This is a genomic window from Tolypothrix sp. FACHB-123 (assembly GCF_014697075.1).
GTDB lineage: Bacteria > Cyanobacteriota > Cyanobacteriia > Cyanobacteriales > Nostocaceae > Aulosira.
Map to the genome: position 1 here is coordinate 1 of NZ_JACJRE010000053.1, position 50359 is coordinate 50359.

At 38.9% G+C, this 50359-nt stretch carries 45 protein-coding genes and 1 pseudogene; 27 read left to right on the forward strand and 19 right to left on the reverse strand.

The window, feature by feature from the left end; all coding sequences use genetic code 11:
• Window positions 1–398 precede the first annotated feature (398 nt).
• Window positions 399–632, reverse strand: a pseudogene (locus H6G41_RS26340) (Rieske 2Fe-2S domain-containing protein); the annotation flags it as partial.
• Between the two features lie 216 nt (window positions 633–848).
• Between H6G41_RS26340 and H6G41_RS26345 the strand changes: the two are divergent.
• Together H6G41_RS26345 and H6G41_RS26350 are read left to right on the forward strand one after the other, a co-directional pair.
• Window positions 849–2399, forward strand: coding sequence for a cytochrome P450 (locus H6G41_RS26345; RefSeq protein ID WP_190750166.1), 1551 nt, complete (start codon window positions 849–851; stop codon window positions 2397–2399).
• Window positions 2400–2515: 116 nt separating this feature from the next.
• The gene (locus H6G41_RS26350) at window positions 2516–3118 is read left to right on the forward strand and encodes a class I SAM-dependent methyltransferase (protein ID WP_190750168.1); all 603 of its coding nucleotides are present in this window, start codon (window positions 2516–2518) and stop codon (window positions 3116–3118) included.
• 76 nt (window positions 3119–3194) lie between these two features.
• On the opposite strand, the gene H6G41_RS35400 is transcribed toward H6G41_RS26350, so the two are convergent.
• The 3 genes from H6G41_RS35400 to H6G41_RS26365 all read right to left on the reverse strand — a co-directional run bounded on the left by H6G41_RS35400 (window position 3195) and on the right by H6G41_RS26365 (window position 4872).
• Window positions 3195–3332 (reverse strand): hypothetical protein, encoded by a 138-nt coding sequence (locus H6G41_RS35400; RefSeq protein ID WP_242038051.1) that lies wholly within the window; start codon window positions 3330–3332, stop codon window positions 3195–3197.
• A 121-nt stretch (window positions 3333–3453) separates the two neighbouring features.
• Entirely contained in the window at window positions 3454–3774 is a 321-nt protein-coding gene (locus H6G41_RS26360; protein WP_306790449.1) for a BON domain-containing protein, read from the reverse strand.
• A gap of 426 nt (window positions 3775–4200) precedes the next feature.
• Window positions 4201–4872: a hypothetical protein gene (locus tag H6G41_RS26365; protein WP_190750172.1), complete on the reverse strand. Its 672-nt coding sequence runs from the start codon at window positions 4870–4872 to the stop codon at window positions 4201–4203.
• 190 nt (window positions 4873–5062) lie between these two features.
• On the opposite strand from H6G41_RS26365, the gene H6G41_RS26370 reads away from it, so the two are divergent.
• Window positions 5063–5695 (forward strand): hypothetical protein, encoded by a 633-nt coding sequence (locus tag H6G41_RS26370; RefSeq protein WP_190750174.1) that lies wholly within the window; start codon window positions 5063–5065, stop codon window positions 5693–5695.
• Window positions 5696–5759: 64 nt separating this feature from the next.
• A complete protein-coding gene (locus tag H6G41_RS26375; RefSeq protein WP_242038052.1) occupies window positions 5760–6968 on the forward strand; it encodes a lysozyme inhibitor LprI family protein in 1209 nt (402 codons plus the stop codon).
• Window positions 6969–6987: 19 nt separating this feature from the next.
• On the opposite strand, the gene H6G41_RS26380 is transcribed toward H6G41_RS26375, so the two are convergent.
• Window positions 6988–7383: a DUF2809 domain-containing protein gene (locus H6G41_RS26380; protein WP_308796494.1), complete on the reverse strand. Its 396-nt coding sequence runs from the start codon at window positions 7381–7383 to the stop codon at window positions 6988–6990.
• 61 nt (window positions 7384–7444) lie between these two features.
• Here H6G41_RS26380 and H6G41_RS26385 point away from each other — a divergent pair, with 61 nt between their 5' ends.
• Window positions 7445–8335 carry a hypothetical protein gene (locus H6G41_RS26385; RefSeq protein WP_190750178.1) on the forward strand — a complete coding sequence of 297 codons (891 nt, stop codon included), beginning with the start codon at window positions 7445–7447 and terminating at the stop codon, window positions 8333–8335.
• Here the strand turns inward: H6G41_RS26385 and H6G41_RS26390 are convergent, their stop codons facing one another.
• Window positions 8336–8761: a hypothetical protein gene (locus H6G41_RS26390; protein ID WP_096648571.1), complete on the reverse strand. Its 426-nt coding sequence runs from the start codon at window positions 8759–8761 to the stop codon at window positions 8336–8338.
• A gap of 186 nt (window positions 8762–8947) precedes the next feature.
• Between H6G41_RS26390 and H6G41_RS26395 the strand changes: the two genes are divergently transcribed.
• From H6G41_RS26395 to H6G41_RS26420, 6 genes are all read left to right on the forward strand, one after another.
• A complete protein-coding gene (locus H6G41_RS26395; RefSeq protein ID WP_190750180.1) occupies window positions 8948–9460 on the forward strand; it encodes a hypothetical protein in 513 nt (170 codons plus the stop codon).
• On the forward strand, window positions 9451–10185 hold the full coding sequence (locus H6G41_RS26400) for a hypothetical protein (protein WP_190750182.1): 735 nt from the start codon (window positions 9451–9453) through the stop codon (window positions 10183–10185). Before H6G41_RS26395 ends, H6G41_RS26400 begins: the two co-directional genes overlap by 10 nt.
• 71 nt (window positions 10186–10256) lie before the next feature.
• Window positions 10257–11006, forward strand: a complete 750-nt coding sequence (locus H6G41_RS26405) for a hypothetical protein (protein WP_035152672.1) — start codon at window positions 10257–10259, stop codon at window positions 11004–11006.
• A gap of 73 nt (window positions 11007–11079) precedes the next feature.
• Window positions 11080–12504: a hypothetical protein gene (locus H6G41_RS26410; protein WP_190662237.1), complete on the forward strand. Its 1425-nt coding sequence runs from the start codon at window positions 11080–11082 to the stop codon at window positions 12502–12504.
• 163 nt (window positions 12505–12667) lie between these two features.
• Complete coding sequence (locus H6G41_RS26415) at window positions 12668–13717, forward strand: WD40 repeat domain-containing protein (protein WP_096648561.1); 1050 nt, start codon at window positions 12668–12670, stop codon at window positions 13715–13717.
• Between the two features lie 91 nt (window positions 13718–13808).
• Window positions 13809–14468 carry a hypothetical protein gene (locus H6G41_RS26420; RefSeq protein WP_242038053.1) on the forward strand — a complete coding sequence of 220 codons (660 nt, stop codon included), beginning with the start codon at window positions 13809–13811 and terminating at the stop codon, window positions 14466–14468.
• On the opposite strand, the gene H6G41_RS26425 is transcribed toward H6G41_RS26420, so the two are convergent.
• Window positions 14394–15734 (reverse strand): transposase, encoded by a 1341-nt coding sequence (locus tag H6G41_RS26425; RefSeq protein ID WP_190750184.1) that lies wholly within the window; start codon window positions 15732–15734, stop codon window positions 14394–14396. The genes H6G41_RS26420 and H6G41_RS26425 overlap by 75 nt on opposite strands.
• Before the next feature lie 174 nt (window positions 15735–15908).
• On the opposite strand from H6G41_RS26425, the gene H6G41_RS26430 reads away from it, so the two are divergent.
• Window positions 15909–16484 carry a hypothetical protein gene (locus H6G41_RS26430; RefSeq protein WP_242038054.1) on the forward strand — a complete coding sequence of 192 codons (576 nt, stop codon included), beginning with the start codon at window positions 15909–15911 and terminating at the stop codon, window positions 16482–16484.
• Between the two features lie 35 nt (window positions 16485–16519).
• Here the strand turns inward: H6G41_RS26430 and H6G41_RS26435 are convergent, their stop codons facing one another.
• The 9 genes from H6G41_RS26435 to H6G41_RS26475 form a co-directional block, all read right to left on the reverse strand.
• Window positions 16520–16933: a hypothetical protein gene (locus H6G41_RS26435; RefSeq protein ID WP_096648557.1), complete on the reverse strand. Its 414-nt coding sequence runs from the start codon at window positions 16931–16933 to the stop codon at window positions 16520–16522.
• Between the two features lie 33 nt (window positions 16934–16966).
• Window positions 16967–17284: a hypothetical protein gene (locus H6G41_RS26440; protein ID WP_096648555.1), complete on the reverse strand. Its 318-nt coding sequence runs from the start codon at window positions 17282–17284 to the stop codon at window positions 16967–16969.
• A gap of 49 nt (window positions 17285–17333) precedes the next feature.
• Window positions 17334–18476 carry a WG repeat-containing protein gene (locus tag H6G41_RS26445; RefSeq protein WP_096648553.1) on the reverse strand — a complete coding sequence of 381 codons (1143 nt, stop codon included), beginning with the start codon at window positions 18474–18476 and terminating at the stop codon, window positions 17334–17336.
• Window positions 18477–18540: 64 nt separating this feature from the next.
• Window positions 18541–19041 carry a hypothetical protein gene (locus tag H6G41_RS26450; protein ID WP_242038055.1) on the reverse strand — a complete coding sequence of 167 codons (501 nt, stop codon included), beginning with the start codon at window positions 19039–19041 and terminating at the stop codon, window positions 18541–18543.
• Window positions 19042–19233: 192 nt separating this feature from the next.
• Window positions 19234–19698 (reverse strand): hypothetical protein, encoded by a 465-nt coding sequence (locus H6G41_RS26455; protein WP_190635895.1) that lies wholly within the window; start codon window positions 19696–19698, stop codon window positions 19234–19236.
• A gap of 55 nt (window positions 19699–19753) precedes the next feature.
• Window positions 19754–19936 (reverse strand): hypothetical protein, encoded by a 183-nt coding sequence (locus H6G41_RS26460; protein ID WP_096648547.1) that lies wholly within the window; start codon window positions 19934–19936, stop codon window positions 19754–19756.
• Window positions 19933–20469, reverse strand: coding sequence for a hypothetical protein (locus tag H6G41_RS26465; protein ID WP_242038056.1), 537 nt, complete (start codon window positions 20467–20469; stop codon window positions 19933–19935). Before H6G41_RS26465 ends, H6G41_RS26460 begins: the two co-directional genes overlap by 4 nt.
• 105 nt (window positions 20470–20574) lie before the next feature.
• Window positions 20575–20895, reverse strand: coding sequence for a hypothetical protein (locus H6G41_RS26470; protein ID WP_242038057.1), 321 nt, complete (start codon window positions 20893–20895; stop codon window positions 20575–20577).
• Between the two features lie 254 nt (window positions 20896–21149).
• Window positions 21150–21524, reverse strand: coding sequence for a hypothetical protein (locus H6G41_RS26475; protein ID WP_190662579.1), 375 nt, complete (start codon window positions 21522–21524; stop codon window positions 21150–21152).
• Between the two features lie 91 nt (window positions 21525–21615).
• Between H6G41_RS26475 and H6G41_RS26480 the strand changes: the two genes are divergently transcribed.
• The 3 genes from H6G41_RS26480 to H6G41_RS26490 all read left to right on the forward strand — a co-directional run bounded on the left by H6G41_RS26480 (window position 21616) and on the right by H6G41_RS26490 (window position 24667).
• A complete protein-coding gene (locus tag H6G41_RS26480; RefSeq protein WP_190750187.1) occupies window positions 21616–22620 on the forward strand; it encodes a metallophosphoesterase in 1005 nt (334 codons plus the stop codon).
• Between the two features lie 348 nt (window positions 22621–22968).
• The gene (locus tag H6G41_RS26485) at window positions 22969–23292 is read left to right on the forward strand and encodes a hypothetical protein (protein WP_190750189.1); all 324 of its coding nucleotides are present in this window, start codon (window positions 22969–22971) and stop codon (window positions 23290–23292) included.
• Window positions 23293–23623: 331 nt separating this feature from the next.
• Window positions 23624–24667: a WG repeat-containing protein gene (locus H6G41_RS26490; protein ID WP_190750192.1), complete on the forward strand. Its 1044-nt coding sequence runs from the start codon at window positions 23624–23626 to the stop codon at window positions 24665–24667.
• Window positions 24668–24721: 54 nt separating this feature from the next.
• Here H6G41_RS26490 and H6G41_RS26495 read toward each other — a convergent pair whose 3' ends face one another.
• On the reverse strand, window positions 24722–25849 hold the full coding sequence (locus H6G41_RS26495; protein WP_308796505.1) for an HNH endonuclease: 1128 nt from the start codon (window positions 25847–25849) through the stop codon (window positions 24722–24724).
• Window positions 25850–26374: 525 nt separating this feature from the next.
• On the opposite strand from H6G41_RS26495, the gene H6G41_RS26500 reads away from it, so the two are divergent.
• From H6G41_RS26500 to H6G41_RS26555, 12 genes are all read left to right on the forward strand, one after another.
• Window positions 26375–27796: a hypothetical protein gene (locus H6G41_RS26500; protein WP_190750194.1), complete on the forward strand. Its 1422-nt coding sequence runs from the start codon at window positions 26375–26377 to the stop codon at window positions 27794–27796.
• Between the two features lie 9 nt (window positions 27797–27805).
• Window positions 27806–29200: a DUF1822 family protein gene (locus H6G41_RS26505; protein WP_190750196.1), complete on the forward strand. Its 1395-nt coding sequence runs from the start codon at window positions 27806–27808 to the stop codon at window positions 29198–29200.
• A 282-nt stretch (window positions 29201–29482) separates the two neighbouring features.
• Window positions 29483–34801 (forward strand): tetratricopeptide repeat protein, encoded by a 5319-nt coding sequence (locus H6G41_RS26510; RefSeq protein WP_190750198.1) that lies wholly within the window; start codon window positions 29483–29485, stop codon window positions 34799–34801.
• Between the two features lie 72 nt (window positions 34802–34873).
• Window positions 34874–37423 (forward strand): CHASE2 domain-containing protein, encoded by a 2550-nt coding sequence (locus H6G41_RS26515; RefSeq protein WP_190750200.1) that lies wholly within the window; start codon window positions 34874–34876, stop codon window positions 37421–37423.
• On the forward strand, window positions 37416–38093 hold the full coding sequence (locus H6G41_RS26520) for a hypothetical protein (protein ID WP_190750202.1): 678 nt from the start codon (window positions 37416–37418) through the stop codon (window positions 38091–38093). Before H6G41_RS26515 ends, H6G41_RS26520 begins: the two co-directional genes overlap by 8 nt.
• Window positions 38094–38123: 30 nt before the next feature.
• Window positions 38124–38585: a hypothetical protein gene (locus tag H6G41_RS26525; RefSeq protein WP_242038058.1), complete on the forward strand. Its 462-nt coding sequence runs from the start codon at window positions 38124–38126 to the stop codon at window positions 38583–38585.
• 209 nt (window positions 38586–38794) lie between these two features.
• Window positions 38795–41509: a CHAT domain-containing tetratricopeptide repeat protein gene (locus H6G41_RS26530; protein ID WP_190750204.1), complete on the forward strand. Its 2715-nt coding sequence runs from the start codon at window positions 38795–38797 to the stop codon at window positions 41507–41509.
• Window positions 41510–41704: 195 nt separating this feature from the next.
• Window positions 41705–41980 carry a hypothetical protein gene (locus H6G41_RS26535; RefSeq protein ID WP_190750206.1) on the forward strand — a complete coding sequence of 92 codons (276 nt, stop codon included), beginning with the start codon at window positions 41705–41707 and terminating at the stop codon, window positions 41978–41980.
• A 39-nt stretch (window positions 41981–42019) separates the two neighbouring features.
• Window positions 42020–42364, forward strand: coding sequence for a tetratricopeptide repeat protein (locus H6G41_RS36245; RefSeq protein WP_199316323.1), 345 nt, complete (start codon window positions 42020–42022; stop codon window positions 42362–42364).
• Window positions 42364–42561 carry a CHAT domain-containing protein gene (locus H6G41_RS26545; protein ID WP_242038059.1) on the forward strand — a complete coding sequence of 66 codons (198 nt, stop codon included), beginning with the start codon at window positions 42364–42366 and terminating at the stop codon, window positions 42559–42561. Before H6G41_RS36245 ends, H6G41_RS26545 begins: the two co-directional genes overlap by 1 nt.
• Window positions 42562–42574: 13 nt before the next feature.
• Window positions 42575–45775, forward strand: coding sequence for a CHAT domain-containing protein (locus tag H6G41_RS26550; protein WP_190750208.1), 3201 nt, complete (start codon window positions 42575–42577; stop codon window positions 45773–45775).
• A 136-nt stretch (window positions 45776–45911) separates the two neighbouring features.
• Entirely contained in the window at window positions 45912–48179 is a 2268-nt protein-coding gene (locus tag H6G41_RS26555; RefSeq protein ID WP_190750210.1) for a caspase family protein, read from the forward strand.
• Window positions 48180–48488: 309 nt separating this feature from the next.
• On the opposite strand, the gene H6G41_RS26560 is transcribed toward H6G41_RS26555, so the two are convergent.
• Complete coding sequence (locus H6G41_RS26560; RefSeq protein ID WP_190750212.1) at window positions 48489–49739, reverse strand: caspase family protein; 1251 nt, start codon at window positions 49737–49739, stop codon at window positions 48489–48491.
• A 408-nt stretch (window positions 49740–50147) separates the two neighbouring features.
• On the reverse strand, window positions 50148–50359 hold a 212-nt coding region (locus H6G41_RS26565; protein ID WP_190750214.1), incomplete at its 5' end, for a DUF938 domain-containing protein.

The window sequence follows — 50359 nt, forward strand, 5'->3', positions numbered from 1 at the left end:
TTTTATTTGTTTTATTTATCATTGCCGGAATTTTTACAATTATCAATGTCATTTTGAAATCTCTCTTAGTTTTTATTAGGAAATAAGATGCGTTTCCCCTAGGACACGGCTTGAGTAATATGGTCTAGTTGTGAAAAATATTTTGGCTGCCGTGCTCCTATAAAGGCACTTAACTAAACTATATTTATTTATACCCAAGCTAAATCTTCTAAAGTTGAGTGCCTGTGGACGCTTCTAGGCATCACCGTGGTCGGGTAGCGGGATTATAGCGATAGAGTCCTGCTACCCGACCACGGTGGCCCCTTTATGTCAAAGGGGAGCATCCAGTTTTGGAAGATTTACCATTTCTGGGAAAATGTAAAGGGAAATAACCCTGTGCGGTCGTTGACAATGAATCAACCATGATAGCTACACATTAAATTCCCTGTTTTGTTATCAATGCGTCCTTCACTTAGGGGAGCAAGGCGGTGGGGACATTGATCTAAAAATACCCGGAAACTTTGAGATGATTTGGGTTTCCAGATAACTAAACGCAGTCCCAAAAGTGTCACTGAAGTTGGTTTGTCTAATGCTAAATCTTCGATTGGTAATAGAGGATACCACTGCTGAAAAAAGTTGAATTTATCTGTCATTTTTCTACTCAATAATTAACAAAAATTATATCTACTTCTTGAACTAGGGATAAAAGAGTTTGACTATTCAAGCGCAGGAAGCAGTAAATAGGGGATAAAATGTGTAATTGCAGCTTTATTAGGGAATAGCGAGCCGAAAAAATCATTTCTGCGAAATTTGAAACAATACGCTAGTATCTGGGTAATCTGAAGTTTTTGGTGGAAGAAGGCGGATTCATGCTCCAAGATATTACTGCTCAGATTGCTTTTCCTGACTCAGCACCATATTTAGCGCTAGGCGTTACTAGCCTAGCGGGAACAATAGGTTGGCGCTGGTGGAAACAAAAAAATATATATAAATCGCTACAATCCCTACCCTCTCCTCCTAAACACTGGCTATTTGGAAATCTGCCGCAGATTTTAGCAGCAGTGAAACAGAAAAGATTATTCCTGCAATTTTTTGATTGGAGCAAGCAGCTAGGTGCGATTTATGTGATCTGGAATGGCACTAATCCAATTGTCATTTTAAGTAAAGCCAAGGTTATTGAAGATACCATTGTCAATGGGATGAGAGATGGTAGCTTGATTAGATCTGAGCGATTACTCCAAGCTTGGAACGATATCAGTGGCCCCATTATGTTAGGAGAAACCGAAACTGAGTGGCAGTGGCGACGCAAAGCTTGGAACCCAGAATTCAGTTCTAGCGGTATCTCAAAATATCTGGAAATTATTAGCCAAGCCTGCGAACAAGTAATTGAAACAATCAAGGAAGCTGAACCACCAAAAGAAGTGGAGGTAGATCCTTTGTTTGTTGAACTCACAATGAGGGTGATTTCCTGTCTAGTACTAGGGATTCCTGTAGATAGAAACAGTACTAGTCCTGAAGGCCCTCCTCTGGAAGTCCCCAAAGTATACGAAGCGATGTCTATTATTGGCTATCGGTTCCTAAGACAAGCTGCTGGCGAGAAGCTGTGGATGAAATATTTGCCAACTCAAAATTCACGAGAATATTGGGCAACAAGACGATATTTAGATGAATTTCTCACTCCTCGTATAGACTTAGCTTTACAGATGAGAGAACAAAATCAGACTGATTTAGCAGAAGTTAGTCCTTTGTTTCGAGAATCAATGTTAGTCAAAATTGCTGCTAAAGAACCAAAATACAACCGGGAAACATTAATCGCAGAATCTATTGAACTGTTAATAGCTGGTACTGACACAACAGCTCATTCATTATCTTTTGCAGTTGGGGAGTTGAGCTTAAATCCCAGGGTTTTTCAGCAAGCACGAAATATTGTTGATCAAATTTGGCAAAGCCAAGGTGGAATTAACGCCGAAAGCTTCAAAGAATTGGCTTATATTAGCGCAATTATGAAAGAGACTTTGCGCCTTTATTCAGTCGCTTCCGGTTCGACTTCATTACAAACTCAACGCGACACAGTAATTGAAGGTAAAGTAATTCCTCGCGGTACAAAAGTATCTTGGTCAATGCTTGCGGCGGGAAGAGATCCAGAAGTATATGCTAATCCTGAAGAATTTCTGCCAGAACGTTGGCTAGATAAGAGTAAAGAAACTAGTTCACTGCCAATGATACACTTTGGCTCAGGCTCTCATCGTTGCTTGGGAGAGCATCTATCAATGCTAGAAGCAACTTTGATGCTATCATTATTGCTCCGCTACTTTGACTGGGAGTTAGTCAAGGGTCGGGCTTCTCTAGAAGAATTACAGCAAAACCTGTTAATTTATCCGTCCGATAAAATGCCAGTGCGCTTCCAGTTGAGAACTTAAATATATAGGCAAAATTAAAGTTATATTATGTTTGCTGAAACACTTATTTCCCACATTTCTACGTTGCTATCAAAATTCGGCATCATAGTTACTATAAGCTCAAAAGGTAACTAACAATGACTCAACGAGAATTTCCCAATTGGGAAGCGCTCTATCAAGAACAAGCCGTTGAAACCATGCCCTGGTTCAATCCAAGCTTAGATCCAGATATTGAATCAGCCCTCCTCAACCTTGAATTAAGCAATGGCTCGGTGCTGGATTTGGGAACAGGCCCAGGAACCCAAGCAATCGCGCTAGCCGAACGAGGCTTTCAGGTGATGGCGACAGATTTGTCAGAGACTGCCATTCGTCAAGCAGCAGCAAAAGCAAACCAGAAGGGATTGGAAATTTCGTTTCAGCAAGATGACATTCTCAACAGTCGTCTGGAACAATCTTTTGACTTGATTCTCGACAGAGGATGCTTCCACGTTCTGCCACCCCAAAGTCGAAGTACTTATGTGCAAATAGTCGCAAACCTGTTAAAGCCTAATGGTTACCTGTTACTGAAATGCTTCTCTCAAGAGGAAACAAGAGAACAAGGCCCTTACCGCTTTACCCCAGAGGAGATTCAGCAGATATTTAAAGAGAGATTTAATCTGCGTTTGGCTCAACAAACGGTCTATCATGGGACACTCGATCCGCTTCCCAAAGCGCTCTTGTGCATCCTAGAAAAGCATTGATTTTTTTGGTGGTGTCGCAAGTACACTTCTCAAAGCTCAATGTGAGTGAATTGAACAACGAACGCTCTGGTAGTATCTATTTCGATTGTCGTGCCGACTTGGGTGGTGTTCGATGTGCGCCAAAATATTTCTCACTGCGATAACGCAGCCACACCCGCAACACTTGCGGTATCTGCTGTTTTTGCTCTTTAGTTAATGTGTTGTAAAGAGCCAATGCGCGATCGCGCTCACCTCGACAAGCGGCATTGTTATGAGCATCCCAATAGCTGCGAGCTACTCGAATGCGACGACAGACTTCTTTGATTAACGAAAACTTGAACGCGCATCACCAAAGCTTAGGCGGCGATTGTCACTTGGGTAGTGTCTACTCCTTTAGTGCCATCTACTTTGGCGGCTACATCTTCGAGAGCATTTAGGATGTCCTGGCTTGACACAGAACCCTTGAGGACAATAGTGTTACCATCTTGACAGATTTGTAGAGTTTCAATTTCATCGATATGTGGTGCTTGCTCGAAAGCCTCAGCCACACGCTTAGCTAAGCCTAGTTGATCGTATTCACCCTCAAGTCCCATATATTCAGGAGGTGGAGGAGGTTGATGCTCTCCAGCCTTCTCGCGTCGAGCTTGATCGTATTCACCAGTCAGCCCAGGACTCATACTCGTCTCCGATTGCCCAGCGTCCCTTGTTTTTAGTAGGCTGCTTGTTTCTTGTTCACAAACTCTTTTTAGCCAACTCATGAGTCTTACCTAGTTACCGTAGTTTATATCTTTCTACTCGCTTGGCTGTTGATTTTTTGGTTTCCAAACCGTAAATTCTTACAGAAATAGGGCAATGAATTAAGCTTCATTTGTGATTAGCGAGTATTTCTTTCAAGATAACTGTCATTACTGTTGATAACTTCTACTAAAAGAAAGGGTTTTATATTAACCTTTGATTCCCACGGATCTAAAACATATGCAGAACGCAATCAATACAGCAAAAAGCAGTACCAAGGCAATAATAAGCCAAATAGATGGAAATTTTCATATAAATACATCAATTCAAGGTTGTCTGACCATTTTTAATGAAAAAGCATAAATTTGTTAGTGATATTTCTCCCTCAACTTGCTTAAGGTTTCCGCAGCAGTATGGCGAATCATTTCATCCGCATAGTAGCTGTTGGGAATCGTCGTCGCCCTTTCCAGGGCATCTAGAACGGTTGAAGTCGGGTTATTTAATTTATTTAGGGCATCAATAACATTTAACGGGACACAGTATCCGTATTGTTGTCCTTGTAACTCAGCAAGTAATGTCCGAGGCTGGTTTAGTTTTGCGGCTCTGACTATTTCCAGACAGCGTTCGCGTTCGCGTAGCGTGTCGCTTCTGCGACTCAGCGACTCCTTTGGAGTATCGCGAATTTCATCATCAATCAACCCAAACAAACTAAACATCATCCAATCCAAGCTCACATCGCTGTCCTGGATTAAAATCTCCGGATTGGTATACCACAAGCATTCAGCAGCATGAACACATTGACTCAGATGAGGATAATTTTGAGAAATCCGCTCAAAAATCAGTTGATCGATCTCACAATTGAGTAAATGAAGGGCATCTAATCCTTTTAGCAATTCATCACGCGACCAAATCACCACCATTGGTTGATAGTCTCTTGCTTGATATGTAAAGTAATGAATGTAATCCTTAGCGATATTTTCTAGTTTCTGTAACACGCATCGCCGATCAATTGTCCAGTCAGGGTATTCTATTTCTTCCATTATTCTGTTACTACTCCCCTATGAACTGGCTCAAATCATACGCCTCATATTTCAAACTTCAATTTAACTATAAGTTCACTTCTAATATTTACGAGAATATACTGAGTTCAATTCAGAATCAACAAAGTCACTATATTTTTTATACTGGATTGCATATTACTTATGGAGTGAACCGTTCACAGGGCTGGCTATGAAAAAACGCTCAGTTTGGCAGTCAGGGATTGTCCGCTACATCATTGGCGTTAGCTTAGGACTGTGGTTAATACGATTGTTGCACTTTGTTTGGGTAGATTGGCTGACATGGTTTTTCTTACCATTGCTCTGGATCTCAGGTGCGATCGCAGTATTGATTGGGTTAATTTGGGCGATTTCCTTTTGGGTGCGTGCCATGCAGAAAGGCTCTTTTCTAAATCAACGGTGGCGACGCTTTTTTCCACTGTTACTACAGTTATTAGGATTGGTAATTGGGATTATCGTCCCGTTTGAACAGTTTTGGCTAACGGCGAATTTTTATCAAAATTTGGCAAGTCGGCAACAAGTAATTGCGTTGGTGCAGTCAAATCAAATTGGTGGAGGTATGAACAATCTTGCTGCTTTACCGCCAGCTTACCATCACACTTCAATAAGCAAAGAAATTCAAACACAACGGGGACAGAATGGATTATACATTTTGTTCTTTACAGCTAGGGTCTTTGGGGGGGCACAGGGATTTGTGTATAGTGAACAGGCTAAACTTCCCGATCAAAATTTATTTTTAGGATATCGATTAAGGGTAGAACGTGCAATCAATTCCTATTGGTATTATGTCACGATTGGAGATTAAGCTCATACAATTTAAATGCCAGGGATAGTGGTTGAAGGCTACTGAGGATTATTAATTATGGAAAATGATGAAATTTAAGATTGCGATATTTGCGAGTGTCATTTTATTTGGAACTCAGTTTGGTATGGAACCGAGCCAAGCTCTCCCTGCGTCAGATGCCAAGCCACAGACTCCTCTACCTTATCCAACCGTGATATTAGGATTTGCTGGGGTTTTGCAACCGGACTGTGTTCGACAGGTTGAAGCAGGTGAATATCGCTGTGCGAAGCGTTGGGCAGAAGTAACCCATTTGCTCAAATCATTGGTTTATCAAGATGTTGAATCGCAACTTATTCCACCCCTTCAACATCAACTGGCGATCGCAGATCAATCCTGGCATCAGTTTCAAACACAACACTGCCAACAGTTAACTCAACGCTTACGCAATACGCCAGATTTTCCAATTGCAACATCTATCTGTTTAGCGCGATTAAATAACGATCGCATTCTAGAATTGCAGAGAGAAGGCGAGGTTATAACTCTCCAATCTCACGATCCTCGATTTGAATCCTTACTCGATCGACTCAAATTGAGAAATTCATCGGTGCAACGCCACTGGAAGCAATATCAAACTCAGCATTGCCAGATCGCAATAGATATATTCTCCCTGAACACCCTGAGATTGGCTCAATGTTATCAGCGTCTCAGAGAGGCTCGTCTTCGTCAACTTGAAGAACTTTTGGCAGCACCTGCTCGTGGTTTGGCTCTCTCCAGTGGTTCTGTACGACCTGGAATTCCAGAGCTAAATTGTGTGGATGAGACACAGATCGGGTTAAATCGATGCGCGGTCTATTGGTCGAAAACAACTCAGCTTTTGCAATCAAGCATTTATGGCGATTGGGCAACAAGACTATCGAAGCAGTATCAGCAAACATTTATGATCGCACAGAAATACTGGCAAGAGTATCGTGAAGCCCATTGTACTGAGTTGGTTGCACCTTTTCAGGAAGGTTCAATTTCACCCATGCTCTATCATCGCTGTTTAGCTCGGCTAAATAACGATCGCATTGCGGATCTAAAGGGGATAGCTGTATATGATTCAGAAGACGAGCCGCAGCAAGCCCCAGTTACATCTGGACAAGATACCACTCAAGCTCTTTGGGAGCGTTATCAAACTCAGTACTGCAAGTTTGAGTCACAGTTTTTTGGTAGCCAAACCAGAAGTAAGCAATGCCTAAATCGTTTAAATCTGGGGCGTTTGCGTCATCTCAAAGCAATGATGAACACTCGATAAAGAGGAAAATAATAGTAGTTTATGACTTCAAACGATTGGCAGTGAGGAAAACGATCGCAATCCCCAGGGTATAAGCAACCAAATCTCGCCAGTCGAAAGTAGATCCAATTGTTAAATGAGCTAGCTGGGAGTTTCGCCAGCCTAAAATATCAATGAGATTAAGAAACTGAAGCAACTCAATCAAGTAGGCAAAGATGAGAGTTCCAATAGCAACCTTCCGTAGTGGAACTGCAATAAAAGCATGAACAAAGTAAGCAATCACCATGACAATTAAAACGTCGCCCAGTAACGGTCTAATCCAATCATCTCGGAACAAGAGTGCAATTATCACAACTATTGCAAATAGAATCGCAAACAGGGTGAAAGAGGTAGGATTAAATCTCAACCACTTGAGATTACGGAATTGTTTAGGCACGATTGATTTCCTGGGTTTAATTCGCCAGGATTGTAACATTGTTCTTTAAAATTGGACTAGATTGATAAATCCAATTAGTGAATTAGTTTGGCAAAGTGTGCTGAGTGGCGACATACAGTTAGCAAAAGATGCCATTCAAGCTATCACTGATAAGCATGGAATTGCTCCTGCAATTTTCATAAATGTAAAAACTGACAACTTTCCTAAAGAGATCGAGCGATTGCAATATTTCGATCGCGTCCTTGGTTTAGAGTTGACTTTGACTCAAGCTGATGAAATCCCTGATTTTGTGGATGCTGTACCAAATTTAGAGTATTTAACACTAACCTGTCCAAATGTCAAACAAGTTCATTTTTCGTTTCATAAATTAAAGCATCTTGAAACTTTGCATATCTCTCAACCTAAATCATTAGAAGATTTTGACCTTGATTTGAGTCGATTTCCTGCTTTAGCTGAATTCTGGTGTGATGGTAGCAATTGGCAAAAAATGCCCCAAGGACTACATATGCTTAGGCAGATTAGCTGCTGGAATCATCCACAAATGCAGATGGAGTGGGGACAAATTCCCTTTGCCAAAGCTGAAGACATTCGCCTAGACTATATGGCTTTACGTTCTCTACCTGATAATCCTGGCTTCTTTCCGAAGTTAAAGGAACTGAGTATTGAAGGCAATCCGATCGCTGAACTACCTGAGACAATTTGCAACTGGGGAGAGCTTTCAGGAATAGAAATTGATGTGAGCAAGACTCAAATTGAGAGCTTACCCCACAGCTTACTTACAACTGAGCGAAGTTTGACAATCAATCTGCAAGGCACCCCGTTTGAACGACTGCTTTCTGAAGCTTTAGCGACTGATGCAAGCGAATGCTCACAGTCACAGTTAAAGGCAAAACAAGTGTATCATCAGCTACGCGATCGCATGGAACTAATAGTCAATTTGACTCGATCGTAATTAGTGACAGTTGCGATTCCCTTTGATAACAGCAGTTTTAGGGATTGCGTTACATTTAACCCCTGGAGAACCAAATCCACTATATTGATCGAAGTTTCCTTGAACCTGCAAATCTGGGGGAAGTTTGGCAATGTTAGTTTTGTACAAAAAAAGGTTTCCTTCAACTACCATTGCATTGGGCAGTTCTTCAATGTACGTACCGCTAATAGTTAGGTTGCCTTTGACGGTTAGTTGATTGGGAAGTCTTTTGAGATTGCCTTCTAGGGTAACGTTACGATTGATGATACAGCGTTCTCCTTCCTCGAGCGCGCCAAATTTCTTCAGGCTTCCACAAGGTGCGGGGGGAGTCGGTTGCAGCAGATAAATTCCAACCACCACCAAAGGAAATATGAAAAGCAGCAATCGCCATCTTAGTTTTGGGAACATTTGAGCTAATAAATCCTAATTTAGGTTAACTTAATATCTTGCACATTTACGTATACATACAGCAAAATCGAAAATCTGGGCGATATAGCTACAGTATTTTTGTTTGCTTTTAACGATAAATTAATACTTTTAGCTTTATGCTGAGTATTTAATCTCACCATTTTTTGGGTGGAAGATGTGAGGAGTATGTCACTGGAAAATCCAAGTCCTTTAGCGATCGCACTCACCCTGTGGAATATTGGGTTGGTGTCTGAGCAGAACCTAATCGCTTGGGCTGATGCTCAGATTCTGGCGATTGAAAAGCCTGCTGATGATTTACTGGAAATTGCCACTAAAGGTGCGAAAGTGTGCCTCAAAAAAGGGTTGATTGAAACGCTTCCAATTGCCCTTGGCTACTCAGAGGAATTTTTTATTCGAGCTTATTTGTTGGATATCGAATGCGATGGCGGCAGCCACTCCTTTCAGGAGTATCGCGCAACAAAATCCTTCATCGCTTGGGTTGCTCACAACTGCTGTGGGAGTACGGAAACCCCCGAAGCTTTACTAGGGTATCATCTAGAACACTTATACTGTGATTGTGAGGATGTTGATGCTGCGATCGCAATGCTACGGGTTGAACTTCCAAAAATCATGCCTCGTTGTGAATCCTTTGCTACTATGTTTTTGGAGCAAGTCTCTGGGTTAGAGCTATGCATTTAACCGCCCATCAAACTGCAATGATTGAAGTTGCTAGGGAGATTCGTTTGGCGTTAGATCGCTTGAAATACCTCGATCCAGATGGAATGTGTTTGACAATAGACTTAAATCCACCGCTTGAATCCGTGGCGATTCTAAAAGCATTGGAAATTCAGCTACCAAAAGCCTATGCTGCTTTTTTGCTAGAGGTGGGAAATGGAGGGTGTTGGGATTGTGCCGAGCGAGACTGTTGGATGACAATTGATGAAATCATACAGCATAATTGTGCTGAGTTATGGCATCAGTCACCGCCTGATTTCGTTCGTCAATTTCTGGCAACAGGAAAACAATCTGATGCAGTCGAGTTACCCTATCTCCTGAAAATTAACGCCCTTCCTGGACTATTACGAATTGGGTTGTATCCTCCAGAACAAGAGACTTACGGGTTGTTTCTGACACAAGAAGGACATGAAGTGAAAATTCAAATCTGCTTACAACCGTTGTTGACTTATGTTGTGATGGAACGCTATACACCGAAGCAATGGTTACAAATGCATCTCAATTTTTTAAATAATGAGATTTATGAAATTGAAAAATCGATCTCAATCTTGAATTCTCAGCAAAGTCCATATCTTCTTTTCCAAGGATATTTAATGGGTTTGTCCGAGGCTAGGTTGAAGCAGTTTATTGAAAATTGTCCCGCAATTCCTTTAGAAAGAAAACGAAATTTGCTAGATGAGATATGGTAGACCTAGTAAAACCATTATAGTACTTTCTGTATAATATATCTAATAATTATTATTAGAAAATATTTGATTATATGAACCGCAAACAATTATACTGGGTAAAAGACTATACTTATGAAGCCAGACAAAAAAAGATTGGTTGGCTAAATGAAATAATTGAGTCACTACATGAGCAACCAGAATTAGGAAAATATGAAGACGATGAAGACTCAGAAGAGCTATTTACCCAGGAAACTATCACAGTTGCTCAACGTTTAATGAAATTAGTTATCCAAGAGGAGCCGAATAAACAGGATATTCGTGAATTATATATATTGCTGAAAATTTATGAACATATTCGTAACTCCGCTTGGTACGATATTTGTAAATATGTGGAAAAGTGGCATTGGGTAGTAAATATTTGGGAAACATTTCAGAATGTAATTGAATTAGATATTTGGCATGGTTGTGAGTATCAACGTTATTCAATTAAAGAACCATTAATTGCTGAGGGTAAATTTACCATAGGTAGCTCTTATATCGGTCAGCCCGCTCATATTGCATTCAGATTAGAACAGAATTTAGAGAACAATCAGATTAAAATTATTTGGCAAATTCCAAATGAGACAGATATTATTGACGAATATATTTCAGAGTCGATCGAAGGAATTATCGATGGGCTGATTAAATATTCTCATCTAGAAAATAAAGCTTTTTCATCCCTAAAAATTACTGTCTTTAATGGCAGTTATCACGAATCTATCTGTAGGGGGTTTGATTATCGTATGGCTGCTCGTATCGCTTGGAGGAATGCTTTAAAAACTGCTGAATTCATACCTCTTTAATGGTTAAGGTTGGAGAAATTCAAGCATTTAATCATTATTACAGCATTTTTCACCTATTTGAACCAGTTGCTGGATGAGAGATAAGCATGGAAAAACCTTTGTTCTAATTGATGGATATACACTAGCGATCGCGCAAAGCGATTCAGGTGTTTTATTCTCTGGTTGCCACAGTCGCAAAGCTATAACCCGATATGACAATTCGCTCCTAATTCAGTTTTTGGCACGTCATGCCCATCATGATACATTTTGGCAGTGCTTTCAGGCGCGTGAAATGTATGAGAATGAGGATAATCGCTTCTTTGTCAGGAATTGCCAGCAGTTGATTCGCTATCCCAGTTGGAAACTACCGCAAGTTTATCAAAATTGGGCAGTTTGGGAACTGATAGATCAGCTGTTTCAAATTCATGGCGAGTCTTACAATGAACCGATTTGTTTATGGCATCCAGGGAGTTACTATCCGATGTACGGTATTCCCTATGGAACTGCATTGAAGGTGATACAGGTTGCGCGGAATTGGAGCAATCTGCAAGAAATCGAGGGAATTGAACTGCTCAATGAAACCCAGTGGAATTTACGCTTTGCGTCTGCTGCGAGTCCTACTCACTCTTTACTAATCCCGCAGATTTTGTCTGAGATTGAGGAAGCCGCTAGTATATATCTACTATTTTTTGAAGAAAAAGCACGCTTATATACACCCAACCAGGTTGCAGCAATTCGATATGAACTGCTGCATCAGATGGTGATCGCCAACCTACTCAACCGTGAAATCTCACCAGAAATTCTTGCTTGTCTAGTTGCTTATCCAAATCTGCAACGCTGCGTCATTCAAGCTGAAAAACTATGGCGTTATTTAGATGGTGCTTCTGTGAGCCAAGAAAAAAATAGTTTGTGTTTAGATTGGATGTTTTTTGATCCACCACTACCTCAACCTGACTTTCATCAGCTTTGCTTACAGCATTTTCAAAAAGCAAAATTGCAATACCCCTATACGATTCCCTTTGAAGCCGATGGGAAGCAATATCGGCTGGTGACAGGAAGTGTACATCACAATGCGATCGGCTTGTTGACGGTTTTAGAAATTACGATGCCGATAAATGCGAATGCCTTATTTACCAACGTGAATGAGCCGACGTACCTAGAGTTAGTTGTCTGGGCTGCGCTGGAATCCTGCTTACCTCCCATCGAAGATTGGGAAATGTCTGTTGATTGGAGAGGAAGAGAAGATGAGTTGGTAACTTTAGGAACAGATCCTTCCTTACCAAAAGCTGAGTTTTTCTTGAACTGTTTAGCATCTCACCTGGCAAGACTCTGGCAAAATGGGGAGCGAACGGTGTTGAAAAAAGGATTGCTCCCTTTGCAAAGTTATTTCCCAAAGGAAACCTACTTTCTCTACTGTCGAGGTCAGATGCTACTATCCGGGGAACTGCGATTTCACTATGGGGAATGGTTTGATGGGGGCTTTCTCCGGCTTTTTCGGGCAGAACAAGGGGAGTCATGATTAATAATTAGAGATGTTTCTGGAATAATCAGAATATACGTTGCTGAATGGAAATATGATTCCGCCGGATTTTGGATAGAGCCTCCAGGCTTTCAGAAAATATTTCATAGCTGGATTTAGCAAAGCCGAAAAATTAATGGCGATGGCTAGGAGGGCAAGGTGTATGGATTGCAAAGCACTAATTTACGACGCGGTAAGGAAACAGGCGATCGCACCAATATACCCTCATTCTTTGGTGAAGTGGGATATTTCCCAACAACCCCGGATAATTGGACAAATCGAGTTACCCTATGATTTTGAATCAGTACCAAGTATTGTTTTGTTACCGGATGGGGAAAGGTTTGCTGTGGCTCCTTCTGAGGTTACGCCAGAATTTGGGATTGAGATTCGTCGCTGGGATGATTTTTCCGTTTTGCAACGAGTTGACTTACCCCATGCACCCTATGAGGAGAATTCCCAGGAGGATGAGTATTATGGACATGGTAAATGTACTCATATTTCCTGGTTGGGATTAACACCTTGCCAGGGCTATTTATTGGTTGGTGAGGGTTGGGGAGATATTTATCTAGTTAATTTAGAAAGCGGTGAGCAGATTCGTTGGTTGCGTCGTTGGCGAGATTATAATGCTGCTTTTGCCATCGATCCACAAATGCAGTTTCTCATTGTTAATTCTGTAGACATGGATGAGTCCCATCAATTTTACAGAATTGACAGTATGCTTGAGGATAAATTGACCTATTTGGGGGAATATTCAGGTGGTGTGCGTTGTCATCGTGGCGGCTTGAGTTTTAGCCCAGATGGTCAGCGTCTGGCTTATACTGCATATCGATATCAAGGTGTTGATTTGTTAAGTTTTCGGCTTGAACGCTCGATATTAAGCACTTTATCCCCGCAAACGCAGGAACCACTCCATGAAATATGGAAAAAATGGGAAAAATCGTCACAATATCGGGCGAAAATGTGGGGTCAATTCTTTCGGTTGTACCATGACCATGATGGATTAAATCCTTGGCAAAGTGATATCGTTTGGCTGGATAACAACAGCTTATTATGTGGTGTAGGGCAAATTCTGGCAGTGCTGTCAGCTCAGACAGGGGAAATAATAAAAACCTATGACGTGGATGCAGTGGTTAATACTTTGGTGTTTGACTACACATCTTTCCAAGCTATTGTTGCCACCAAGCAAGGGATAAAAGTTGTTGCGATCGCCTAATCAATATAGCGGGAAAACCCATGATAAAAAGATACAAGATCGTGAAGACATAACTGGCGGTGATTGAGATGCGTGTTTTCGAGGTGAGTGGATGTGGGAAGTTGAATATCTGAATGCAGAGTTACTCGATCTCAAACTTTGGGGTGAAGGTTGTAGCCTGTATCAGATTCGCTCCTTCGGTGATGATGAGATTTGCTTGATTCAAACGGACGATAGCTGGCAAGTTGTTTATACCGAGCGTGGTGCGGTTCAACAGCTGCTGTTTGAATTTACGGATGAGGCGGAAGCTTGTAAGTTTATGTATCGGGAGATTAAGAGAATCAAGCATCCCCATCTTGTGGGACTATTTCCGACTGATGCTGAGGCAGAGCAATTCTGTCAGGTGTTGACTCAGTTACAAATTCAGTTCTCTCACGACGCGAAAGGAAGGGTGAGGGTGTACGATCGAGACATTTTTACAGTGGAGCGTCATTTCGGTTGCCAATTACCTCTGCGAAAATGGTTAAGCGTTCCTGAACGAATTCACGTCACCCTCGCTCGATTGCGAAAATTCGATCCATACAATCGCTATGCCCAAATCACGACTAATCCGCCAATTGGTTCTGAAACAAAGTTGAGCGCGTTAGAAGCACAACATGGAATTAAACTACCTGACGTTTACAATACTGTAGCCAAATTACGAGGGTTCAACGGCTGTAGAAGCATTGTGAATACGACCAAGAGAGGTAAGCTTGGCAAAAATTTGGGATAATAAAATAGGCTCTGGTGGTTCTGGAAGCATTTTTAACATTTCCCGAACATATCGAAAACCACGACAATAAGCCAGAAGATCAACAATGCCAGAGCCAGGATTATCTTGACGGAACTGAGCTAGAAGATAATGAGATAAATTGACCATAAAAAATGAAAGGTTGACAGCATTAGTCACAGCAGTTTGACCCCTGTTCATGAAATCTTCCAATCCCCAAAATTGTTTGGCATCACGAAAATTAAATTCGATTTGGAAGCGCAGTTTATAGTAGTCGATTATTTTCTCGTATGATAAACTTAGGTCACTAGAAAACAAAATTACGTGACTGCGATCATCTGTTTTCAGATTGGTTTTTACCAAAATCACTACATTCAGAGGCTGGGCAAATTCTTTGTGCAGTAAAGTAGCTTGATAAGTATCTGTTTGGATATCTTCTTCAATACTACTTTGATGCAAATATTCCCCAGGAATATTACGCCAGTCCAGCTTATCACCGTATTTACGACGAGAACGATGATTGGGGTCAGAATGTTGGTAAGGTATATATAATGCAGAATCGTGGCGCAACTTGGAAATTATGTGTAACTTTACCTGCCTAGCCATCTGCAAAGCATTATTGTTCCCAAAGTGACCATCTACGACTAAGTAAGTGAGAGGAAGAAAGTTAGCTATTAACTTAAATAGCTCATTAATCATCTTCTGAATTCTTAGTAATTCAGCTGTAAAAATCACCTCCTGTTTATTTTTGTTCTTACTTCCTTTTGGTCGTCCGCGCCCACGTTTTTCTTGTGGTTTTATTTCTGGGCTTGGTGAGACAATACTTTTTTCTACATCGCTCTTGATTACCTGTTCTATCTGAATCGGAAATGAGTGTCTTTTTTGAACACTGACTAATGATAATGTAAAGAAAGAAAGACCCGTTATTGGTTTACTTATTAGACTGGAAAAGAACCTATCTAATCCATAGGTTTTTTTCCCGGCTTTGCTTATTACTACTTCGTCTCCTGCCAACAAATAAACATCATTTGGGCAAAACAAATGCCGTTGAAAAAACACCCACAACACCGTTGCCCACGGTATGACTGTACGAAAGAATCTGATTACCGACCGATAACTACCACCACTAAGCGTCCAACGCGAAATTCCCAACATCGTTACTCGCCCACTCATGGCTAACATCGCCATAATGATCTGGCTTAATTGTCGCATCGTCGTCACTTTTATTTCTGGTAGCAGGCATTGCAACAGTGCTAGTATGTCAAACATCGGCTGTGTGTGGCTTTCGAGTTGTTGTTTTGGAAGACTATAACTCTACTACATCAGCCCTCTTTTTATACTCTTTTTTTGGCTACAGTATTGGTTTACAGAACGTTTTTGCTAGAAGTCTGCAATGGTGGCAATTGGGAACGGCTAGGACATTACTGGTCGGCTGAGGACGTTATGGCGAACAATTCTGCTGAACTATGGAATCAGCCTTTACCTGAGTTCCTCGCACAGTTGAAAGCGGCAAAGTTGGGGGATTGGCTCAAAAATCCAGGAAATCGGCAATATCCAGGGTTGTTACGAATTGTCGATTGGGATAATCCTGTGCGCGATTTGTTTCTCACCCAGGAAGGATACGAGGTTGAAATTCAGGGGGATTGGATTCGTTTTTGTGAGTTTTCCCCAGAACAATGGCTCAAGGATTTTCTAGATGATATTCAATATGGGTTATCTACAATTGAAGGATTACTGGCTTTTCTTCGCTCTGGGGAATTAATTCGAGATTATCCATACTTTCATTCGGTGAATTTTGCCAGACTCCTTGCAGAAACCATCGGACTTAATATCGATCCTGAACTCACAAATGAGCAAGTGAGGATGAGCGATGAAATAGATTATAAAATCAACCAATGGCGAATTGAGAATATGGGTAAGATGCGGTACAACTTTAGGTTTAATGCGGAACAAGCTGAGATGCGAACACAACGAATTTTAGAAAGGTTGGAGTACATATATAATATACTGTATCCCTAAATTACACATCATTTGGAGAAAAATTCTTACTTTACCTAATCATCTGCCAAATATTCTTTCACAGATTCAATAATAGGATTCATATTATCATTATTTGCTTCCAATTTAGAAATAAGTAAAACCCTATCTTTTATACCCAACTGATAAATAATTAAAGCTAAATAGTATTCCCAGTCTAATTGTCTGCGCTGGGCAATTCCATTATATAAATCTCTCTCTGGTGGATTATATGCAATCTCAAGTAAGATATCTAAGGTGTGTATTACTTCCTGTTCTTCAATCCAAGCAGAGATATATTCTTCTTCCTTGTCAATCTCTTGATTTTGCTTTTCCCACTCATATCTATTCCTTTGAAATTCACTGCCAAAACCTGCAAAAATTTCTGGACTAACAGGTGCTGCTAATTCCGCTAAAAATTCTAGAATTTGTTCCTTGCTTAGTTTTATCATTTGAGAAAATATCAATCTTTAAAATTACATTAATTATCCAAAATCATATTCATAGAATGTCGTATCTGTTGTTTGAAATACCTGGATTATACGTTCTATCCTCTCGCTCATAAAAGCTAAATCTTCTTGTTCTAAAGTATAAGAATGTAAACAAATCAATTCCTCTACAATTTTAGGAACATCTTTTACTGATACGACATTTAAAGACCCATCATGAAAATGGCTAATAAATTGTAACCCAAGACACTTACAAGCAGGCAACCAAAATTGATAAAATATTTCGCTAGTTGCAACAGGAATCACCTCATAATTCCCGGTATTAATTTGGAGAATTCCCATTTCTATTGTCATCTCATTATCTCGTAATATTTCAGACTCAAATCTATTGAAAATTATATAATTACTGGGTTGGTTGCCAAATATATTTACCAGTGCGATCGATATATCCAAATTTTTCTCCAACTTGCACTTCTGCTAACCCATTAGAGAAAGAATAAGCACTATCAAACTGTGGTGCGATCGCTAATTTTCCAGTGCGATCGATATATCCCCATTTACCTCCAATTTGTACATCTGCTAATCCCTCGGAGAAATAACCAATCTTATCAAACTGTGGTGCGATCACTCGTTTTCCTGTACGGTCAATATATCCCGATTTTCCGCCAACTATTACTTGCGCTAACCCATTCTCAAAAAGCCAAGTCATATCAAACTGGGGTTTAATGACTAATTTACCAGTGCGGTCAATATATCCCCATTTACCTCCAATTTGAACTGCTGCTAAATCTTCATAAAATGACCAAGCTGCATCAAATTGAGGTTTGATGATTAATTTACCTTTTGGATTAATAAATCCCCATTTTTTACCAACTTGTACTACTGCTAACCCCTTAGAAAATGACCAAGCAGTATCAAACTGAGGTTTAATTACCAATTTACCTTTGTTATCAACGAATCCCCATTTTTTACCAATTTGAACTGCTGCTAACCCCTCAAAGAATGACCAAGCACTGTCAAATTGAGGTTTGATGGCTAATTTATCCTTATTATCAACGAATCCCCATTTTTTACCGATAGCAACCAAAGCAAAACCATTGACCAAATATTCAAGATTATCAAACTGTGGTTTAACCACAAACTTACCATTACTGTCTATGATTCCCCACTTTTTATCAACTTCGACTTTAGCAAACCCATTCAAGAAGCGATCGCCATCATCAAACTGTGGCTTGATGACCAATTTACCTGTGTGGTCAATATACCCCCATTTCCCACCGACTTGGACTTGAGCTAATCCCTCATAAAACGACGAAGCATAATCAAACTGGGGTTTAACTACTAATTTCCCAGTGCGATCAATATATCCATATTTCCCGTTGATTTTTACATCCCATAATTGGGGTAATGAATTCTCTTTTGCAGACTTAACTGTGATAGAAGATATTGATTGATAAGTATCACTAGATATAGATGGAGTTGAAAACAATGTTATCCCAGTTATTGCTACTAGCAAAATCAAGGTATGGTGAATATGAGATTTCATATTTGTGACTTCATAAGTAGTAATGTCACTTATCCATAACTCAAAACTAGCTTAATTGTCATCCCTAAAAATCATCGGATACACGAAACCAATACCAATCACCGTACAAGTAAAATACTTGGTACTTAGCAGCACCAAATGGACTTCCTTCACTGTTCGGTTGATGGACAAAACCATAGGATATGGTATCAGGACTTAGACCATCACCACCCCAGAAGACACGAAAATATAGACCACCACGGGAGTCCATAGCGTATTCATCAACTTCATATAAACCGAGTTTGCGGTTTAATGTGATATTTCCTTTTGCAGAAATAGGAAGTTGTACCCGAACTTGTTCAAACGCCGATTGCGATATCATAAATGCTAAACGACGGGGAATGTAGAACTTGAGCAGGACATAACAAACTAAAACTATACCTGCAATGATAGTAACTTCTCTCCAGGGTACAAAAGTTTGCCTCCTAAGTCTAATACTTTTCAAATTCCGTCTTCCTAAAGTTCTCAATCCCCAGAAGAGAATTGCCAATACTGCAAATGGTACACAAACAATTGACACCAGCATAACTGGAAAAAAGAAACTATTTAATGCACCAGGGTAAATACTGATAATTAGAATTGCGACACCAATCAATAAGGTTATACATATTGCTATTTTGCTAAGTATTTTTATCTGAAGATTATCCATAGTTAATTGAAAATTTTCATTCTAGCAAGCGTTGCATTATTGCGATAATTTTCCTGAGTTGTGATGCGATTACTTTGGTTTGGGTTCCCAGTTAAAATCATGAGGACAATCGCATTCTTGAGCTTGGTTGCAGTTAATTACCATCATGCTAAAGCAAAAATTTAGGAGAGTCCCGTTGTCAAATTTTACTTGTAAATTGCCTGGACTACGAAAACCAGCACCACTATAACCAATAATTTGATACTTAGAACTTAAGTTTGATACATTAAAGAAATATGGTTTAGGGCTGAAGCTGGAATCACCCTTTAAATCATTTAAACAAAAGGCTTTTGTGATATATCTTTGTGCTATAATTTCTGCTTCTTTTGCAGATGGATCACCAATTGCACTGATAAAATTATCGGAGATTTTGGTGATTTTATTAGCTTGAGTACAGTCAACTATATAGGTTATTGGAAAAGCAATACGTAATAAATGATATGTCAAACCTAGTGATAGAATTATAATAATTGAGATTTGAATAAGTTTTTTCATTGATTAAGAGGGATAGTGCTTTCCTAACTTTGTGTTGCTGATAGATAAAGTTTGTTCATGAAGTGCTACAGATGATGGTAAGCAAGCTGAATTGTGTATATCCTTCCAAAGAAGACTCTAACAACATCTGGGGTGTATAGGCAACATTCCAACGTACCAATTTATAACGCTTTTGATCAACAGTTAAAGTAATTGCTTCTTGCTGATTCGGATCGTAAATTAAAGTTTTACAGTTCATTTTGGAAGAAATTCGCCAGTTTTTAAGTTAATTTTAATCGCAGATGCTGTTGGATTTCGGTTTGCTTCCAAGGGAATCGTTACCCACTCACCAACGCGATCTGGTGACCCAAAAAGACAATCACAATTAAACTTTGTAATTACAAAAGGAGTAAAACCAAGTCTAAATTTTAATTCACCGTGGTATGTGTCACATCCTGTAGAAGTATCTGGTGGAGAACATGTATAATTGTATAAATATACTGTTGTAGGATAGTCTTTAGATGCCACAGTTTCAATGTTTGGAGCATCAAATCCAGACGATATCAAAACGATAAATGAGACCAACAAAAATAGCACACTCGATAATAATAAATATAAAAAAATAAAAGTTCGCTTTTTTCTAAATGGTAAATATTGAGGCTTTTGAAATAATAAAAACCCAAAAACAAAACTAAGTAACCATGTAATTAGAGAAAATCCAATTTTAACATCTTCCAAAGTTGGAATAATTGGTAAAAATATAATTACAACTGCAAAAAATGGGGTAATCAAAAACAGTAGAAAATTAAAATTTCGATGATACATTATCTTACATTTACTAAAATTATTAGCATAACAGCCACAGCCCTAGCGTCCACTTTCAGGTATGTGTAGGTGCTAACTGCCATGTTTTTTCGACTTACTCACCATGAAAACTAAGCCAGAGGTAACAATTTGATAAGGAATGAGCAAAACTGCCCCAATCATAGCTTTCAAAGTCCACCCAATGCCCATTATCGATCGATAAAGTTTTATTGCTTCGTCTCTGAATTCTGGAGCAATATTTCTGAGTCGGTCTTCGTCTGACCAGCCATTAAAATCAAAACCCAGATAATCAAGCCGCATCTCGGCATATAAATCTGGTAAATATGCCAACAAAGTAACTAGAAGTACGCACGTCATCAAAGATAGAAAACTACTTAATAGCAAACTAGTCACATAACCCTTCCGCCTCAACAGAAAGGGCATTGCAAATGGCGTTATTACCATCATTACCAAAATAGAAAAATAAATTGCCGAAGATATATACTGCATTTTTACCTAACTATTTATTCCACAGGCGAAAATCACATCATTAATTGTATCTACTGAAGTGATTATTAATTTTGATAAGCAGGCAGTTGACAGTTGCTAAAAGCCATTATTATTAGGATTTTCAGTATTTTAATGATGGTATGCTTCTTTACGTCCAACTATATTAGTAAACTTCGTCGATCGCAGTTTGCTTGTGTACCCGATTGCTCTCTTCCAGGTCTTACCCAAGCTATATCTCGATCAGAATCCAACGTCATTTGTGTATCTCGCTCTACATCACTTTGAAATCCACCACGGGTTGAAAATCCTGGATTGTTGCGAGGACTGGTAAACATATGATAAACAATTACTGCCTCTGTCCGTCCCCAAAGATATTGTTGCGCTAGGGTGTCCGCACCGGGAGCATCTCCAACAACAAAACATTCGTTTTGAGCGATCGCCCGATTAATCAAAGGACGGTAATGCATCTCAAATTCTGCTTGAGTTATATCAAGGTGTCCACTGATAAAATTAACAACCTTTTTACTTCTCATCTGCTGGCTTTCCATATCTTCACAACTTTTGCCTATGCACTACAAAAGTAGTATATATGCTACACTAAATTTATTCGATTGAACTGGAGTTATGCGAACAATAGTAGTTGGCGATATTCATGGTTGCTATGCAGAATTGCTTCAACTATTAGCCAAAGTAGAAATTACAGAAGAAGATTGTTTAGTCTCCTTGGGGGATATTGTCGATCGGGGGGCTGATTCAGTCAATGTGTATGACTTTCTCAAAAATCGTCCTAATACCATCGTCTTGATGGGTAATCACGAACGCAAACATCTCAGGCAAACTCTTTCCTACTCCCAGGAAATTGTCAAATTACAATTTAGCGACAGCTATGACGAATTTTTAGAATGGATTAGTCATCTACCCTATTATCATGAAACGGAATCGGCAATTTTCGTTCATGCTGCGGTGGAAGATGGTATACCCATCGAGGAACAAAGGGAAGAGGTTTTATGTGGTTGCACTGCTGGTGAAAAACACCTGGGAAAACGCTACGGAGATACTTCTTGGAGTCAGTTATATACTGGTGTTAAGCCAGTAATTTTTGGTCATCGCGTTGTTGGAGATAATCCCCTCATAATTCCCCAAAAAACCTACGGTATTGATACTGGAGCCTGTCACGGTGGGACATTGACAGCCCTAATTTTACCTAGTTTTGAAATTGTTCAAGTACAAGCAGCTAAAGACTATTGGCAAGAAGAGATAGTTAAATGGCAGTTGCCAGTGATGAAGGCTAAACCCTGGGGTAGTTATAAGTGGGAAAAAATTCAGGCGATTTGTGATGAGTTTAGAAATTCTGCAAATTCAGAATTATCGGCTTTTATTGCCCAGAAGGAACAGTGGATGTACGATTTACTTGCCCTTGCTCCCAAAATAATCTTGAAAGTAGAGGAAAAACTGGCGGAATTGATTTCTGTTTATGGTGACGATGGGTTCAAAAAACCAGCTCGTTGTTTTAGCTATGCCACCCTACTATATCAAGCTAATGCTAGTAATCTGACAAGCAAATTTCTCCAACAAGCGCTGCCGACACCAGATAAGTGGTTGCAAATCATGAAGGAATTGGAAGTTTAGCCTGGTAACAGGTGTACTTATCCCCAAAGTCCAATTATTAATCCCAATAGAATTGTACCCACTGGACTGATTTTGATTTTGATGATTAAATTTTTACCAAAAGCGATTCTCGTTCCCAGAGGCTGAGTCGCAAGCGACACGCTATGCGTTTACGCAGTATAGTGAAGCTAACGCCAACACGTAACATCTCCAAAAGGGAAATTGCTTAATACAATCCCACCAATACAAAATAACCACTCCCATAGTTTTATATGGATAATGTTTAAGTCGCTCGCCTATCAAAATTGGGTATTTTCAGATGGTAGTAGACAAAGCCGTAGTTTCAGTAGTGCAGGGGGGAAAACGGTAATGTGGAGATACATTTTCTTAGCTCTTAAACATCTCCTGTCTACTGGTTTATCAATCGTCGCTGTCTTTGTATCAAAATTGGCTTGTGCAGCAACTCGTGAAGCTTTACGGGGCAAGAACTATTCTGATGTGGGAGTGCCAATGTATGAAAATGACGGCATAGCAACTCTTGTCGGTCTTTTAGTATTCTTAATAATTCTGTTCGGGTTTTTATACGTTCTTCAACGTACACTTAGTCAGAATTTACAATGGCTTCCATATTTAGTAGCTATTATTACCTGTATTTTTGCTAGTCCATTTCTTTTAATTGCGGTTTTTTGGTAATAAATCAAATTGTTAATGAATCAGGGGCAAGGAGTGCAAAGAGGGCTAACACTTTGCTGAAGCGGATGGAACGAAATACTATAACTTTAAAGAATTAAAGTGAGCATAGTAAAAAACTTCAAACCTTAGTATCTACAATTATGTGCGGCTTTGATAAAGGCTTTATTTTATGCACTTGCAAGGACAAAGAAAAACCCATTGTGCATAACAAAAATTCGAGGCGATATAAACAGGAGCAAGCAACCACTCCCAAGGTGTATCGATGGTATTTATCTACATTATATTAACTTATAGTGGTAGTTATAGTTTAACTCAAGGCTAGCAGATAAAAATGTATAAATATACTTGGACTATTCTCTGTTTAATGATGATAAATTATATAGTTGACCTGGATATTCAAAAATTACAAGCATCTAGTCTTATTGCTAGACAAAATAAATTAACCAGTCAAAATTCAAAACCTCAACTTGTGACAAGTCCACTATTTCGTATTGTCAAAAATGGCAATTATGGTTTTATTGACAAAACTGGGAAGATAGTTATCGAGCCGCAGTTTGATTTAGCTTGGAGCTTTATCGACGAGCGAGCGCAGATTAAAATTAATGATAAATATGGGTATATCGAACCAACTGGGAAACTGATTATACCTCCACAATTTCGTTTAGCTTTTGCGTTCTCTAATAGACTTGCCTTAGTTGTAGTTGAAGATAAATATGGCTACATTAATACCAATGGGAAATTAGTAATTCCACCTCAATTTGAGGAAGCTTTAGCTTTTAAGAATGGGTTAGCAGCAGTGAAGATAGATGAGAAGTGGGGTTATATAGACTTGAGTGGTAAGTTAGTCATTCAGCCGCAGTATGAACAAGCGCTACATTTTAACGAAGGATTAGCAGCAGTAAAAATTAATAATAGATGGGGCTATATAAATTCTCTAGGAAATATAGTTATACAACCCAAGTTTGAAGAAACTTTAAGATTTTCACAAGGATTAGCAGTAGTAAAAATTGGAGATAAATATGGTTACATTAATAAATCTGGTCAAATTGTTATTTTACCAAAATTTGATGAAGCTTGGGAATTTGCTGAAAATTTAGCAGTAGTAAAAAGCGGTAATAAATGGGGTTATATTAATCCTCGTGGAGAGAGGATTATTGCTCCTAAATTTGATAGGGTAACCTCATTTGCTGAAGGATTAGCTGCTGTCAAACTTGATAATAAATATGGCTATATTGATACTCAAGGTAAAATATTAATTCAGCCACAATTTGATTTAGCTCTGAGTTTTACAAATGAACTGGCTTTAGTATATCTTGATGGCAAGGCTGGCTATATTAATAAAACCGGAGAGTTTATTTGGACTCCCAGCAATTAATCAAAGCATAAAACTTCTTTGTTTTATTACCTCACAACAAAGTATTTTTGTCAGTCAAGCAAGTGCAGAATCACCAGAATCACCAAACAAACCTTTGTAAGCTTCAGCAGCTTCATTGCCAAAACCACCAGCTTGGGTATGGCGAACCAAAGATTGAACGATTGGTACAGCAATACTCATACCAAATAAGGCATTGAAACCTGCAATTACCACTGGTGCTGACAATATAACTGTAAACTCTGGAAATAGAGCCAACACAGCCACCAACACCAGAAAAACAATTGGTGTAGCAATACCTGCTGCTTTTGCCGTTTCTAAAATTAAAGTTTTATATTCTTCAACAGTGATGTCGCCTCGGTAAAGATCCAAAGAATATGAAATCGCTGTAACTATAACTTGGGTGAGAATAGCGGTTCCCGTTGCAGTAATGCCAAGTCTAGCAATTGTTCCAGAATTGCTGACGATAGAATCTACTGCATTATAAACCCGGATATAGAACTGCTCCCCAACAGTCATAACTTCCGCGCCGCGACGGAGATTATCAACACCTACTTCCCAAAGAATATTGTCAGATCCATTTGAGCCACCCTGCGAGCGTGGGATAATATGACTACCATGTTTATCACTGAGAAATTGACGAATAGTCCGTTCGTTAGCTCCTAGCTTGGATGTACCAGGGATTTTCTCAAAAAGCTTGATGACATCGGAGTCCGATCGCGGAGAGTCACCAACTCTTAAACCAGCACGATACCTCAACCTATTGGCAATCTTGGGCATTTCTGCTGCTAATTCTGTGGCTGTCGAAGGCAAGTTTTGCAGAGCATCAGCTATCACTAGACTAGAGGTAGTAGCCCCAATAGCAGCAGCTTCAAATGCTTTACTAACATTTTGTACAGTTTGAAGACCTTGCTGTGCTGCTGTAGTTGATAATCCTTGCAAATCAGCGACTGCATTAATGCTTGAAGTAGTAATCTCTACAGTAGTATTCTTAATGCCATCAACCACTTCATCTAGACTGTTAGTTGCATTAGTTGCAACTTCCTGAACTTTCTCTCTAACCTGAGATGCTAACTTTTGTGCTTGGTTGATGAAATCCATATTGTAGTAAACTGTCGAAAATAGTATTGAGTGTTTAGTCCAGCTTGTATGTTGATCGTCAAAAACCACAAGAGCATTAATCACGAAATTTCTGCCAAGATTTTTCCAGAAATTGTAAACAATTGATAAATTTTGGTTTTTTCCAGCCAAAAATTAAAATATGAGTCGATTTTATCAGTTTCTGTAGTTATGTACCCATCGTTGTATCATTAGTCAAAACAAGCATTTCCTTCAAGGTAGATAGGCGATCGCAACAAGTGGATAATATCTGGGTATTGAGATTGTTGATCTCATAAGGGCGCAAGTATAAGCGCCCTCACCTCTACCTGCGAAAATTAGACTAAAAATCAAGCGTCTCATAAGTGCGGACTGGGAATTAATTTTGCCAGATATGTGTATTTCTCAGCATTTGGAGGATATGCCATTTTTCAGCATTAGAGACTGGTGCAAAATTGCATAAGGTCGATTTCCTCAGAAGTACTAAAAAATGAAGGCTCAAAATAACTGTTAAATCAGGTACTCAGTATGGAATTTCAAAAAATGTTTGGACTTGCGTTGAAAAGCATCTGCAATGTGACAATTAACAATGACCAATAAATACAAATACTTATGAGCGAGGCTTCAAGATATTGGCAATTGGTGAGGATTGATGCGGGAGGGAACCGGAGAATTCAACAGATACCTGCTGCGAAGTCGTTTTACGCACAAGTATTTGAGCATTTGATACCAGATGATGATGTACCAGATGCAGACATCCAGGGTAAATTGCTAGATTTATATCGCCATAGTTCTGGCGAGACTGCTTTGTTCGCAGAACGTTGTTTGCTGTGTTTTCTATCTTGGATTCTCGAGCAAGGATGTCTGCAATTAGAAAGAAAATTTGGTCAAAAGCATAATTTTACTGCTAGCGATTTGTTCCCTTATGTCCTAGATGATGATGGTAAATTATCAGTAGCAGGTGTATATCAATGCTTCGCGCAAAAAATTCTCCAGAGTTTTGATTCGCAACAAAGTAGTCTGACTACTTGGGCGATAATGAAATTAAAGCAACAGCCTGAATTGAATAAATTTTTGTTAGAATGCGGTGTTTATTTAATTAGTAATTGGGCACTTTTAAATGATACTCAACCTAAACAGTTAGAACGCATTTTCAAAGAATTTCATATTTTTAGCCAGGGTGGTTTTAGCGACGCAGCAATTAAAGAAGCGAAATCTATTTTAGAAAGCTATCATACTATCTACCGCTTGCAAAGACTGCAACAACGGAGAAAAGGTCTCAGGAGTAAATGTATTGCGCCTGATACTCAACAATTACAAGATATCGCCCAAGATATTCAAAAGCATACAGGTCAAATTTTTGAGATTGAAGTTTTGAGTCAGAAACTGCAAAAGCTGGCTGCTCAATTGCGCGAGTACCGAATTTATGTTCGGGGTGGTTCTGTACAGACAAGTTCTCTAGACGCTGTGTATGGAAGCAAGTATAATTCTTTGATAGAAGAAATCCCGGCGACTGAAACTAATAATATTGTAGAAGAAAACGACGAACAAGCAGAATTTTTGCAGTTTTATCGCCATCAATTTCAACTGGGCTTACAACAAGCTTTAGCCCAAGTTACAGAATCACGAGTGAGATATTTAGAACGGAAGAAAGGCGATAAAGCTAAGATGTTTTTAATTGCTCTGGAACTATCACAATGTCAAAAATTAGCCATGAAGGAAATTGCTGAATTCTTGGGATTGAGAGCGCAAGATTCGGTAACCAAGTTATTAAAGTTAAAAGACTTGCGGACTGATGTCCAACAGGAAATGTTGGTAATTTTAAAGGATTCTCTCAAAGAAAAGGCTAAAGTATATGTTGATATCCAAGCTTTGAAAAACCTGGACGAGCGATTGACAAGCTTTCTGTTTGAAGAAATTAGTCAGATGCTGGAAAATTCCGAGATTCAATCAAGAACAATGAAAAATCACCTAAAAGCTGATATTTTCGCCGAACGATTATGTGAATATATCCAAACTAGAAAAACGAATTAAACCAAAATTATGACAAATTTATTAAGTAATCTTCCTCCCATGTCTTACCTTGATTTTGATGCTTTACCAACTTCAGCAGTTATTCTTTCCCCTGATGAGATTGACCAAGCCGCAATCCTCAGTAATCAAGTTATTAATCAATCCAAACAATGGCAAGCTTATCTTCATTATTTAGCTTTATCAGCTTTTGAGCAATGGCTAGAAGAAAGATCAGAATCTTTAACTATTAATCGCGAGCAATGTACAATTCTACAACCAGTTTTAGCAAATTTTATTAGTGGCGTTGCTAATTTACAAGTAGGGGAATTTAAAATCTGTTTAATTGCTACTGGTAGCTTGAGCGATGAAATGGTGAATATTCCCAGAGTAGTTGTAGATTTACCAGAGTTTATTCCCCACTTTTATGTTTTAGTGGAGGTGTTGGAAGAACAAGAAGCAGCGAATGTTTATGCTTTTTTAAGTTATGAAGAATTACAAGATAATTTACAAATAAATTCTTTACAGTCAGATTGGAATTATCAACTCCCAATATCTTGTTTTGATAGTAATCCAGACCGTCTCTTGCTGTATCTGCGATGTTTGGAATCATCAGCCATATCTTTACCTGTAATTCCATCCAATCGAACTGCGATTTTAGCAAACATACAAAATCAATTGGTGGAATTATTACCTCAGTTACAATCACCAAAACGGGAATTATCTGAAGTTTTAACTTGGGAACAAGCTGCTGCTGTTTTAACTAGTCCAGAATTGATCAATTGGGTTTACACATTACAAACACAAGCAGCTACAGAGAATTTAGAGATGGGTAGCGCCAAGCCAGAATCAACAGCTGCTTTTGCGTCCCTACAAGATGTAATTAAATTAATTACCCAACCTGCTTTAAATGCTGGACGTTGGTTATGGGATGAGTTGGATGATTTAGCTGCTTCACTTTCTTGGGTGCTGTTACCCAGTTTTGCAGATGCTTCCCAAATGCGCCCAATACGTAGTCCAGAGGAAGAATTTGAGGTAATAGCTACTCAATTACGACGGAGGGGTTTAGAAATTCCAGTACAAGCGCGGGGTGCGTATCAAGATTTACTTTTGGCTGGGATACCTTTGCGGTTGTATGCTGTGACTTGGCATTTACTATCGGAATCTCAGCAACCAGAGTGGAGTTTGTTACTAATTTTGGGCGCACCTGCTTTAAGTAGTTTACCGTCTCAGATAAAACTTAGGGTTAGCGACCAAACAGGTATTTTGGATGAACCGGGATTAAATGCAGAGAGTGAAGATTCTTATATATTTACCCGTGTGGTTGGTAATTGGGATGAGAAGTTTTTGGTGAGTGTGAGTTTGATGGATGGGGTTGAGGTGACTTTACCACCCTTTGCGTTTAATTTGGAGCGGTTACGGAATTGACGCGATTGGATACCAGAAAATGGGCGATCGCTTTCACAATACTACTCTTCACTGGATAATTGCAATAAGCAGGTAATTATTGCAAATGTCCGGTATGCTTTGGCGTTGTCTTCACAATATCTTTAAATAGCTTGTGATCTCCAGTATTTATACGGTCTACCACATCAAGGTATCGTAATTATGCTGAGGTCATTTTAAAATTTTGGCATAACCTGGTTTGCCCTCAGAAATATAAGAGATTGAGCAAACAATCTTCTGTAGCCATATCAAGAGGAATAACCAATGTCTAAGCGTTTGAAGAGTTTCGCCCTAGTTAGTTTAGTGTTTTCACTGACTTGTGGTGTTGGGTTAGCGGCGAATGATGTGATAGTGAAGCATACTTTGGCGCAAACTGCAACCAGTTCGGATGGGAAAGCAGAAGGCGATAAGTTGTTTGAGGAAGGTGTACAGCAGTTTCGACGTGGGGAATATCCCAAAGCATTGCAGACTTACCAACGGGTGCTGGAGATTCGGCGAAAACTGGGGGATAAAGCGGGAATTGGTCAAACGCTGAATAATGTAGGACAGGTTTATAATGGTTTACAGCAAAACGACAAAGCGTTAGAAATTTTACAACAAGCTTTAATAATTCGTAGGGAAATTAAAGATCGTGCTGGAGAGGGAGAAACTTTAGATATTCTGGGTGCAGTTTACCTCAGTTTGCAACAAGACGAAAAATCGCTCGAAACTTTACAACAAGCCTTAGCAATTCGCCGTGAGATCAAAGATAGAAATGGGGAAGCAGCGACTCTTAGTAAAATAGGATTTACTTATGTTTTCTTGAAAAAGCAAGAACAGGGTTTGAAACTTTTACAGGAAGCACTGACGCTACACCAAGAGCTAAAAGACAAGTTTCAAGAAGGTTTTACCTTATTTAGAATAGGGAACGTTTATTGGAATGCAGATGACTATCCTCGTGCTTTGGAATGGTACAAGAAGTCACTGATAACAAATAGAGAGGTAGGAAACCGTGCTTTTGAGGGTAGAAGTTTGCTGCAGATAGGATTGATGCATTTTAATCAACAAGAATATGACCAAGCAATTAAGTTTTATCAACAAGCTTTACCTTTAATTAGAGAAGCAGGAATTAGCCAAGCACAAGAAAATATTTTAGCTTCAATAGGAGATGCTTTTAACAATCTCAAACAATATGATGAGGCAATAAAATTTTATCAACAAGCACTAACCATAACGCAAGAATCAAAAAATAAAGCACAAGCAGCCAGCCTACTTGTAAAATTAGCAAATACTTATTTTACGCTCGCTCAATATGAAAAAGCAATTGATAATTATCAACAATCGTTATCGATTGCACGAGAAATACCCAATAATAAATTACAAATATCCGCCCTTCTATATTTATTGGGGGATGCTTATTTTCAGATAAAACAATATCAGCAGTCGTTGAGCTTTTACCAACAAGCGCTGCCTATTGCCAAAGAAATTACCAATAAATCACTAGAAGCACAGATTCTCGACAGAATTGGTGATAGTTACTTCAAATTGCAGCAGTATGACCAAGCTATAGCAGCTTATCAACAAGCTTTACCAGTTGCCCAAGAAGCAAAAAATCAGGCACTCACAGCAAATATCCTCATTGGTATTGGATCAGGTTATAACTTCCAAGATAATAAAGAAAAATACATAGAATACGTTCAGCAAGCACTAAAGATACAAAGAGAAATCAAAGATAAGCCCGCTATCTTAAAAAGTCTATTATTAGTATCTTCACACTATGGTTCAAAAGCTGTTAATTTCTATACCAGAGGCTTAATTGCTCAAGCCAAAGCAGAATTGCCTCGTCGCATTGAGTTTGCAGAGGAAGCCTTGACCCTTGCTAAAGAACTCAAGCAAGAAGCCGAAGAAGCCACAGCTTTATATGCATTAGGTCAAAGCTACTTGATTTTAGGAGATAATCAGAAGGCGCTAGAATTCTCACAGCAGGCTGTGAAGATTGCGCGAGATATTAAAGACACTGACCTCGAAAATAGTGCCCTCAATAACCTTGCTCAAATTTATTCGTCCCAAGGTAATACCCTCAAAAAAATTGAAGTTGGAGAGCGGCAAGTTGAAATTAAAAGAGAACAAAATGACTTATTAGGTTTAGCTTATGCACTAGTTACTCTTGCTTCTGATTATGCAATTGCAGGTAAACATCAACAACAACTTGAAACTAATCAGAAAGCTTTAGCAGTAGCACAAAAAATTGAAATTAGTCAACTACCTTCAAATCAACAAGAGTATACTCAAGAAGTACAACTCTTTGCTATAGATGGATTAAGCAGTAGTTACGAAAACATGGGGCAACTTGATAAAGCATTAGAGTTTGCTAATGAACATCTAAAAACAGCCCAAAGCTTCGGCAAACCAAAGTTTGAAGCAGCAGCACTACTGAACTTAGCTTCTTTATATACCCATTCTTTTAGAGATAACCTCAAAAGTATTGATGCTGCACAAAAAGCCTTAAAAATTGCACGACAAATTCAAGAACCACAAATAGAAGCACAGGCATTACAGCGATTAGGTGGTAATTATAATGAACTTGGCGATTTTAGTAATGCTCTAGAAGCAGCACAGGAATTATTAAATATTGCCAAGCGCTTAGAAAACCCTCGCTTAGAGCGTGATGCTTTAGTAATTTTTGTAAATGTTTATCATGCTCAGGGTGAATTTCAAAAAGCCCTATCTATGGCACAGCAAGTTGTAGCCATCACACAGCAAAAGAATCTTGGATCTGAAGTAACTGCTTTAGGTGCATTAAGTGGAACTTACTTGTCAGTGGGGGATACATCTAAAGCTATAGATGCAGCACAGCAAATATTAAGCATAGCGAAACAACAAAATAATCCCAATTATAAAATGCTTGGGTTGATGTTTATGGGCAAATCCCATAAACTGCGCGGAGAATATCAACAAGGCGTTACTGTCTTAGAAAAAGCTTTGGAGATAACACCTAACAATAAGTTCTTTGCAGGAGAAATAGCAGTAGTTGGAGAACTTGCGACTCTGTATGAAGCATTAGGAGAATATCAAAAACTTATTGCATTAGCAGAACCGCGTTTACCACAAGTAAAGCAACTGAAAAACCGTCCTGTTGAAGCAGGTATACTGATTGTTTTAGGCTACTCTTACAGCAGTATTGGTGAATATCAGAAAGGTACAGGGCTTGTTGAACAAGGTTTAGCAATTGCACAGGAACTTAAAAATCCTGCTCTTGAATCAATGGGACTAGCGAAATTAGGCAATATTTATAACTCTCGCAATGAGTATCAAAAAGCCTTGGAATTAACACAACAAAGTTTAAAAATTGCTCAAGAAATTAAAAGTCCACCTTTAATACTAGAGCCTCAAGCAACTCTAGGAGATATTTATCATAACTTAGGAGACTATACAAAAAGCCAGGATTATTATCAACAAGTATTGACGATAGCTCAACAACTCAAAAATAGACGAATTGAAGGTACTTCTTTATTAATTCTCAGTCAAATTAATTTTAAGCAGAATGAATCGCAAAAATCTGTAGATTTAGCCCAAAAGGCATTAACAATATTTCAGGAAATTAAAGAACCTCGGTTAGAAGCACTTGCTAATTCAATAGTGAGTATTGGTTACGCTGATTTAGGAAATGAGCAAAAAGCTATAGAGTCAGCCAAAATATCTTTAGCGTTTGCTAGACAAGTAAAAAATACAGCTTGGGAAAAAAATGCATTAGCCTTAATTGGACACATACATCGCAAGTTTGGCAGAACAGAACAAGCAATAGCTTCCTACCAACAAGCTTTAGCAATTAAAACAGATAATCAAGTTAAAGGTGCAGACGCAGGTATTTATGCTGGTTTAGCACAGGTTTATGAGAATTTAAATCAACCTAATGTTGCCATCACCTACTACAAGAAATCTGTTAATAGACTTGAAGAAATTCGTAGCGGTATCAAAGGTTTACCCAAAGAATTACAAAATACATTCTTGAATTCAACATTTGACTTAGATAAAGTTAAAGTTTCAGATATTTATCGACAACTTGCAGAGTTATTAATTAAGCAAGGAAGAGATAAAGAAGCGTTATATGTGCAAGATTTATTAAGAGGACAAGAAATTCGTGAGTCTACAAATACTAGAAGTGGTTCTACTGACAAACCACAAATTCCCCTTACAGAAACAGAACAAAAAGTTCCAGCTTTAAACGAATCTATCATCGCTTTAGGATATCAAATTACTCAATGTGAATCAACTAATAGTCAAGAATGTAGCCAATTAAAACAGAAGCGAAGTACGCTAATTACACAACACATACAACAGATAGAAGGGCTTAATAAGTTAATAAGTGAGAATCGTCATAAAGATGATATTTTCTTTGATCCTACAATCTTAGGGAAAATTAGAGAAATTGTTGAAGCTACTCCCAACACTGTAATGATTTATCCATTAGTAGGAGAACAAGAATTACATATACAGTTGTATGGCAAAGAAGGTGTCGTCAAAACAGTTCCTGTTCCGGTTGGGCGTGTAGAATTAGGAAATGCAGTGCAAGAATTTCGCAGTTTGATGGAAAAATGTGAAAAAATAGCTTACTGCGGTGGTGAAGATATTACTAAAGTAAAAGCAGCAAGTAAAAAGCTTTATGACTGGCTTATTCAACCAATAGAAAAAGAATTAAACGCTAACCCTGTAGAAAATTTGGTTTTTGCTCTGGATAGGGTGACACGTTATATTCCCACAAGTGCATTATTTGATGGAAATCAATACCTAATCGAGAAATATTCTATTTATGTTGCACCTTCAGCAGCATTAACAGATATTAGTAAACCGTCACCATCCCTAAGCACTGGCAATACAAATATATTAGGAATGGGACTCTCTGAGGCTGTAGCTCAAAATGGCGCAATACCTGCTTTTAATGGTTTAAAGAGTGTGCCTAAAGAATTAGATTTTATTGTCAAAGAGCAAAATGATTCTAGCGACAAACAAGGCATTTATAATGGAAAAACTTTCTTAAACTCTCAATTTAACTTCTCTACAATAGAAAATAATCTGAAAGATAAAAATGTTTTGCATTTGGCAACTCATGGTGTATTTGACCCTAATAGCCCACAAAAATCATACGTGCTTTTAGGTGATAAAAAACCAATGTCACAAAACATGATTTACACTTTGGTCGGTTTAAAAAATATTCACCTTGTTGTACTTTCTGCTTGTCAAACAGCACTTGCTAGCCCCAATCAAGACGGTGTAGAAATTAATGCTTTTGCTTATCATTTTTTGAAAAATGGTGCTAAATCAGTAATGGCTACTTTATGGAAAGTAGATGACCCCAGTACGGCTAAACTAATGGAGTTATTTTACCGTAACCTTGCAACTGGAAAAATGACAAAATCTCAAGCATTACGTCAAGCGCAATTAAGTATGCTCAAAGGTGAGAATTATACCGGAGAAAATGGTGATAAACGTGGTGCTTATGTAGAGAGAGAACAAGAAGCATTACCCAGAAATGAACAGCAAAAAAGTAGTTACTCCCACCCCTACTACTGGGCACCATTTATTTTAATTGGTAACGGTTTATAAACAACATCAGAGATGCAATGAATCGCATCTCTCCTCACTAATAAATAATGCACTACCAATCAGTTAGCACACATGAGCAACTTTTATCTCAAAGTTCAATATATTGAAAAACTTTGTTTATTTCAACTCAGTTGGGGAAAAGGACAGCAGCTAAATGTGACAATTCCCTATCCTCAAAATCTCACCATACTCTATCAAGATTGGCAACGTTCCTATCTAAATTATTACAAAAATTACAAAACACAATCAGTACGTGGTCGGATAGCAGATAGTGGTGTAATTTCTACTCCTCCGACGGATTGGCAGGCAAAATTAGTGCAGGCGGAAGCTAAATTTTTGTTGGAATTTCATAAATGGTTGCGTTGTGGAGAATTATATGAAATTCGTATGGCTTTGGCTAATGTAGTAGGAGAAAAAGAAAAAATAGAAACCCCTGCTCAATCACCCCAGATTACAAATCTTTTTGTTACTTGTAACACCATAGATTTAGAACGCTTTCCTTGGGAATCCTGGGAAATTGGTACAGAATTTGCACTTTCTTCTGGTAAAATTCGCATTGTTCGTACTCCTGTAAATATTCATCAAGGATTTGCACAGAAAAATACTCGGCTTACTCGTAAAGTTAGAGTATTAGCAATTTTAGGTGATGAAACTGGCTTAGATTTCAAAGCTGAGAAGCAAGCAATGCGTCAATTTAAAAATATAATTGATGTCAAATTTGTGGGTTTACAGCCAGAAACAAGTATTGCAGATTTAAAAACTAAAATCAAAGATGCTCTTACCTCAGAATCAGGTTGGGATATCTTATTTTTTGCTGGACACAGTAATGAAAATAATATCACCGGAGGAGAACTTAGTATTGCTGAAAACGTCACTTTATCGATTAGTGAAATTGCACCATTATTAAGTATTGCAATAGAACGTGGGTTACAATTTGCAATTTTTAACTCCTGCAATGGGTTGAATATTGCTAACTCTCTAATTGACTTGGGTTTGAGTCAAGTTGCTGTGATGCGCGAACCCGTTCATAATGCGGTAGCAGGGGAATTTTTACTACACTTTTTACAAGCTTTGGCGGAATTTAAAGATGTTCACGAAGCTTTATTATTAGCATCTCAATATTTGAAGACAGAGAAAAACCTTACATATCCCAGTGCTTATTTAATTCCTTCTTTATTTCGTCATCCAGAAGCACCTTTATTTAAGGTTGAACCATTTGGGATTAAACAAAGACTTAAAAAAATTATTCCCACTCGCAAAGAAGCGATCGCACTTACAGCTTTATTATTAATTAGCTTACAAATTCCCGTCCAAAATCACTTATTAGGACGCAGATTGTGGGTACAATCTTTCTATCGTCAATTAACAGGAGAAGCTTTCTATCGTCAACTAACAGGAGAAGTTGCTAATCAAAATATTCCTCCTGTTCTGTTAGTACAAATTGACGACGAATCAATTAAAGAATCTAAAGGTCTAATTAGTAACCCTAGACCAATGAACCGCAAATATATTGCAAGTTTAGTTAATCAGCTAACGAATGAAGGAGCGAAAATAATCGGTATTGACTTTGTATTAGATAGACACCAACCCGACAACGATAAAATTTTAGCCCAAGCTGTCAAAAAAGGAGTTAGTACATCTCCTAATCCAACTTTGTTTATATTCGCGGGAACTGAGTCTGATGCTGGCGTATGGCAGACTGTTATCCCAGAAATTGCCAGTTCTAATTGGAGTTTAGATGGTGAAATAGAAATATTATTTTGTGATACAATACTGCGTATTCCTTGTTATCTCACACTGTTACCATCATCAAGTAATAATTCAAAACCTTTTCCTTTTGCGGGTATATTGGCTTTATCGCATCAATTACAATCTTCTACCGATAATTCAAGCAAAGATAGTAAAAACAAACACCAAATTCCCCAGCCAAAATTAAACAGTCAAAGCAACTTTTGGCAACAAATCAATAGTCATCTCAACAATAATAAACATAATACTATTTTGGGTTCGCCCCGTTCTCGGTTACAACCAATCACCGATTACAGCACAATCATTGCCCAAATGTGGCTGCATCCGATTATTGATTTTTCTATCCCTCCAAACCAAGTATATGAATCCATCCCTGCTTGGAAACTGTTAGATAAAGAAAATAAAAATCTACCTTTGGGAAACATACAAGAACAAGTCGTTATTATCGCACCAGGGGGATACGATGAAGCGGGAATGTCGATGGATAAAGAAGATAATTTTGTTCTACCCCCAGCACTAGATTTTTGGCGACTTCAACAGGGAGACAATAGCAGAATTATATCTGGTGGAGAAGTTCATGCCTATATGGTGCATCATTTTCTTACGCAGAGATTGGTCATACCTATCCCAGATTTTTGGATATTGGGGATTGCTGTTTTGATGGGGAAATATTTCTACTATTTATTACGCAACAATCCTCGATATCGCTGGGAATGGTTGATGTTGCTTTCCTTACTAACGGTCGTTTATGGAATTATTAGTTTGGAAATATACATATCATCCTTAGCAATTTTATTACCTTGGTTTTTACCATCTGCGACTGTTTGGACATATTCCTTATCAGGTTTTTTCCGGAGAGAAAGTCATGAATAATTATAAATTAATTTTATCTAGCTTATTAATATCTGCAATGCCTGCTACATTGATCCCCGTTTTCCCAAATCAAGTATCCTATGCAGAAAAACGTCCAGCACAGCAGTCTTTTTCTTGGTGGAATATTTTTAGGAGGAACCCTCCAGTGGGAAGGGGTAAAGGTGGATCGCGTCCAACGATAAATGGTGTTTGTATTGCTGCACCAGATTTTAACGAAACTATTTGGAGCGATCGCCCGTTTATAATTTGGCAAGGGAATCTGAAAAAAATCGGACTTTCTCAAGGTATTCCCGATGCGAGTGCGACTGACAATATCCAAACAGGACAGCTTTATGCAACTTATACAGGGAATCCCTTGCAACTTGGTCAAACTTACCGTTGGTTAGTAGCAGTTATTGACCAATCGTGGACGGGAAATATTGCATTTAAAATCATGGAACCCCAAAAAAGACAACGCATTACCAATGATTTGCAGAATTTGGAACAGCAAGAAAAAGCTAAGGGAACAAGTGCTGAGGGGATAGCGTTTGCAAAAGCGGAGTATTTTTTAGCACAAGAACCGCCATTGCGCTCAGATGCTTTGCAGCAAGCTTACTCGGTGGACAAACCTTCACCAGAGTTAGTTAAAATCCGGGAAGAGATTGTGAAAGATTTTTGTAAACCGAATTAACCACAGGCTAAGAATTTTCAACTGGTTGAGATGCCTAAAATTAAGCCCCAAATTGTTGTTATACAAGAGTTTGGGCATTTACATAACTTTCGACATCATAAATGCTGGCATAGAGATTATTATGAGGAAAAGAAGTTGCGATCGCTGTCTATGAATCTTCAATCCGTTGTAAGTTTAAACAACCTGCCTCTTCATATCCTAGTTGAACGGCTGGATTCAGGGCATTTTATCGCATCAGTAACAGAGTTAGCTGATTGTGTAGCCGAAGCTGAAAATCGTGAGGATGCGTTCCCCTTTGGGGTTGCCGAAGGCATCGCATTTCTACAAGAAAAAATTAAAGCAAGGCTAGTAAATATTGAGATTTTGACCATAGAAGTTTCAAATAATCCCTGGACAGATTTTATTGGTATGTTTGAGGGCGATGAGGATTTTGCACAGCTGGCTGAGGAATTGCGGACAGAGCGCGAGTTAGACATAAATGGTGCAGCATGAGCCTTTGGTTGCTAGATACTGACCATGTATGGCTACTGTTGGATGGATGAAATCGATCAGCGTGGGTAAAGATGCCCACATTACTTGTTTTTGCTCAATTTCTTGAGAGAGAAGGTTCAACAATAACTTGCTTGGTACGCTAAAAAAAGCATAACCTCTTGTGGTTGAGAAATACGAGTAATTACTGAAAGATTTCAAGGGCTGAAGAAATGCGTAAAAGTCTGAATTGCTTTAACCGCCGAGGTAATAGGGTTTATAAAGCCAAAAATCAGTTATCAATATTTGTTTATCGGGCTACATTTGTTACTGTGTTGCTTTCGTTGATATTTCCCGTAGGTTTAGCATCTCCGCAGATGAGGGAAGTAGAGGGTGGGATAAGTAGTAGATTAGTAGCACAAGGACAGACACAGCAACAGAGACTAGAAGAATCAAGGAAACTAAATAAACAGGGACTTAAATTATTTCGCCAAGGTAAATATAAAGAAGCCCTAGAATTATTCGATAAAGCGCTAGTAATTAGTAGAGAAATTAGGGATAAAGAAAGTGAAAGTAGAATTTTAAGCAATATTGGTTCAGTTTACGACAATCTGGGCGAGTACCGACAGGCACTAGATTATAATCAACAAGCTTTAACTATCGCTCGACAAATCGATGATAAATCAGGTGAAGGTAGAATTTTAGACAACATAGGACAAGTTTACGATCATCTGGGAGAATATCAAAAAGCATTAGATTATTATCAACAAGCCTTAACCATTTCTCGACAAATTGATGATAAATTTGGCGAAGGTACAACTCTCCACAATATTGGAAAAATTTATGACAATCTAGGACAGTATCAAAAAGCATTAGATTATTATCAGCAAGCCTTAATCATTGCTCGACAAATTGATGATAAAGCTGGCGAAGGTACAACTATTAATAATATTGGTTTAGTTTATCGCAGGCTGGGGCAGTATCAAAAAGCATTAGATTATTATCAACAAGCTTTAACCGTTGCTCGACAAGTGGAAGACAAGGAACTTGAAGGTACAACGATTAACAATATTGGGTTGGTTTATAATAGTTTGGGACAATATCAAAGAGCCTTAGATAATTATCAGCAAGCTGTAATTATTGCTCAAAAAATCCTTAATAAAGCACTTGAAGGTATAATTATCAGCAATATTGGGGTAGCCTACGATAATCAGGGACAATACCAAAAAGCATTAAATAATTATCAAAAAGCTTTAACTATTGCTCAACAAATTGGTGATAAAGCTGGTGAAGAAACTACTCTTGGTAATATTGCAGAAGTTTACCGCAGTATGGGACAGTATCAAAAGGCATTAGATTATTGTAAACAAGCATTAAAAATTGCTCGACAAATTGGTGATAAGGCTGGTGAAGGTACTTATTTAAACAATATTGGAGTAGTTTACGAAAATCTAAAACAGTACCAAAAAGCATTAGATAATTACCAACAAGCATTAGCTATTCGTAAACAAGTTCGTGATGATTCTGGCGAAGGTGGAACTCTCAATAATATTGGAGTACATTATATAGATCAAGGTAATTACTCCGAAGCGGAAAAACCTCTCTTTGCTGCTATTAAAATTTGGGAGTCACTACGGGCGACATTAAATGATGAGCAAAAAATATCAATATTTCAACAACAAGCCACTACCTATCGATGGTTACAAAAAGCTTTAATTGCCCAAAATAAAATAGAACAAGCATTAGAAATATCTGAACGCGGTAGAGCCAGAGCCATTATCGACTTAATCACCTCAAAATCAACCAGAAGTAACGAATTTTTAAACACAATCCCATCCATTGCTCAAATCAAAAAAATCGCCCAACAGCAAAAAGCTACACTTGTGGAATATTTCTTAGCCAAGGATGCAAAACTTTATATTTGGGTAGTTCAACCCACAGGAGAAATTAAATTTAAACAAGTAGATTTAAAATCCCTCAAAACACCTCTGAAAAATTTAGTAGAAACCAGTCGTCAATCTATTGGTGTTATCAAACAACGTGGTGCTGAAATTGAAAACCCACCCCTACCAAGTCCAGAAAATCAAAAAAAACGCTTACAACAACTCCACGAACTCCTAATTACACCCATCGCCAACTATCTCCCCAAAAATCCTAGCGATCGCGTAATTTTTATTCCCCATGAATCTCTATTTCTTGTCCCCTTCCCCGCGCTCAAGGATGCAAACAACAAATACCTGATTGAAAAGCATACCATCCTCACCGCTCCAGCAATTCAGGTATTAGACTACACCCGTAAAAACACAGAAACATTAAATATTGCATCTCTGCAACTGGGAGATACATTACTAGTAGGGAACCCAATTATGCCCGTTACAGGGATTCCACCCGTACAACAACGTCCTTTACCCGGTACAGAAAAAGAAGCGAATAAAATAGCCTCCATCCTCAACACCCAACCTCTAATCGGTAAACAAGCAACAAAATCTGCCGTACTGCAAAAAATATCAACCGCCAAAATAATTCATTTAGCTACACATGGATTACTCTATGGCTTTGGGGAAAGAATACCAGGTGCGATCGCACTTGCTCCCGATACTCCTGGTGTCAACGAAGGATTGCTCAAAACAACCGAAATAATTAACTTAAATTTGAACGCAGACTTAGTAGTTTTAAGTGCTTGCGATACTGCTGGAGGGGAAATCACAGGTGATGGAGTCGTGGGATTATCCCGTTCCTTATTGACTGCGGGAGCAGAGAGCGTCATCGTTTCCCTGTGGGCGGTTGATGATAGTTCCACCTCAGATTTAATGGTGGAATTTTACCAGCAATTACAGCAAAATCCTGACAAAGCCAAAGCCCTACGTCAAGCAATGTTAAGCACAATGAAAAAATATCCCCATCCCATACACTGGGCGGCTTTCACCCTCATCGGCAACGCCGAATAAACGGGAATTAAAAAAAATTTTCACCAAACCGCAAAATTTTGGCATATCCTCCTTACTCCCAGAAATACATATAACCAAGAAAGCAAAAGATACTTCCAGAACGGAAAAAACAATTGTAATTCACTCTGCCGAAAGTATCTAGTTTTCTTTTGCCAACATCACCCAACAATCATCAATAATTTAGGAAACGAAAAAATGAAAAAATTCACACTAGCACTTGGCATGGCTGTATTAGGTGCGGTTATTTCTAGTCCCAAAGTTTTGGCAGAAAATCTCAATCAATCAGAACCAATCCTGATTGCTCAAACTCAAACTCAACTCAAGCCACAACTACAGCCACCCTCAATCAACCCTCAATTTACACATACCTACAACTCTGGAAATAGTAACAATATCGAGACCTTATTAAATCAGGCAACAGAGTATCTACAAAAGGGCAATTATGACCAAGTAATTGATAATTGTAATTAAATTTTACAACAAGATAAAGATAATTATGGAGCTTATATACTGCGAGGTTTAGCATATATCCAACTAGAAAAGTATCAGCCCGCAGTTGATGATTTTAATCAAGCAATTCGGATTGAGCCAAATTCCCATTACTCATACTTTGGTAGAGGTTATGCTTACTTATACTTAAAAGACTACGAACAGTCACTAGCAGATTTTAATCAAGCAATAAAATTAGATTCAGACTTCGCCCATGCTTATTTTTGGCGTGGTATTGCTCAGGGGAATTTAGGTAATAAACAGGGAGCAGTTGCAGATTTAAAACAAGCGGCGGAACTGTATAAAAGAGAGGGTAAAACTGAGAATATGAAGACAGCACTTGACCTGCTAAAGCAAATTAGTTAATGCAAATATTAAGCCCAGATTCCCATCTGTTTGGAGGGGAATCTGTAACACTCGCATTTCTGATTACTGAGTTTTATGGTAATTTAAGCAGAAATACGGATAAAGCGGGTGCGTTACGTCAAGCAATGCTGGAAACGATGAAAAAGTATCCAAATCCTCGCGATTGGGCTGGTTTTACGTTGGTTGATTTGTTGTAGTGGGGGTATGACTATGCGTTCCTGCAAAATGGGCTTAAGTGTGTTGGTTTGTCTGTTAGCTATTTTTTCGGCTTCGTTCGGTTCTAGTTTGTTGATGGTGTTTACTGAATCGCGGGTTTTGGCGCAGACGGTAGATGCACGGAAAGCGGAAGCTGATAAACTCTTTAAGCAAGGTATTCAGCAGTATCAAACCAGTCTGTTTGAGGCCGCATTACAATCTTGGCAGCAAGCGCTGATTATTTACCGAGAAATCAAAGACCGTGATTTTGAAAATGCCACATTGGGAAATATCGGTCTTGTCTACCTTGATTTGGGAAACTACACCAAAGCTATTGAATACTTTCAGCAAGTTTTGGCGATCGCACGAGAAATCAAAGACCGTGATTTGGAGAGTGCCTCACTGGGAAATCTTGGTGTTGCGTACCTTTACTTGGGAGACTACCCCAAAGCTATTAACTACCAACAGCAGCGCTTGGCGATCGCACGGGAAATTAAAGACCATCAAGGTGAAGGAAAAGCACTAGTAAATCTTGGTATTGCCTATTATAATCTAGGAAACTACCCAAAAGCTATTGAGTACTATCAGCAAAGCTTGGCGATCGCACGGAAAATTCAAGACCGTCCAACTGAGGCAAGAGTACTGGGAAGTCTCGGTAATGTTTACGATAGTCTAGGAAACTATCCGAAAGCCATTGAGTACCACCAGCAAAGTTTGGCGATTGTACGAGAAATTAAAGACCGTCAAAGCGAGGGAAGAATACTAGGAAATCTCGGTCTTGCCTACTTTAGCTTGAGAGATTACCCGAAAGCCATTGAGTACCATCAACAAAGTTTGGCGATCGCACGGGAAATTAAAGACCGTCAAACTGAAGGAAATGCACTCTCGAATCTCGGTGTTGCCTACCTTTCCTTGGGAGAATACCCCAAAGCCATTGAGTACCATCAACAAAGTTTGGCGATCGCACGGGAAATTAAAGACCGTCAAGGCGAGGGTAAATCACTGGGAAATCTTGGTAATGCCTACAGTTCTTTGGGAAACTACCCCAAAGCCATTGAGTACTACACACAAACTTTAGCGATCGCACAGGAAATTAAAGACCGTCAAAGTGAAAAGTCTGCGCTGGGAAATATCGGTGTTGCCTACCGTTCTCTAGGAGACTACCCCAAAGCTCTTGAGTACCAACAACAAAGTTTAGCGATCGCCCAGGAAATTAAAGACCGTCAAGGTGAGAGTAGTTCACTTGGAAATATCGGTAGTGTTTACCTTTCTCTGGGAGATTACCCCAAAGCTATTGACTACTTTCAGCAGCAATTGGTAATTACCCGAGAAATCAAAGACCCTAAAGGCGAGAGTAATGCACTTGGAAATATCGGTAATGTTTACCTTGACTTGGGAGACTATCCCAAAGCTATTGAGTACTTTCAACAAGTGTTGGTGATCGCCCGAGAAATTAAAGACCGTCAAAGCGAGGGTCAATCACTGGGAAATCTTGGTAATGCCTACAGTTCTTTGGGAAACTACTCCAAAGCCATTGAGTACCAACAACAAAGTTTGGTGATCGCCCGAGAAATCAAAGACCGTCAAGGCGAGAGTCATTCACTCAGAGAACTTGGTTCTGCCTACCTTTACCAGGGAGACTACCCGAAAGCCATTGACTACTACAAGCAAAATTTAGCGCTCGCCCAGGAAATTAAAGATAGATTAGGCGAGGGAGCGTCTTTAAACAATCTAGGAATTGCTTTTTATAAAGGAGGTAATCTTCCCGCCGCAGAGAAAACTCTGTATGAGGGAATTAAGGTTAAAGAATCGCTGCGAGGTAAAAAGTTAGCTGATACTAACAAAGTTTCACTTTTTGACACTCAAAACAACACCTATAGAATTTTACAACAAGTTCTCATCGCCCAAAATAAAACCGATGCTGCTTTAGAAATATCTGAACGCGGAAGGGGAAGAGCATTTGTCGAACTACTTGCTTCCCGCTTATCTGCTAACTTGCAAGAAGAACCTCCTACGCCAACAAATATTAGGGAGATTAAGCAAATTGCTAAAGCACAAAATTCTACCCTCATTCAATATTCAATTATTTATGATGAGTTCAAAATTAATGGCAAACGAGAAATAAAAGAATCAGAACTTTATATTTGGGTCATCAAACCCACGGGTGAAGTCACATTCCGCAAAGCCGACCTCAAACCATTATGGCAAAAAGAAAATATCAATTTAGAGCAATTAGTTAAAATTAGCCGTCAATCAATTGGTGTCAGAGGTGCAAAAATAGAAAACCCACCTCAAGCAAATCCAGAAACTCAGAAAAAACGCTTACAAAAACTCCACGAAATATTAATCTCACCCATCGCTGACCTATTGCCCAAAAAAGAAACTGATAAAGTAGTATTCATCCCGCAAAGCTCATTATTTCTAGTTCCCTTCCCTGCATTACAAGACGAAAACGGCAAATACCTGATAGAAAAGCATACCATCCTCACATCTCCATCAATTCAGGTTTTAGATTTAACTAAAAAACAATATCAAAAACTTGGCAACCAACCCCTACAGACTAATAATATGCTGATTGTGGGTAATCCCATCATGCCCAAAGTCACAATAAAAATTGGCGAAACACCGCAACAATTACCACCTTTAGATGGGGCAGAAAAAGAAGCAAAAGCTATTGCTAATTTATTTAAAATTCAACCCTTACTTGGTAAACAAGCTACAGAATCCACTGTAGTCCAACGCTTACCCCAAGCACAAATTATTCACTTTGCCACCCACGGATTATTTGATGATATTCGTGGTTTAGATAGTTCGATTGCTCTAACACCAGAAAATCTTAACTCCCTTTCATCCCCTCTCAGCAAAGAAGAGCAAAAACGCGATGGACTCCTCACCGCAGAAGAAATTTTTGGCTTGGAACTCAAAGCCAATTTAGTAGTTCTCAGTGCTTGCGATACAGGTAGAGGAAGAATTACTGGGGATGGTGTTATCGGTTTATCTCGCTCTTTTATCAGTGCAGGAGTACCCAGTGTCATCGTCTCCCTCTGGTCAGTTGATGATGGTTCAACCGCATTTTTAATGACCGAGTTTTATCAAAATCTGCAACAAAAAATGGACAAAGCCACAGCATTAAGAAAAGCCATGCTCGACACCAAGAAAAAATATTCAAATCCATCACAATGGGCAGCTTTTACCCTCATCGGTGAATCTCAATGACCTAACCCCCTTCCCTGCACGGGAATGGGGAATTTCAAAGCCTCTCTCCTGCAAGGAGAGAGGTTTGGAGAGAGGTCAAAACTGCATATCCTCCTCACTTCTAGAAATATAAATAACCAAATAATCCAAAATCACCATGTCTTACATCAAACGCCGTCAATTTATCCAATTCGCTGGTTCTGCTTTAGCCACAATGGGTATCAGCCAGTTAGATATCATGCGTCAAGGAGAACGTTACGCAAAAGCTTTAGCACAAGATACACCCCGCAAACTGGCGTTACTGGTGGGAATAAACGATTATAAAAACAGCATACCTACTCTAGGAGGTTGCTTAACCGATGTTTCCTTACAAAAAGAGTTACTAACCAACCGCTTTGGTTTTAACGCAAAAAATATTCTGACTTTAACCGACTCACAAGCCACACGCCAAGGTATTTTACAAGCATTTGACGAACACCTAATCAAGCAAGCCAAACCTGGTGATGTTGTAATCTTCCATTTTTCTGGACATGGTTCGCGTGTCAAAGATAAAGATATGCCCGGTGGACTTAACGGTACAATTGTCCCGGTTGATAGTTCCTTACCTCCTAATGGTGGTGTGGTGCAAGATATTATGGGAGGCACACTGTTTTTACTCATGTATGCATTGCAAACCACAAATGTCACTGTGGTATTAGATTGTTGTTACTCAGGGGGTACAAAGCGGGGAAATTTTGCTGTTCGTTCCCGCGATGGTGGAAGTAATTTCTTACCTAGTAAAGATGAATATGAAACACAGCGTAAATTATTAGAAAGAATCCCACTGTCACAACAAGATTTTATTACCAAACGCCGCCAAAATGTTGCTAAGGGAATAGTAATTACAGCTGCGAAATCCGATCAATTTGCTGTAGATGGTCAATTTAGTGACTTTCGTGCTGGAGCTTTTACTTACGCTTTAACTCAATATCTTTGGCAGGTAAATAGCAATGAAGCTTTTGCTAAAACTTTCGCCTATGTTCGCCATAATGCTCGCACGATAGCATGGAATACTGGCGGTTTTCAAGAAGCAGAAATAGAAAGAAACATCACAAATCTCAACTCCCCATTATACTTTTTACCTCCTAAAGCAACTCCCGCAGAAGCCGTAGTTACAGGTGTGAATGGCAACCAAGTAAATTTATGGTTGGGTGGAATCGAACCCCAAAGTCTAGAGGGTTTCAATAAAAGTGCAACTTTAACAATTATTGATGAAAAAGGGGAAGCACGCGGACATGTACAAATTGAATCCCGTCAAGGCTTATTTGCTAAAGGTAAATTACTCGACAACACACGCACTCAAACAGCATTAGCAAAAGGAACTTTTTTACAAGAGCGTATTCGCACTATTCCTAAAGATATAACTTTAAAAATCGGACTTGATGATAGTTCTCTTGATAGTAATATCATTGCTCAAGCAAAACAAGCTTTACAAACAATACCTGGTATTGAAGCCTTACCTCTGCGACAAAAAGAAGTGCAATATATATTTGGTCGGATGACTCAAGCCAAATATCAAGAATTACAGAAACAAAAAATCCCAAATTTACCTGCAATTGGTAGCTTTGGTTTATTTACACCTACCTTAGACACAATTATTGTTAATTCCTTTGATGATGCTGGCGAAACATTAAATACCGCAGTGCAACGCTTACAACCAAAACTTAAATCATTCTGGGCTGCGAGAATGGTCAAAAATATTCTTGGTAATAAAAATACATCAAAAATCAATATTTCTGTTTCCATGATTATTGCTGATAGTCAAGAACCTCTCGCCAATACTTTTACACCTCGTGGAGCCAAAACAAATAATGACAATGGCAACCAATCAGCACCATCCAAACCAGTAAGTATTTCCGATTCTGGTATACCAAAATTACCCTTGGACACAAAAATAGCTTTCTATGTTCACAATCAAGAATCGGTACCTCTTTACGTCACTATTTTAGGTATAGATAGTGCTGGAGACATAGGAAATCTCTTTCCTTATGATTGGTCAGAAGAACCGATATTAGCCGCATCAATAGCAGGTGGAGATAAAGTACTAATCCCCAAAGCTGAACATCAACGTAGCGGCACAAGGATAAATATTGGCGAGCCACTGGGCTTTTCAGAAATACTGATTATTGCCAGTCCCACACCTTTACGGGATTTACTCGAGAAACTCCAAGCGATCGCAGTTTCCCAAGGACAAGCTGGTAAACGCAGCGTCATAACAGCAACCGGAGATGAATTTTTAGACTTAACTAATAACTTGCTTGATGATTTAGACAGAAGCACTCGCGGTGGAATTCTTGTGGAAAATATCCAACTTCCAGAGGGAGAACGTGGAGTTGATACTACAAAATTAGCCGTAATTTCGATTCCATTTGAAGTAGTGAGTTAGTAAAATTGAGTAAACTTACAGTGTTATTGTTTCATGTATGGGAGGTTAGGTAAAATACCTAACCTCATTTGTTTTAATTCAGAGTTAAGAGGTTGTTTGAAAAGTTTTTGGCTGTGATTTTAGATACTAATCGATCCCCCCTACCCCCCTTTTTAAGGGGGGAAATACAATCAAAGTCCACGGCAGTTGCTTCAAGTCGGGAAACCCGCCCAACGCACTGCCTCCCCTTTTTAAGGGGGATTTAGGGGGATCTAAAACTTTTTGCTACCAACGACAGGACTTTTAAAACATCCTCTAAGAAGTAAACGATCATCTTGAAGGTGTTGCTCGAACTCTCTCACGTAATAACAGTCCAGGTTTTAGTGATATAGATGTTGGAGATTCTAGCAATTTTGCATATCCTACCAATCCTTTACGACTTTCAAGCTTAACTATTCCTTGCTGCTGACCTTCAGCATTGATGATTTCAAAAACAGCACCTTGATTCAAGTTCTCCAGATTTTTTGGATTAACACCACCAAGCCAAATTTCTATTTGATTTTCCTTAACTTGAGTAATTACCGCTTCTGCCCTCGGTGTTTGTACTCCAATAAAATACATGGGACGTTGCTGATAATCGCTGTTGGGTTTAACAAAAAGTACAGGCTCTTGAAAATTACCTTGCTCAAAACTTAAAGCCTTGACATTGCGAGCAATATTCACAAATGATTCACCCAAAGTTAGATTTCCACTTTGCTGCCAGAGATACTGTGTCAAAGTATAAGTAAATAGTCCTGCATTAAAGTCATTAAAGCTGGCATCGATGGCAAATTGATCGCGCCTTGCACTTGCAAGCACAACTCCTTTAGGTATTCCGATTCTCCGTTGTTTTATAAATTCCTCTGCTGACAAACCTAAACGTTGTAACCAACTTGCTTGGTAAGCCTTTTCTTCGGGACTAACTTGAAATTTCCCCTCTAACTGAGAAGATTTCAATGGGCTACTGACTAAACCGCCAGAATAGATAGTATCGATGACAAAAGTCACATTTTCCGTCTTCAATGCTGCCATCAACAGCCAAAGCGTGTGTCCTGTCACCTCTTTGGTGCTAGAAGAATTTTCCGATGCTAATTGACTATCAACAGCAACCAAGCTACTAACAAAACCATCTGGATGATCCCGATCCGCGTCAATTACTCGTGAACCATGTCCAGAAAAGTGAAATACTACCACATCCCCTGGTTTGGCTTGCTTAATCAAATGCTCCTCAAAGGCTTGTAAGATACCTTTGCGCGTGGCTTGTTTATCAGTCAGAGTCAAAATATCTTGAGGATTAAAACCAAAGCGGTGAATTAATAACTCACGTTGCAATACAACGTCATTAACACAACCCGATAACTGAGCCACACCATCAGAGTATTCATTAATTCCCACCAATAATGCTAATTTTCGCGGTGTGTTTTGGGCATAAGCTTTAGTATCAAAGCTCCCCTGTTGACTTATACCCAATTGCTCTAACCCTAATGTTGCTAAGGTCGAGCTTGCGAGTAGCAGAAAATGACGGCGTTTAAATGAAGACATGATTATTCCTTAGTCTAAGTATGAGACACTAAACAGTTAGCTGTCACAATTACTGTATTTCTCAGTGACTCAAGGATATGCAAATCCTGTAAGAGCAATTTCGGCAAGAACAAGCTTATTTTATTGGCGGTAAGCGTAGCCATGCCGTAAGCTTATCCCTTGGTAGTGTCGAGTTAGGCTGTGTTCGATGTGCGCCAAAATATTCTTGTGGTATCTGCTGTTTTTGCTCTTTGGTTAATGCGTTGTAAAAGCTCAATGCGCGATCGCCTCGACAAGTAGCATTTTTCTGAGCGATATTTCCCAGAGGGAATTAAAAATACAGTAAGCTTTAAACCACGGTAAAACTACTGATAAATTGTACTTTTATAGACAAATGCTGCTTGAATGTAGTCTTTGAATCATCTTGAGTCAAGTCACACAATTATAATCTCCAAGAATGATTCCTTCATTAGCAGAACGTTCAAATACTACTGAAAGATTATTTGCTGGCATTTGATAAATCTGTTTTAAGATGAGATCTTCTGACCTAGCTGCTGCCACTACATCATCCAAGTTACGCACACCCCACTGTGAGTTTTGGGCGCGTAAATATTCGTCAAAAGCTGCATTACTTAGTGAGG

What these genes read in the sequence shown, in the direction of transcription:
- H6G41_RS26425 (WP_190750184.1), bottom strand. Translation starts at nt 15,734, where the DNA reads ATGTTTGACATACTAGCACTGTTGCAATGCCTGCTACCAGAAATAAAA.
- H6G41_RS26550 (WP_190750208.1), top strand. Translation starts at nt 42,575, where the DNA reads ATGCGTTCCTGCAAAATGGGCTTAAGTGTGTTGGTTTGTCTGTTAGCT.
- H6G41_RS26370 (WP_190750174.1), top strand. Translation starts at nt 5,063, where the DNA reads ATGAAAAAACGCTCAGTTTGGCAGTCAGGGATTGTCCGCTACATCATT.
- H6G41_RS26475 (WP_190662579.1), bottom strand. Translation starts at nt 21,524, where the DNA reads ATGAGAAGTAAAAAGGTTGTTAATTTTATCAGTGGACACCTTGATATA.
- H6G41_RS26445 (WP_096648553.1), bottom strand. Translation starts at nt 18,476, where the DNA reads ATGAAATCTCATATTCACCATACCTTGATTTTGCTAGTAGCAATAACT.
- H6G41_RS26365 (WP_190750172.1), bottom strand. Translation starts at nt 4,872, where the DNA reads ATGGAAGAAATAGAATACCCTGACTGGACAATTGATCGGCGATGCGTG.
- H6G41_RS26560 (WP_190750212.1), bottom strand. Translation starts at nt 49,739, where the DNA reads ATGTCTTCATTTAAACGCCGTCATTTTCTGCTACTCGCAAGCTCGACC.
- H6G41_RS26515 (WP_190750200.1), top strand. Translation starts at nt 34,874, where the DNA reads ATGAGCAACTTTTATCTCAAAGTTCAATATATTGAAAAACTTTGTTTA.
- H6G41_RS26405 (WP_035152672.1), top strand. Translation starts at nt 10,257, where the DNA reads ATGAACCGCAAACAATTATACTGGGTAAAAGACTATACTTATGAAGCC.
- H6G41_RS26415 (WP_096648561.1), top strand. Translation starts at nt 12,668, where the DNA reads ATGGATTGCAAAGCACTAATTTACGACGCGGTAAGGAAACAGGCGATC.
- H6G41_RS26460 (WP_096648547.1), bottom strand. Translation starts at nt 19,936, where the DNA reads ATGAACTGTAAAACTTTAATTTACGATCCGAATCAGCAAGAAGCAATT.
- H6G41_RS26545 (WP_242038059.1), top strand. Translation starts at nt 42,364, where the DNA reads ATGCAAATATTAAGCCCAGATTCCCATCTGTTTGGAGGGGAATCTGTA.
- H6G41_RS26500 (WP_190750194.1), top strand. Translation starts at nt 26,375, where the DNA reads ATGAGCGAGGCTTCAAGATATTGGCAATTGGTGAGGATTGATGCGGGA.
- H6G41_RS26350 (WP_190750168.1), top strand. Translation starts at nt 2,516, where the DNA reads ATGACTCAACGAGAATTTCCCAATTGGGAAGCGCTCTATCAAGAACAA.
- H6G41_RS26410 (WP_190662237.1), top strand. Translation starts at nt 11,080, where the DNA reads ATGAGAGATAAGCATGGAAAAACCTTTGTTCTAATTGATGGATATACA.
- H6G41_RS26510 (WP_190750198.1), top strand. Translation starts at nt 29,483, where the DNA reads ATGTCTAAGCGTTTGAAGAGTTTCGCCCTAGTTAGTTTAGTGTTTTCA.
- H6G41_RS26420 (WP_242038053.1), top strand. Translation starts at nt 13,809, where the DNA reads ATGTGGGAAGTTGAATATCTGAATGCAGAGTTACTCGATCTCAAACTT.
- H6G41_RS26395 (WP_190750180.1), top strand. Translation starts at nt 8,948, where the DNA reads ATGTCACTGGAAAATCCAAGTCCTTTAGCGATCGCACTCACCCTGTGG.
- H6G41_RS26360 (WP_306790449.1), bottom strand. Translation starts at nt 3,774, where the DNA reads ATGAGTCCTGGGCTGACTGGTGAATACGATCAAGCTCGACGCGAGAAG.
- H6G41_RS26430 (WP_242038054.1), top strand. Translation starts at nt 15,909, where the DNA reads ATGGCGAACAATTCTGCTGAACTATGGAATCAGCCTTTACCTGAGTTC.
- H6G41_RS26450 (WP_242038055.1), bottom strand. Translation starts at nt 19,041, where the DNA reads ATGCTGGTGTCAATTGTTTGTGTACCATTTGCAGTATTGGCAATTCTC.
- H6G41_RS26525 (WP_242038058.1), top strand. Translation starts at nt 38,124, where the DNA reads ATGCCTAAAATTAAGCCCCAAATTGTTGTTATACAAGAGTTTGGGCAT.
- H6G41_RS26400 (WP_190750182.1), top strand. Translation starts at nt 9,451, where the DNA reads ATGCATTTAACCGCCCATCAAACTGCAATGATTGAAGTTGCTAGGGAG.
- H6G41_RS26490 (WP_190750192.1), top strand. Translation starts at nt 23,624, where the DNA reads ATGTATAAATATACTTGGACTATTCTCTGTTTAATGATGATAAATTAT.
- H6G41_RS26485 (WP_190750189.1), top strand. Translation starts at nt 22,969, where the DNA reads ATGTGGAGATACATTTTCTTAGCTCTTAAACATCTCCTGTCTACTGGT.
- H6G41_RS26535 (WP_190750206.1), top strand. Translation starts at nt 41,705, where the DNA reads ATGAAAAAATTCACACTAGCACTTGGCATGGCTGTATTAGGTGCGGTT.
- H6G41_RS26390 (WP_096648571.1), bottom strand. Translation starts at nt 8,761, where the DNA reads ATGTTCCCAAAACTAAGATGGCGATTGCTGCTTTTCATATTTCCTTTG.
- H6G41_RS26345 (WP_190750166.1), top strand. Translation starts at nt 849, where the DNA reads ATGCTCCAAGATATTACTGCTCAGATTGCTTTTCCTGACTCAGCACCA.
- H6G41_RS26520 (WP_190750202.1), top strand. Translation starts at nt 37,416, where the DNA reads ATGAATAATTATAAATTAATTTTATCTAGCTTATTAATATCTGCAATG.
- H6G41_RS26505 (WP_190750196.1), top strand. Translation starts at nt 27,806, where the DNA reads ATGACAAATTTATTAAGTAATCTTCCTCCCATGTCTTACCTTGATTTT.
- H6G41_RS26440 (WP_096648555.1), bottom strand. Translation starts at nt 17,284, where the DNA reads ATGACAATAGAAATGGGAATTCTCCAAATTAATACCGGGAATTATGAG.
- H6G41_RS26375 (WP_242038052.1), top strand. Translation starts at nt 5,760, where the DNA reads ATGATGAAATTTAAGATTGCGATATTTGCGAGTGTCATTTTATTTGGA.
- H6G41_RS26455 (WP_190635895.1), bottom strand. Translation starts at nt 19,698, where the DNA reads ATGAAAAAACTTATTCAAATCTCAATTATTATAATTCTATCACTAGGT.
- H6G41_RS26555 (WP_190750210.1), top strand. Translation starts at nt 45,912, where the DNA reads ATGTCTTACATCAAACGCCGTCAATTTATCCAATTCGCTGGTTCTGCT.
- H6G41_RS26530 (WP_190750204.1), top strand. Translation starts at nt 38,795, where the DNA reads ATGCGTAAAAGTCTGAATTGCTTTAACCGCCGAGGTAATAGGGTTTAT.
- H6G41_RS26435 (WP_096648557.1), bottom strand. Translation starts at nt 16,933, where the DNA reads ATGATAAAACTAAGCAAGGAACAAATTCTAGAATTTTTAGCGGAATTA.
- H6G41_RS26480 (WP_190750187.1), top strand. Translation starts at nt 21,616, where the DNA reads ATGCGAACAATAGTAGTTGGCGATATTCATGGTTGCTATGCAGAATTG.